This is a genomic window from Paracoccus hibiscisoli, assembly GCF_005048265.1.
Lineage (GTDB): Bacteria > Pseudomonadota > Alphaproteobacteria > Rhodobacterales > Rhodobacteraceae > Paracoccus > Paracoccus hibiscisoli.
Genome location: NZ_SUNH01000006.1, coordinates 55,417 through 109,051, shown reverse-complemented (window position 1 = coordinate 109,051; position 53,635 = coordinate 55,417). Strand labels below are relative to the sequence as shown.

Here is a 53,635-nt window from a genome sequence, read left to right as displayed (position 1 = left end):
CACAGGCCACCGCAGCGGCGTCCACGAGGCCATCAGGCACGCCCCCGCCGAAGATGGCGATCTGCGCGCCCTCCCAGATCAGCAGATAGCCGCCAGATGCGATCGCAGCCCCGCGCCACGCGCCCGCGATCCACCCGATCAGCGCTGTCAGGATCACGCCGATGAAGGCATGCGCCAGCAGCGCAGCACCCCAGCCATAGGCATCGGCGGGTGATCCTGGACTGGTCAGCATGTCGCGGATTAGATCAAGCATGCGTTTTTTGCAGCACCATCATGCTGGACTCCTTGGCTGTTCAATTTTGGGTTGAGTAACCGTCTCGTGAATCGCCGTGACTCTTTTGCGCAACGCGCAGACTATTCACGCATTGGTGAAACCAACGTCGATTCGGCGCGAGAGGTGGAAGATGATTAAGAGTACGATTTTGGCTGCGATGGCAGTGGCGGGTATTGGATCGGCTGCGCAAGCGGCGACGGGTTACTGCGATCGTTCCGACTATTACGACCCCCCGATCATGGGAACGAAGGTCAAATACACGTTCGATCTGTTCTTTAAAGAGGCCGAAACTGATGACGGATCGAGCATTACATCTTATGGGCCATATACGAAAGAAACTGGTATACCAATGCGCGCATCAATCACTTACTTGCCTGCAGATTATTGCGCCGATATTACGCTAACCTCACTTGGTAAGAAATGGAATATCGCAGATCAGTCTTGGGGAGGTGGTTTCTTCGCGACCGGCACCAGTCCTATGGGAGAGAGTTTCGTGCTTTCTTTCCTTAATAGAGGTGAGGAAAACCTTTTGACTTTAACGGCCAAAAATTTGCCCAATGTGGGCTGGGTCGATTTGGCCGTTGAGAACATTCAGATAGCCCCGGTGCCACTGCCAGCATCATCTGCGCTCTTGCCTCTCGGCTTTGGCGCTCTCGCGATGATGCGAAAGCGCCGCAAGAAGGTTAGCTGACCGTCAGCCGCAGCACGCCGCCGACCACCGCAACGCCTGCCGGCAGGGTCGCGCCGTCGTCAGCGACCGTGACGCCCGGCCCGGTCAGGTCATAGGTGCCGGGGGCAACGCCCGCCGTGTCAACTTCGACAATCGAGCCAGCCGCCAGAACGACGTTGGCCGTCACGGTGGGCGCGGGATGATCCCCGGACAGGCGGAACCGCTCCAGCGCGGACATACGGCTGGCAGCGGTGACGGCGGCCGCCACAGTGCTGTCCAGCGTGAACCGCCGGAACCGCAGCGTGGCGCCGCTGGCAATGGTCAGTGTCGCCGCGCCGGTTCCGATCCAGCCGACCGCGCCCTGCCGTCCGCAGCGCAGGTCCATGACCTTGCCGCTGGCGATGGTGTGGTTCATGCCCAACGCGACTTCAGGGCTTTGGCCGTCCACGATCAGATTGTGGCCGCTGGCTGCACCGCCGAAGACGATCCGCCCGCTCTCCGCCCTGTATGCCTGGACGTTCTGCTGCGTGTTCAGCCAAAGCTGCCCGGCAATGATCGTCTTGACCTCGCGGCAGTTCTTCAGAGCTGTGATGGTCATCTTGCCTGAGGACAGTTCCAGCTTTCCGCCTTCGCTGTCGTATTCGGTCAGGTTGGCCGTGACTTCGCCGAAGCGCACGGAAACCCCGCGTGCCTGCACCGCGTCAAGGTGGTCGACGCCCGGCACGTCCTGCGTGGACCAGTTGTCCCGGTCGGCGTAGAGGATGCCGGACGTGATCTCGGTCGCGGGCTGGAAAACCGCAGTCGTCGGGTTGATGCGCGCGGGAATGTTTAGGCCCCACGGGGCGCGGAAATAGGCCAGAACGGCTTGCAGTTCCGCCACGCGCTGCGCCGGGGTCAGCGTTCGCATGAACATGCAATATGCCTGGATCTTGTCGATCTCCTCAATGCCAGTCGTGTCCATCCGCGTTGAAATGAAATTCTGCACAGTGACTTGGTTCAGCATGGCAGGATCGCGACCCAGAGCCACAGCATTTTCTTGAGAGGTCCACTCGGTCGCATAGTTGTGGACGAATGAGCGAACCCACCACCCCAACTCAGTGTCAGGGTGACGCGGATCAAATGAGTTTCTTCCTGCAATCCTGGTCGCTATCTCGACCGGATCATTAGGGTTTCGCGCGTGCATGAAGATCGTGTTGTGCGCAACCCCGCCACGGCTTCCCACTTCAAGCCCCCAATTCCGCGCGGGTGGGCGGTTAGGTCCGCGTCGGCCACCGCATGATGTGGTGACGGTGTGCCGATAAACGGGTTTGTTTCCCTCGCCGGGAATGTTGTATGCCCCGACCCCGAAATTGTTCCCCGCGATATTGTTGTCCAGAAAGAACACGTCCTCGATCACACCGCCCCCGCGCTGCTGGATGCCCTGCGCCCCCGCACGAGACGTGAACAGTTCGCGGATGATAACGTTCAAGCTGCCGTATTGGCCATAAACGTTGTGAACAAGTTCGGTAGGATAAAGTGGGAAATCAATAGACGGGTCAAGGCGGCTAAAGCCGTCGCTCCACCCGGCTTGGTCGATAAAGCACTTGAGCATCAGCAGAGAAAGCGTGCCCGAGTGATAGACTCCGCAAGCTCCATCATGCGGGGGAGTTCCACTCGGGCTGTCGCCGCCCCAATACAGGCGCGGGGATAGCTCTTCTTTGAACCAAGTGGCATTTATTCCGGCGCACATATAAAGGGTCCGATGCCCGCCCTTGAAATTGAAATCCTTATTGACAATTTTCACATGGCTGAAAATCGAAGAAAACCCTGATGCAACCTTGTAACGCTTAAAATCAACATCTTGGTAGGCAAGCCAAGTGTAAATCTCTTCATTCTGGAAGTTGGCCTCGATACCTTTAAGAACAGGGGTGTCTAGGGCCAAGTCTCCATAAGAGGTAATAAGGATTGGATGCAGCGGACTTTCGCCTGATGCCGACCTGGAAACCCATCCTTGGTTATTTATGAAAACTTTTTCAACATTAGAGTAATCATAGCCTCTCTGTAGAATAAGCCAGTTAGAATTGAACAGCCCCCTTGTATCTGAAGCCCAGATATTCAGAACCGTTTCGATGTTAAGGGCCTTTTCGGGGGAGCGTCCATAAACGGTGCTTGTCCGAATGTAACTGTCCGAAACTGCGGAAAGAGATAGCCCGGTTTCGTCAGCAATCATCTGCTTTGTGTAGCCGTGCGCGCCCGCCGTGGCGTAGTATTTCCTCCCGTTGCGCCCGATCTCGAATTGCAGCCGACCGGTGGACGGGTCGATGGGCAGCATCCATCCGCGACCGTTTGAGAAACTGTGCAGCGTGTTTCGGGGCCTGACCTCGATAGAAATGCTACCGCCATCGGTGGTCGTCGCTGCGATCTGCGTCAGCCCGTTTCCGGGGGGGAGGTCGTTTAGGTCCACATACGTCGATCCACCTGGCGCGGGCGACACCTCGCCATGTGACACAGACGCCAGATCATAGTCCACGATAGACATGCGCCCGTCGCGCGCAGCGGCGATGGGAACAGAGGTTGCGACCTCCCCCCATTCGGTGACCGATACCTCTCCGGGAACCATACCCTCGCCTGCGGTTACTGCGAACGGCTCACCCGCCAGCAGGGGGCTGTGAAAATAAAGAGGCATGGTTCAGGCTCCGTAAACTGCGGCGATCTGGACAGCGGCACCAGGCGCGGGCGGGGTGACAGACAATGCAAGGGCCGCATTCGCAGCAGTCGCTTTGCCGAGTGCGGTGTAAACGCGGGAGGAATTGAACGCCGTGGCGTCCGTGATTTTCGTTCCGAAGCTGGTTCCGGTGAACAAGGCTGCGCCGGGGGCGGCGGCGACGGCATGGATCGTGTAATCATCGACAGCGACGGCGACGTTCTGGGTGATCGGCGTAACTGGGTTGGGGACAGTGACCGATCCGCCTGTCGCGATCTTCCGGTTGACACCTTTCGCAGCGATAAGCTGAACGAAATTTTGTACCTGGAGGCTAACGGCTTGCGTCCACTTGACAGTTGCAGCGCCGCCCACAGGAATCGGCCCTTCATACAGTCGGAGGCGCACACTTCCTACGCTATACGACTGGATCGCTTCCAGCGGATAATCCACCCCGCCAGCCTCGATGCGCACAGTGCTGGCTGTGATGTTACCGTCCATGGTGATGATCATGACGATTTTCTTGTTGGGATCAGCCGCGCCTAGTTCAATTGGAATGCTTCGATCAAACCCGCTCTGAGTATTAGTGAACGTCCCGAGGTCGGTCAGGCCGGTAGCAATGCCGCTTGGGGCTGCTGGAACCGCAAGCCCGTTCACTGGCTGCGCCGAACGCGATCCAGCAGCGTCCGTCACCGTCTCGCGGTATTGGATCGTCGTTCCGCCATCTGCGTCCGGGTCGATCTCATAAGCTGGATAGATGTCGAACGAAATGTTGGAATCCGAGATCGCCTCGCCGTTTCGCAGCCATTGCCCAGATCTAGTGACGCTACCAGAAAAGCTGACCCACAGGCCCGGAATGGCGACAACCCAGCCAGGGTTCTGAGTGGCATCCACAATCTGCGGCGGGACAAGGCACACCGGCCCCGTCACCAGATCGTCGGCGCTGACGGCATATGTTCCGGCATAAGCAGCGGGTTCGGTCAGCGTAAAGCTGATCGGGTCAGACCCTGGGGCGAAGCCCGTCACCACGACCAACTGGCCCGAAGGCACGTTGAAAGACGGCAGGCCGGTGATGGGATCGAAGATCGTAACAACGGCAGACGGGTCCGCCGTGTTGATAAATCGCGCTTCGCCAACGGCAAGGCCCGAAAGCTGCGGGCTTCTCGCTCCGGGCGTTCCGCCGACAATAGGCACAATCTCGCCGTCCAGCGGCGCACTGACCAGAAGGTAATTCGTCGGCATCAGGCCGCTCCCATTTCAATGGTGACTTGGTTGGCATCCGGGCCCGCCGTGGCGATCACGGGCGGGGGCACGGGGACGCTGGTAAGTGTGGCTTGGTTCGGCCCAGGCCCGGCGCTGACCTGCCATTCGGCCTGGGCCACAGCCTCGATGGTATATGTCGCCGTCCTGACCGCGTTCGGCACGGTGCCGTTCGTCGCCGTCCAGGTGACGAAGTAGACCCGCGTTTGGCTGGTCGGGATCGCAGCCCCGATCAGGGTGTTGCCGCTCAGGCTGCCGATGATGCTGGTGCCATTCACGGTCAGGGCCGTCATGGACAGGGATGGCAGCGGCGCGCCTCCGGTGATGGCCGGGGCCGGGAACACCAGATCGTCGCCAGATACGGTGATCTGAGCCGGGGCCAGCGATGGCGCGGTATTGGCGATGGTGGCCGATGCCTCCGCCGATGCGCTGCCGCCGGGTCCGCTGATTGTTTCGGACCACGGCAGCGGGCCGGTGGCAGTTCCGGTGAAGGGGAAGGGCGCGATGCTCGATCCGCTGCGAGTCTCGACCACAACGCCCGCCTGCTCCAGCGTGCCAGCGCGGGTGAAGGGACCGGTGCCCGACCAGATGGCGGGGGTGATAGTGAACACGGTTCCGACCGGGCCAGACGCGGGGCTGATACTGGCGGGGGTGGCGAGCTGCGGCGGGGCGGCGGCAACCGCGACAGACAGCGTGACAGGTTCGGACAGGCCCCCGGCGTTGCGGCCCCGGATGGTGATGGTGGTCGCTGCCAGCACAGCCCCTGCGGTGACGGTGATGATCGCGCCGCTGCGGGTCACGCCAGCAGGGAGGGCGCTTGTCTCGTAGCTCGTCGCGCCGCTGAATGCGGTTGCCAGATCTACCGTCACCGGATCTTCGCCAACGGTCAGGCTGATGGCGTCCAGCGCGCCGATGACCTGCGGGGGCTGCGGCGTGAGGCCGGATAGCAGCGACACGCCCAGATGGTCTAGGATGTCGATTGCCGTCGGGACGCCGTTCGCGTCCGTCACATAGGCGGCTACGATGCGGCGGAGGATGTAATCCTTCATTGCATCACCCGATGATCAGATAGACGGTGTTCGGGTCGGGCGAGGTCAACGCATCGAATTGCGCCGCCGTGACCTCCCTGATCTGGCGCTGTGCAAGCTGGCGTGATGCCCGCATCTGAAAGTCGAGATCCTCCAGCGTCCAGGGATCGGGGGAATAACGAACGATCACGTTGCTTAGGCCTGTGACGACCGAGGCATCATCGAAAATATAGGTGACGTTGTAGCTCGTCCCGCCGCGCGATCCCTTGTCATTGGGCCAGACAGTGATCTGGAAATCGCCGTTGTCCGGGTCCACGAGTGACGGAACGCTGTTGACGGTGACGAGTTCTCCGTTTTCAAAATCGGAACCGATCAGCCGGAAAATCACCGCCATGACCCTAGCGTCCGTATTGGCAGGCGTTTTGAACGACCCGGTGACGGTCGTTTGCGAAATAGCCATGACGGCCTCCTATGGGTGGGGATTAGGCGGGAACGGTGACGCCGAATATCGCGTCCATTTGCTCGTCGGTCACACCAAGCGCAGCAGCCGCGAGAACGATGACCGGGTTCACGCGGCTGATAACTGTGTCGCTGCGCCATTTAATGCGGGCGATCACCTGGGCCTCTGCGGGCATCGATTGCAGCGCAGGTTCAAGCGTCGGCGGGATCTCCCCTTGCGAAGCGATCAGGACGTTCTCCGCGTCGAACAAACCGGCTAGAAACATGCGTGTGAGTAAATCCGACTTGTCTAGGAAAGTCGCATCACGCGCGGCGTAAAGCGCCGCTTGCATGTCGGAGGGCGTGCGGGGGTCGATCCACTCCACGCCCTGCCAGCGCGCCCAAGGACCGGGCCGGGGCGGTAGGGGGTGGAACTGCTCATCCGCCCCCAGGTATTCCGCCATCGGCACGGGATATTCGTCATCTCCCATCCCGGTGACGGTGTGACCGTCGGGAACCGATCCGATCATGTCGTCAGCGGTCAGGGCATCGCCCAAGCCGACGACGATGCCCTGATCATCGAGTATCGCATAGCGGATCATCGCATGGACCCTTGGACAATGAGCGTTCGATCCTCAAGCTGGAGGTTCGCGTTGTTCGACCACCAATCGACCTGGATGCTGTGAGTGCCTGCGGGCAGGTCACGCCGCCAGCCCATCGCCAGCCAGTCCTGTTCAATGGTGAACCCGCCATTGGGGTCACCCGCAATCCGCGACCATTGCACCACGCCGTTGATGCGCAAGCGGATGCCGATGGCCTGTGATTGCCGGATCACATAGCCCTGCGATCCAAACCACTGGATCGCCGCCGATCCGGCGAAGGGCAACGTGTAGGAAATGGTGTTGGCGTTTCGCCACGTCAGGTTTCCAGGAAGGATGGAGGAAAGCTGCTGCGCGGCGGGAACCGTGACTTGGTTCGGACCGATGGACAGCGTGTCCACGATGGCATTGCCCATGAACACGTTGCCATTGCGCGCCACGAAAGGAACGCGCCGGGATGCGCCCGTGCCGTTGCCGGTGGCAATTGATACGCGATCAGCAGCGATCACCACCTGACTGTTGCCGCCCGCCGTCGCCTCAAGGAACAGGGCCGCGCTCTGTGCCGTCCCGCCTGCGCTGGCCTCTGCGCGCAGGCCGATCCGAGAGGTCACCCCGGCTGGCGTGGCCTCTGCGCTGACCCGCAACAGGCCTGTAGCCGTGCCGCGATCTGTGCGGGCCGAGACGGTGGTGATCTGGTTCGCAAGCGCGTTGTCAGCCGTCGCGCGTGCTGCAGCCTCGTTCGTCACTGCGGCGGCATTCTGGGCAATCCGCGTGTCGTCGGTGTTTACCCACGCCGAACCGTTCCACCGCTTGGGCAAGTTGCCGTTTGCGGTGTCATACCAGACATCCCCTGTCACCGGCCCCGAGGGCGCGGCGTTCTGCCGGAAAGTTCGATTTCGCGCGTTGGCAACAGCGGAAACCGTCGCAATCTGGCTGGCAAGCGCGCTGTCGCCGTCAGCGCGCGCAATGGCCTCGTTCGTGATCGAGGCTGTGTTCAGCGCAGGCAGCGTGATGTCATCAATCCGGATCGATGCAATAAAGATCGGCAGGTCGGGGGATACGGCGCTGTTCGAAAACACGCCTGCCCGGAAATAGACCTCATCGGAAAGTCGGGCTGGCAGCGTGAAATCAACCGAAATCGTCTGCCATGTTCCGGCAGTCGTCGGTGTGATCTCAATGCCAGTGGCAAGGTTTCTTGAGTTGCTGTAGTCACTCCGAAGCGTCGAAACCAAGGCGCGCAACTTGCCGGTCGTCCCGCCATCGATCTTGACCCGCACGGATATTCTGATGATTAGACCGTCCGTGTATTCAGAGACAGCATCCGATACGACATGGACGTTTCCGGAATGGCCTGCAGCTATGCCAATATGATCGCCAGCCAAGGGACCGTTAAAATATGTCACAGCAGGATTCATGGCAGAGCCGGTGCCCGGCTGACCGCCGAGTCCCTGCCGCCAGGCTGCAGCATTATTCGCCATCGTTGCAGGGAATATTGAACCGCCTGCGCTTAGTGCAGTCGCCTTTACCACATTGATCTGGCCTGCCAGGGCTGTGTCGGCGTCGGCCCGCGCGATCTGCTCACTAGTGATTGCCGCCGTATTCGCCGCAATCCGCGTATCGTCAGTGTCAATCCAGGCGGTGCCCGACCAGCGGCGGGGCCGATTATTGGCAGATGTGTCATACCAAATGTCACCGGTCACAACGCCAGACGGGGCTGTAGACTGACGGAAGGTCCGATTGCGGGCATTGGCCGTCGCGCTGACGGTGGTGATCTGTCCAGACAGGGAGCTAACTGCAGATGACCGAGTGGCGGCCTCATTAGTTATCGCCGCCTCATTCGAGCCAAGCCGCGACAGCGCCTCATTCCGGTGCAGCGTGAAGGCCGTTTCATTCTCGGCCACCACCACCTCAAGGTCAGTGATGCGGGCAATGACCGACTGGTCCACGCGTGTCACGCTGCCATCGGTGAAGCTGATGGGCGAGGTTGATGCGGTGGCCGGGACGCGCAAGGTGAAGCGAACCGAGCTAGTTCCAGCCGGGGCCGCATGTTGACCTGAGAAAATGCGCCAGGCATTGGGCGTCAGGGTCAGCGTCGTGCTGATGGTCGATCCTAGCTGAACCCCGTCTGAGTTGTAGAACTGCACCAGCGCAAGCGCTGTGCGGCCAGCTTCATTCGCCCCCGCATAGATGCGCCATTGCAGCACCTCGTTTTCAGCGAAGGTTGCCGCGAAGTCCTGCCGGATATCCCGAACCCCGCCAGACGTTCCGACAAGCTGGACAAAATTGGCTGTCGGGGCGTCTGCGATGATCGCGTTTGACGATCCGTCGTCCTGTGCAACAACAGTCGTAGTCGCCGCGTGGAACCCGCTCCAACCGGTCAGGCCATTGCTAAAACGCGGGTTCTCCAGATAGTTTTCACTGTTCAGAACAGCCGTCAGCGTCTGTATCTGCGCTGCCAGCGCCTGATCTCCAGTGACCCGCGAAACGCTCTCATTCAACAGGCCGGTGTCCGTATAGGCCCGCGCGATGTTCAGGTTATCCATCGCCAGCGTCTCAGCGGCGGTAATGTCAGTCGCCAGCTCGAGCCGCGCGTCTGCCAGATCGGCCTGCGCCTGCGTCACGCCATCGCGCAGTGGCTGCAACGGGCCGTCCTCGCCGTCCAGCCATTCCTCCAGGATGGTCAGGTCGGCCAGAACTTCCTCGCGAAGGGCAGGCACGTCCACGTCAAGCGGACCTAGGCCGAGATTTGGCGCGATGAAATTGGTCCATTCCGTCCACGCCCGCGCGCGGTTGCGCAGCACAGCCCTGCCCCGGATCTGCATGGCGGTGCCGTTGATCAGGCCAGCCGTGATGACCCGCTGGCCCTTCTCGACCTCCTGCGTCGTGCCCTCACCGGCCAGAGCGGTCGCGCCCTGGCTGCGCAGTTCCCACTCGATGCCCTCGGCAGGCAGGGGCGTCCACATGATCCGCACGCCGGGGCGGCGGTTGCGGCCCTCCGCGTCCTGCACGATCACCGGTTCCACGGCCCATCCCGGCAGCGGCTGCGGGGCCAGAGGGGTTGTGACGACCGGGATAGTCGGCAGCGGCGTCACGGCGGCCGGGGTGAAGTCGTTGGGATCGACCTCGCGCACGAACACCCGCTGGCCCATCGTCACCGGGTCGGTGGTCTTGGCCGTGACCTCGACCAGCTTGCCCACATATCCGTCATAGGGCAGCGACAGGGACAGCGTGTCCAGCACTTCGACCGGGGCGTAATCCAGCGGCAGGGATAGCTCATGCGTCCGCTGACGGCGGTTGTCGTCCAGCGCCATCTGGATCAGCTTCTGGCACTGCTGGCTGTCGGTGACCGCGTGATAGGCCAGGTGAACCACGTTCCGCGCACCGTCCCGCGCCACATAGGCCGGATCGATGCGCAGCGGGGTCGTCTTGCTCTCCCACCGCTCTGCCGTCTCGGAATACTGGCCGGTGACGCCGTTATAGACCTCGCGCGGCCCCTGGTGGGGCATGAACACCTGATTTTCGCTGATCACCACGTCGCGGTCGGTGACCGAAGCGACCGGCAGGCCCGGCCCGCCGATGCGAACCCGCCAAACCCCGCCGCTCTCCGCGACCTGCCCGGCGCAGCCCTGCAACAGATGCTCGATCACCTCATAGGGCATATCCCCGTCATAGTCCTGCGGACCAACGCTGACCTCCAGCCCGCCGCGCCAGTTCTGCGCGCCTGCCTCATTGATCGCGGGTGCCCAGCTTGACAGCGGCAGATCCGCATCGTCCAGCCCGCCGCCGTAGATGCTGCCATCGGGCATCTGAATGCCGCGCATCACGTTGTAGGCGATCAGGGCAAGGTTGTTAGACCAGACCATCTGACCGTTGCGCGGGTCATACAGCTTGATGCCCTCGACCTCGAACAGCAGATCCGGGATGCCGGGGAATACCTCCTGATCGCGCTTTAGTTCGATGATGACATAGGCCACGCCCAGCAGCCGCATATCGGCCTGCCACGGGCGGTCTGGGTGGCTGCCATACTCTGCCAGCAGATGCGGGTCTGCCGCCGTCTGCGTGCCGTCGTAGAAGCGCACGCGCAGCTTGCCCGCATACCGCCCGCCCGACGGGGTGAACCAGCCGCTGTCAGCCCCAGTGGTGCGCGGCACCAGCACGTCACCGCCAGCGCCTTGGGTGCCCTGCACAGCCATCCGGTCATTGCCGAACCAGACCGACACCAGCCCATTGATCGGCATGTCGGACAGGTCGCGGACGATGGTCAGCCATTCCTTGCCATTGCCGCGCGAATATTCCGGGCATGTCCGGTGCCCCGCAACCGCGCGACCGCCCAGGATGATCGTCTGCGGGGTGCCATCCCCGGACGTGGGGGCGTCAATGCTGATCGCGCCCGGCCCCTGCGCCTTCTGCTTGGGCTGCAGGGCGCGGCTGACCAGCGACGAACCCACGCCTACCAGAATGCTTGCCGCAGCCGTTGCAATGGCCCCGCCGCCGAACAGGCCAGCGACGACCGGCACAAGGAAACCGGCATGCGCAGGCCCCGCGCAAACCAGCGCGGCGATCAGGACGGCGAAAAATGGGATCATGTGCGGTTCTTCTCGCCTACTGCGTAAACGCTGCGCGCCTGCTCAAGCGGCACCAGCATCAGCCCGTCATGCTCGGACAGGGCAAAGATCATCTCGCCCTGCACAACCCCCAGCCCGATGCCGTCGTGGGCGTCCAGCGTGGCGATGTCGCCCGGCATGGCGTGCCAGATCGACGGCAGCTTGCCGAAGGTGCGATAGACGAAATCAACGTGCGACTTGCGGCCCGTGGCCTCGCGGATCGCCGCAAGCCCGGCCTCGCGGTCGGCATAGCCTCGCGCCGTGCCGATGTAGTCCACGCCCGTCACCGCCTCGGCAGCGCCCATCGCGAAGATCCAGCAGTCGGCGGTGCCATAGGCGAACGGCTTTGGCTGCCATTCGCCAATGTAGTCCACCAAGCGCGCGCGCCAGTCGGGGCGTCGATCCATCAGAAAATCCCCAGAAACTTCTTGCGCTTCTTCGGCTGTGCCTGGGTTTCGCCCCAGGTCACGCCAGCGTCGTGCACGTTGGAATAGCGCCGCCCCTGATCGCCACGGGCAGCCTGCGCCGCCGCGCTTTTCGTCAGCGGCGGGCAGACGGTCAGGCGCCAAGCGTCGGACACCAGAGACATGCGCACGTCGCAGCCATCACCGAACGTCGCTGTGGTGACCGGAGCTGTCTCGATCCGCCCGCGCCAGACCCGCTCCGGGGCCGCGATCAGGTTGCGGTTCATGTCGAACTCGGCCCGCCAGATCGTCACCGGCGCGTTGTAGGTATCATAGAGGCGCAGGGCGACCTCGACCGCCTCGGACACCCCGGCCAGCGTCAGATCCACGCGGCGAACCCGGATGCCCGCCTCATCCGCAAAGGCCGGGATGCGAAGAACCGACGTGCCGACGAAGGTCCGAACAACGCTGTCCACCGTGAAACTGCGCGTGTCCGATCCGGTCCACAGCCCCGCCGTCTCAATCGCGTTGGTGTTCCGGTTGCGGGCCTCGATCCAGATCAGATGCTCGGCATGGACCGAACGGCGCGTGTTGCGATGCGCGGTCAGCGCGGGGGATGTCGCTCTCATGGGTAAACCTGGGTGATGGTAAAGGACGCCTCGCCAGCCACGACCGCCTCAAACATCGCCGGGCGGATGCCGTCGATCACAGCCAAGAACCCCGGATCGAACAGCCCGACCGTCCCGCCGACCGGGATGGTCACGCGCGCATGCGGCATGACCTCGACCACCATCTGCCCGCCCGAGTTCGGCGCGTTCGCTTTGGTGATCGTGTGGAAATGCCGGTTGATCTCGAGGTAGTCGCCCACGTTCAGGGCGGCATCCTCCATCCCCGCCAGCGTGAACGTCCGGTTATCCGGCGCGACGGCCTGCAAGGTCACGCCGGGGCGCGACTGGCCGACATAGGACGGATCATCCGCCACGATGCGCACGCCTGGTTGCTGCGCCAGCATCAGCAGCGCCCGCCGTTCCCGGATATTCTGATGCGTGCCGGGGGCGAGGGTCACAGTGGCCGACCACAGGTCATCACCGAACGACCGCGCCCGGATGATCTGCCCGCCTGCCGTGCGGCTGGAAACCGCAAGCGTCGGCGCGAACAGGTCAGCAGAGCGAACCGCCAGACGGTCCCAGAACTCGGCTCGGCTCAGGATCATCGTTAGCCTCTCGGGTTGCGGATGGCGGCTGCAACGCGCTGTGTCATGCCTTGGTCATAGCGTTGGATCCCCTGCGCAGTGATGCCTTGTGCCCGCCGATCGACGAACGCCTGGAGGTTTCCGGTTTCATCGACGGAAACGGTGACATGGACGTTTCCTTCCGCGCCGACCTGCGCCCGCATGGCCATCTTCGAGAGTTCATGAGGGATGACCACGTCGCCGGTGGCCAGCTTGCGGATCTCGCCGCCGCGCTCGTTAACCTGCACGAGGCCCTCGCGCAGCACCCGGCCCCCGTCTGCCATGGCGGGGATAGCATTGAGGCCCGCGCCGCGCAGCGCGCCGGTCAGGGCATCGCCGCCGAACAGACTGTCGAAGACGCCGCCGATGATCCGGCTCAGCCCGCTGGCGGCGAGGCGCGAGGCCATATCTTGCAGCATGCGGGCAAATCCGGTCTTCACGTTGTCGAAGACGTCCGAGAGGTTGCGCGCATCTCGCGTCACCCCCTCGAAGTAGGGCGTGATGCGGTCGGCCATGGACTGGCCGAGCCCGGCACTGGCGGCATCGACCATGGGCTGACCGTTGGCGATGCCCATACCCAGACCTTGGGACATGTACTGGCCGTATTCGATCATCACCCGGGAGGGCGACTGGATGCCGAACCGCTTGCGGAACCGCGCCAGATAGCTGTCGGCATCGGTGTCGCCCTGATCGCCGATCGCGGACGTGCCGGACGACAGGCCGGCCGCCACGTCCCGGCCTGTCGGCGCAAAATCGATCCGACCATTCCCGGCGCGGTTGTTGCCATCAGACGGCTGGTTGGGCAGCGCGTCCATGGCCGATGCCGCGTTGTCGCGGACCCATGCCAACGCATCCACCACCGGCTTGATAATCGTCCATGCGGCATCGAAGGCCGCGCCGATTCCGCTGAGGATACGGTCAAAGCCCGCCTTGAGCCGGTCCCAACCTCGCAGGATCGCGTCCGTCATCCCGAGGGCGTCAGTGATCGGCTTGATGCCGTTCTCCCAAGCAAAGCGGAACACGCCGACGATGCCATCCCAAAGGCCCTGGTAGTAATCCTTGAGCCCCGAGAAGATGGCCTTCAGCCCGTCCAGTGCCCGGCTCAGATCCCCGGTGAAGATGCCTGCGACGAAGTCCCGGAAGCCCGCGAAGACGGCCTTCACGCTGTCCCACATGCGCGCGAACCACGGGCCAACCTGATCCCAGTTGCGATAGATCAGGACGGCTGCCCCGGCGATGGCGGCAACCGCCAGGCCAATCGGGTTGGCGGCCATCGCCAGGGTGATGCCCTTGATTGCCAGCACCATGCTGCCCATCGCCGCGACGAAGGGTGCGGCCCCCATGATCATCAGCCCCAGACCGGATAGCAGCGGGCCCAACACGATCACGGCGGCGGCGGCGATTGAGATGAACCGCTGCATGGCAGGCGACATGCCCCGGAAGCGGGTAGCGATCTCGACCATCTTGTCCGACATCGTCACCAGGACTGGTGCCAGGTTCGCCGCGATCATCGTCCACATGCCGCCCAGCTGCTTGGTCAGGCGGCTGATGTTGTCGTTGAACTGCTCGGCCGCGCGGCCCATCTCGGGGGTGATGACGATGCCCAGGTCATCGGCCTCGTCCAGCATGCCTTGGAGGGCGTCGCGGCCGCCATTCAGCATCGGGATCAGCTCGGCCCCCGAGCGCCCCATCAGATCCATCGCCAGCGCGGTCTTCTCGGCACCGTCGGGCATTTCCGACAGTTTCTGGGCCAGATCGGCCATGACGGCCGATGTGGGGCGCATCTGCCCGTTGGCACCCCGCACCGCGATGCCCAGATCGGTGAACTTCTTCGGGCTGTTGGTCATGGCACGCGACATGCGACCGACCGCCCCCTGCAGCGACCCCATCGACACGCCCGACATATCTGCGGCGTGGGCCAGGCGCGACAACTCGTCGGTCGGGATGCCGATCTTTTGCGCGGCCTTGCTCAGATCATCCGCAGCGTTCAGCTGACCCCGGATAGCCAGGCCGATCCCCGCACCCGCGGCCGAGAGGCCCGCGCCGACCATAGCCAGGCGCTTGCCGAACTGACGCATGCGGCTGGCATTGTCGTCGAGGCCCTTCTTGAACTGCGCGTCGTCAAGGCCCAGGGCCACCCTCAGGCGACCGACCAGTCCGGATACCGCCATGGAATGCCTCCGTCAGATTGCGTTTGCGGAGACCCGTCGCAGGGCGTCCTGTTGCTGCCGGGCCTCCCTGACGCGGGCGGCCCATTCCTCCATAGTGGTGCCGGGCAGCACGACCTTCATCTCGTCGAGGTAGAAATCGACGTCCCGCGGCGCGCGGGGCCTGCGGCCGATGGCAACGTCCAGATCGGGGATCGTCTTCGCCCGCTGAACGACCGCCGCCAGCCAGCCCGCCGTGAGGATGGTCTCCTCCTGTCGGGTCCGGCGGCGCGAGGCGGCGGACATCTCCGTCAGCAGAAGCCGGGGCGTGATCAGCCAGAAGCGGTCGGGGCAGAGATCCAGCATCAGCCAGGCGTCATAGAGCCCGGCGAGGTTCAGCGCCTCGCCGGGGTCTTTTTTGCGCCGCCCGCCTTGCCCTTGCCGCCGCCATCTTCGGCACCCGCCGGCATGGCGGCCTCTAGCAGCCGGTAGACCAGAGACATATCCTGCCGGCACAGATCGTCGGCGACGTAACGGTCCGCCTCGGGGTGATAGCGCTGGAGCGCGATCTCGACGATCCGGACGATGACCCCGAAATCGGGCAGGTCTTCCTTCTCGGGGTCGAGCTTGGTGATCGGCTCCAGCTGCTGGCCGTATTCCTGCTGGAGCTGGGCAAAGCCGATCATGCCGAGGCACAGCTGATAGGTCTTGTCGCCGAGGGTAGCGGTGATCTCTCCGGTGATCTGGGCCATCCGATCAACCCCCCGCCGGCGCATCGGGCAGCGCTGAGGACAGCCGGAACCGGGCGCTGGCGGTCATCTTGCCGTTTATCGGCGCACTGCGGCCATAGCCCTTGAGGAACCCGGTGAAGCTCTCGGGGGTGCCAGTCGCGCCGAGTGTCAGCTCGATGATGACCTCCTCGCCGGTGGCCTTGATCTGGGTCAGCTTGGTGTGCGTCTCCGACCCGGGGATGTAGTTCATCGGGACGGTCAGCTCGCCGCTGTCGATCAGGCCCGCGATGAACTGCTTGCGGCGACCCGGCGACTTCATATGCGTGGATTCATGCTCGTCGACCTCCTCGTCGGGGGCCTCCAGGTCGCCCACCAGGTCGATCTCGAAGAAATTCGGGGTGCCGCCGGACCCGAGCAGTCCAACGCGGACCGTCGAGCCATAGCCGATTCTGCCGCTCATGTGCATTCACTCCATGCTGTGTTTTGTCAGGAAAGGGTGGGTTCGGGCTGCCAGGTCTGCACCCGGAAGCTCATGACCAGCGTGCCCACATAGGCGCGGGACTGGCTGTGGCTGACGATGCTGGTGTCTTCCAGGGTCACCGCGACCTCAGGCGAGCGAAGCGCCGTCAGAACCTGCGCCTCTATTCGGTGACTGTCCTCGTCCAGTTGGTCCTCGATGCCCTCGCCACCCTTCCGGCGCAGGGCAACCTGTAGAAGTGTCAGGCGCGTGACGCTGGTCTGGCTGTCACGCTGGCTGGGCTCCTGCGGTGTCAGGACGCCGATGACGGGAAGCGCGGTATCGTCGATACTGCCGGGCCAGATCTTGAGGACGTCAACGCCCAGAAAATGCGGATCGGCAGACAGCGCCCCGCGGACGGCGGCGCGGAAGGTGCTGCGGTAATGCGCCATCACTCGCCATCCTCACCATGCAGCTCGCAGATGACCACCGCATCTGCGGCCGGAGAGCCGCTCTTGTGCATAACCTGGACAGTGAAGCGACCGACGGTTGGCAACTCGATACGGTCTCCCCGTGCAAGCTCGGGAACCAGGTTGGCCCGAACCCGCCATGTCGGCGCGTCGATCCGCAGGATCTGCCCATCGGCAGCCGTTACTTCAATCGGCATGGCGCGGAATATCGACACCACCTCGCGCTCCGGTCCGGCGGCGGGTTGATACCGAATCCGGTCCCCGAATACTCCCGCCAGGATCCCCGCCATGCCGTCGAAGAGGCGGGTCATCAGCGGATCATGCCGTCCAGCAGCACGCGGCCGATGGCCGAGGGGTTGGCCGCCGCCTCGACCGCCGCGCCAATCAGCGTATTGCCGCTGGCGACGGTGGTGCAGACCTTGTCGGTGTCGTTCCAGTAGACCTTGGCGCCGACCGTCCAGGCCTGCGCGGCCAGCTTGGGCAGATCGTAGACGCCGCGCCGGACCACCACGACCTGCTGGTTGGCAGCGGCCGCGCCCTGGGTGACGCCGAAGATGGCGCCGATCAGCACGCCATCGCCCGAGGCGACGGCAGCGGTCATGGTCAGGGTGAGATGCTCACCCGGTTGGACATAGTTCTTCATCTCGCACTCCTGTCGAGGGGGTTCAGAATGGCAGCGGGCGGCCCACGGGCCGCCCTGCCGCATGCCAGTTCAGGGGCGCGCCTTACGCGCCGGCGTTCTTGAAGGAGCCGCGATGCTCGACCACGGCCGCGCCGAAGATGTGGCGGGCGTTCATGACCACCGCATCGGGGTTCATGCCCTCGATCGTCTGCACGGTCGGCGCGGAATAGCCTTCCAGATAGGCATGCGCGATCGGCGGCAGGTCCGACGAGATCAGGTACCAGGCGGTGTCGGATCCGCCGGCGGCCGCGCCCAGGTTGGGCACCACGGCGGGGGTCAGGCTGGCCTTGAAGGGGTTGGTGGTCCCGTCGGTGGCGGGCGTGGTCAGGGTGGCGAACTGCAGCGCGACCAGCTCCAGCGCGGGCGGCACGATCAGGCGATCAGGCTCCATCTGCAGGAAGTCGTCCTTGTCGGCGGTGCCGAAGGCGCGCTGCTCCCACATGGCCTTGCGGGCGGAGGCGACGGCGGCGGCGGTGATCGCGGCGCTGGTCCCGGCCAGGTTGCCATGATCGACATGGAACAGTGCCTTGCCGTCGGACTTCAGCGCGGCATTGGTGCGGATCAGCGACCAGACCATGCTGTTCTCCATGGTGCGCGCGGCCATGGCGAACTCGGTCGGGATGCGCTGGAATGCGCCCATATCGTCGTTCACCACCGCCTCGAAAGTCAGCTTGATGGTACGGCCGCGACGCTCGACCTTCAGGCCCTCGGCCTCGTCGGCCAGGACGGCGGACTGATATTCGCCGTTTTCCAGCACCGGCTTCAGGCTGAAGTCGCCGCCGAAGCGCACCGAATGCAGCTCGCGAAAGTCGGTTGCGGTCAGGGGCGCGCCGGTGACCAGCGTCCAGGTGGCCGCGCGGCGCTGATAGGCCTGCTGCAGCGTGCGGTTCATCACCTCGGTGGTGATATGGGCAAAGTCGCTGACCCCGTAGGCGCCGCCCATCATGGTGGTGGCGCGCATGCCGCGACGGATGGCGTCGGTGTCGTTGAAGCCGCGGCCCGGTCCAGCCAGCTCCATCGCCAGATGGCGCAGGCGCATGCCGCGGAACTGGCTGGCGGGGCCTTCGGTCTCGCCCATAAGCGCGCCGATCATGCCGTTCACGCGGGTCTCGCCCTCGTCGCGCTGCATGCTGCTGCGGGCGGGGGCAGTCCTCGACACACCCTCATGGGCAGCCATCGTGGCCATCAGGCGGGTGCCCGCATCGGTGGCGGCCACGCCGCTGTCGATCAGCGCATCCACATCGGCCTGCATCAGACGGCCCGAGGTGATGAAGGGGGCGGCCATCTCGCGGATGGCGCGGTTGCGGGCGCGTTCCTGCGCCAGGACATCGGCGGGCGCGGCCTGCATCTGCGCGGGCGCCGGGTTCGGTGCCGGGACCACGGGGGTGGCGGGGGTTTCGATGACCGGGGTGGTGGCCGCGGTCGGGGTCGGGTCAATCGGGGGCATGGTGCTCTCCATGGAAGGGTGACCGCCGGCGGCGGCGGGAAGGGGCGCGGGCCGGGTGGCCCGTGCCGGGGGCGTGGGGGCGGCCAGCCGCTCGCGCAGCCGGGCGCAGCCCGCCATGTAGTGCTGACGGGCACCGGACAGTTCGGTCGGAACCGGGGCCGCGGTGGCGGGCGGCGTGCCGTCGATCGTGTCGGCGAAGCCTTCGGCGATGGCCGCCTCGGGTCCGAACCACGTCTCGGCCTTCATGAGGCGGCGGACCTCGTCGGGCGTCTTGCCCGAGGCGGACGCATAGACGGCGGCATAGGTGTTCGCGATCAGGGCAAGCTGGTCGGCCGCCCGGCGGGCGTCATCCTCGTTGCCCCAGATCACGCCCGAAGGATCGTGGATCATGATATGCGATCCGGCCGACATCACCCGCTCGGACCCGGCCATCAGGATCAGGGACGCGGCCGAGGCCGCAAGCCCTTCGACGATGATCCGGCAGCCGCCCGGGTGGGCGGCCAGCATGGCGCGGATCTGCTCGCCTGCGTTCACATGACCGCCCACGGAATTGATCCGCACGGTCACCAGGCCCTCACCCATCTGGGCCAGCGCCTGACGGACCAGCGACGGGGCGAAAAACACGTCCTCCTCCCACATCCAGCCAACATGGCTGTCGTCGACCACATTGCCGCTGAGGATCAGCTCGCCGTTGAAGATCAGGTCACTGCCCGTTCGCATCGTCATCATCCTTTCCGGTGTCGGGATCGTCCCCGGCCGCGGCCGGAACGGGTTTCTTGGGCTTGATCGGCGGCGCGTTCATCGCCCGGTCGGCCTCGGCATCCTGGATGCGCTCCTCACGGATGCGGTCGGGGTCGCGGCCCAGTTCGCGCTGGACGCCCTGGCGGCTGTTCAGCCCGGCCTCGACCTCCTCGATCATCGCCGGGATCTCCTTGACGGGATCGACAAGGATGCGGCGCGGCGGCGTCCAGTCCAGTGTGAAGGTCAGATCGCCCATGCCCGCCAGGCGCAGCCCCTCGCGGAACCAGCGCTCCATGCCGGTGCCGAACTGCATGACCATCAGGCCGCGCTGCCACATGCGGACCAGCCGGTCCATCTCGTTGCGGCCCATGCGGCCCGAGGAGAAGTTGACCCCGCGCAGATCAGCCGTCAGCGACTCGTAGGTGATGCCCAGGCCCGCCGCGACGGTGCGCAGGCTGCGGCCCATGAACTCGTCATAGCCGTCGACGGTGGGCGGCTGCACCACGGTCGGCTCTGCCCCCTCGGGCAGCTCGACCACTGCGCCGGGGGCCAAGTCCTCCAGCCCCGATCCGGCATTCGCGGGCCGGGTCGAGCCGGTCGCGTATTTGAGCACGATCGCCATCAGCGCCGAGATGCGTTGCTTGAGGATCTGCGCCTCCTGGTAGTCGGCCAACTCTCCCAGGGTCATCATCACAGGGGCCAGCCAGGGAACACCTCGGGTCTGGCCGGGCCGGTCGAAGCGGCGCAGGTGGATCACGTCCGACCAATGCACCCGGGTCGAGGCCAGCGGGTTGCGGTGCCGCACCGCGCCTGGATGCTCGTTATAGAGGTGATAGGCCTCCACCGCGCCGGTCGGCCCGTATTCCACGCCCTCGACCACCAGGTTCTGGCCATAGGTCTGGACGGTCATGTCCAGGTAATCCGCCTCCAACAGTTCGACCTGATAGGGCAGCGCCAGCCCCCGGCCATAGCGCGTGTTGCGCATCCTCCGGCGGATCAGCACCTCGCCATCGGTGACCACGGCGGCCATGCAGATCTGCTGCATCTCCAGCAGGTCGTATTCCTCGCCCGTGTCCAGCGACGTGGACAGCAGGTGCCGATGGACCATGTCCTTGATCTTGTCCTTGTGGGCGTCGTTGTCGCTGCGCACCGACGGCTGGATGCCCTCGCCGACCACGTTGGCCACGATGACGTCGCGGGCGCGGGCGGCATAGGCGCGGTTGCGCATCATGTCCCGCGACAGCTGGCGCAGCCGTTCGCGCGACATGTGCGCCGCCGCATCGGCCGAGGTGGCCGGGGCCTTCCAGCCATAGGTCCGCCGCCCGCGCGAGGCCGCGTCATAGTTCATGACCACCGCCGCCTGCGCGCGCGCCGTCACCCGGCGCAGCCCCGCCTGCGGCGCGACGAAGCCGATCATCCGGTCCAGAATATTCATCTAGAGCCCCCGCGTCGTGCGCGGATAGCTGACGCGGGCCGCGCCGCCGGCCAGACCGGCCAGCTCGGCCTCGATGATCGCCAGCGTGGCACGCATGTCGGCCAAGGACCGGAATGTCACCTTCTCGCCGTTGACCTCGGCCGAGGCCACGCCCTTGGCCATGGCCGCGCGCAGCTGATCGGCATCTGCCTGGGTATAGGCCATGTCATCTCCTCAGATAGCCGATGCGTTTGGGGGCGGGTCGCGCGGGCACTTCGCGCGCGCTGTCCGGGTCGTTGGGCCGTTCAAGGGGCACGGCATTGGCATTGTCGGGGCCAAGCACGCACCAGGCGGGCGGAGCCTCCCAGTTCACGCGGTTCAGGCCCAGGAACTCGGCAAGGGCCAGACCCTGCACCGAATGGTCGAGGCTCTCGTTGCGGGTCTGGCCCGGCTTCAGCGACCAGCCCTTGTCGCCCCGCTGTTCGGCCAGCAGTTCGGCCACATGCTCGGCCTCCATCCAGGAGGGGACGTGCTGGGCGTTCGTCGCCGTGTCGGTCCGCGCAAGCGCCGCCGAGACGCTATCCTTCAGCCGGTCCACGGCCATGTTCAGCAGCTTGATGCCGCGCGCCTTCTTGCCATTCGATGCCCGCTCAGGGGCCTCGTGCCAGACGCGGTCGCGCTGGTTCAGGCCGGGCCGCCCGATCGACAGATAGAACCGACCCCCCAGACCCTCACGGGCGCGGGCGCGCCAGAACTTTTCGGCATTGTCGGCCCAGCCCTTGGGGCCGTTGAAGTCGATGACCACGCCCACGGGCTTCAGCCCCCAGGCCGCGCCATCGACCGGGAACACCCGCGCCGCCAGTTCGGTCAGCACGTCGGCATCCTCGGCATACCGGCCCGGGTCGATGCCGCGATACTTGCCATCCTCGCCCTTGGCGCGGGGTGCGGCGTCGGGTGGCTGGTGGATCGCGTACCGCTCGATCGTGACCCGCTCGCCCTCCGCGCCCCAGGCCATGACCATCACCTCGAAGCGGTTGCCCTGCACGTCGACCATCACGGTGATGAACCGCGCCCAGTGCGGGGCCACTCCGCGGGGCAGCTTCATCGCGTGGCCGGTCAGGCTCTCGACCGTGACGGCGTTCTCGTCCTCGTCCTTCGGGCGCTGATAGGGGATGCCCAGTTCAGTGTAATGGACGCCCGCAAAGTCGGTCTCGTCGCCCGTGGCCTCCAGTACCCGGCGCGCGGCCTCGTAACTCTCGACCAGACCCCGCCAGGAGGCGAAGGCCGCCACGACCCCGTTCAGCGCATAGCTGGCGGTCGAGACGTTGCGGATCTGCGGGTCGTCGATCCGGCACAGCTGCCGCCTGCCGTCCTCGCCGACGATCCGGCTCTCATGCAGCCAGCCGCCATGCCCGGCGGCGGCGCGGCGGTTCATCTCGACCTTCTGGCGATGCTCGATCACCGATCCGCAATGCGGGCAGACCATGACCGCGCTGTCGGCGGCCTCGCCGGGGTCCAGGTCGCGATTGTAATCCAGCCGCTCATAGGTCGGCTCGAACAGCTCGGCGCAGTCCAGGCATTCCCAGTACCAGCGCCCGCGCGTGCCCTCGTTGTAGAGGTTGACGATCCCCGCCGTGGTCGGCGGCAGCAGATGCGGGTCCAGCCCGGTCGCGGGTCGATGCTTGGCCTCGTCCACCGGGAAGGCGGGCGTGCTTTCGGCCATGACGCAGCCCCGCGACAGGAAGGTCCGGATCCGCGCCAGCGCCATGCTGAAGGGCGAGGCTTCGGGCGCATCCTTCGGCCCCAACCGCTGCGGCATGTGGTCGTAGTCTGTCAGCAGCACCAGCCGCTGCGACCGCGACGACAGCTGGTTGGCCACCGGATAGCCGATGCCGAGGCGCATGCCCTTGAACCGCTTGCGGCTGAAGGTGCTGTCCTCGCGCGCGCGGCCAAGCCGCTCCAAGAGCAGCGGGCTGTTCATGATGGCCGGGTCCAGCTTCTCCTCGACCCAGGCATCCGCATCGGTCTTGGTCATGTGGATCAGCTGCACCGGGCCGGGCGCGCAGGTGATCGCATGGGCCGAGACCGACAGCAGCATCTGCGACTTGCCGCTCTGCGACGGGCCCACGAAGACCACGGCGCGGAACCGGCGCGACTGCGACATGTCCTGCGGCTCGATCGTATAAGGCGCGACGCCTCGGTCATAGGCCGACCACTTGCCCGCCACCGGCACCCGCAGCGCCCGTTCGGCGGCATCGGTGACCGTCACCCGGCTCGGCGGGTCCAGCAGCGGCAGGGCATCGGCGACCAGCTCCTCCGGGGTCATGAACGGCGGCAGCGGCGGGATGCGCGTCAGGGCCGAGAGGCCCCGGTCCATCATCTCGACCATCAGACGTCCAGCTCCGACTGGCGCCCCGGCAGGCTGACCACGGCCCCGGGGCGGCCGAGGCGCGCCTCAATCAGGCGGCGGACCTCGGCGCGCATCTCGTCGCAGCGCGCCTCCAGCTGCGCCACCTGGGCGGCGGACAGGCCAAAGGTCATCTCGGCAAAGTCGGGCAGCGTGTCCATCTCGGCGCCGAAGGTGACGAACATGTCCTCGATCAGCGCCCTCATGCGGTCGGCGCGCAGCAGATCCCCCCGCTGTTCGGCCACCCGGTTGCGGTGATACTCGGCCTCGGACCACTTGCGCAGATCGTCGGCGGTCAGCTCGCCCTCTTCCTCGGCTTGGTCCTCGTCCAAGTTGCGGAAGGCCAGGGCCGCCTGCGCGGCCAGCTGGTCGCCGCGCGACTTGGCGGCCCGGTGGCGTTCGTCACGGTCCTGTTTCCATGCCCAGCAATGCGCCAGGCGGAACTCATAGGCCACGCCATTGGCGCCGGTGGTGATCGCGGGCATGCCCAGGCCGATCCACTTGGCGATCGTGTTCTCCGATACGCCGAAGGCACGCGCCAGCTGCGACCGGTTGAGGGGCGTGCCGTCGTCGGTGACCCCATCCGGCAGAGGATGGCGGGCGACATCCAGCACGCTCCCATCCTCGAGCGTGATGGTGGTCATGGCTTTCCCTGTGAGAACAACAACAACAACCCGAACCACAACCCCGGACCGGGATCGCTGTCAGGAATGCAACGCGGTGCGAATTACCCGCGTGCGGTTTGCACCGGGGAAGGACCCGCGCGGGGTTAGGCCCGCTCGGCCACCCGGCGGAACATCCGCTCGAAGGTCCGGGCCAGATGCTCGGGCAGGCGGGCGGCATAGACCTCGGCCGCGCCGTCCTGGAACCCGAGCCGTTCCGAATAGACTGGCGCGACCGAGGTGAAGTGCATCACCTTGCTGATCGAGCCGTCGGGGGCGCGCTTCCAGATGCCAGGCGAGAGGTTAGAGCCCGGCTTGGGGATGAAGAACCCGGCGCGCTTGCGCGGTCGACCCCCGGTCGGCACAGCGGCCTGAGTAGGCGCTGCCGAGGTGACGGCATCCACGGCTTGCTTGCGTTCCGCGTTCGCCCAATTACCATAGGCATCCAGCCGCGCGCCCGCCGCCGGCACTGCCGCCTGCATCTGGCCATCAGCCGAGAGGCGTGACGCTATCAGCTTTTCCAGACCGGTCTGGCCGCGCTGGCCACCCAATTCCTGCGCCTTCAGGTAATGCCGCCGCCCGACCGAGGGGCGTTCCATCACCTCGGCCTCCAGCGTGGCGGGCTTGGCACGCCAGACCATGAAGGCGTTCTTCGTGAACCGCGTGGGCCGGTCAAAGACCTGATCCATCCGGTCCTGCACATGCTTCAGGACATCGGCCGCCGTGTCGTTCAGCGCCCAGGTAGCGGCTTGCCGAGCGTCCTTGTCTGCCAACTGGCGCAGGTTGCGCTGCAGGTCGGCGTCGTCGATCGAGATTTTCAGCATCGACATAGACCTTTTGCATCCCGGTAGGCCAAGCACCTCGGACCTGTACCAGGCGGCGCGCGTTCACTCTCTGCCGCACTCATGCGGGCAACGCGAGGAGTGGACGATGACCGATGCAACACTGACGCTAGAAGACGGGCCGCAGCTGACCGGCGAAATCGTCGATAAAGGCGGCGACTACATCCGGATGCGCAGCACCACCGAGATGTCGCAGAATCAGCTTGGCCAGTACGGCGAGGGGCAAATAGAGATCGACGGCAAGACCGAAAGGGTTCTTCTGGAAAGCGCTATGCCTACGGCAGAGGATGAAGAAGTCTTTGAACTCACCATGCGCCGTATGACGCCTTCTGCCTGACAACAATGCGATAGGGCGGGTGCGATCCGCGTTGCGCCCGTTCGCGCGCTCCAGATTTTTTTAACCCGAAACATGCAACCAATACCGCGTCAGGGCGTCAATGCCCCTCATGAGCTACGGTTGCGCGGAGACGGAGTTAGAGGATGCCTAAGAGATCACTCCAGGAAGAGCTTGCAGAGGCAAACAAGCGCGGATGCTACTGGTTGGGCCGGATGGCAAAGCTTGAGAAGCATGGTGTCAGGGCTGGACCGGATCGCGACGAGGCCGAACGAAAGACACAGTTTTGGCTTCACCGCTACGGCACACTCGCAGACCAAATCAGCGCCTAGAACGACGAACGCCCGCGAGGAAGGTTCCTGCGGGCGCACGTCTGGATAATAGTGAAATCTATGCTGCCGTCCGTCCTAAGGGTCAAGGAAGTTTTTTTCAGCGCTTGCCGCGCGCGCTGTTCATCCGGTCCAGGCACTTACCAAGGGCATCTTGCACCAACGACGTATTCCGCCCGGTGTCAGACCAACCGTGGCTCTCAAGCACCTGCACAAAACTTTTGCCTTCCAAGCAGACCGCATCGACCAGATCGCGATCCCTGATGATCGAGGCAGTCACCACGCCACGCGCTGACGGTCGCACCCGTCGCACGACCATCGCGGCCCCGGTGCCGATGCGATCCTGCAGCGTTCTGATTTCCCGGCCCACGCTGATGTAGGCGTCGATGAACTCGCCCCCGGTGCCGCCACCCCCGCCGCGCGTCTCCAGGCTAGCGCACTTCATGCCGCCCGCCGCGTGATGCTCGACCAGATCACGGTAGCGGCGCGCGATGTCGACCTGCGCGCGCGTGAAGGGCAGGGCAGGGGGCCGCTTAGCCTTCGTTGCCCGCGCGATCTCGCGCTGTTCCAGTACGTCGAAGACATCGATGGCCTTGGCGGCGCGGAACCCCCGCCAGCCGGTAGCCTCGACCTTGTAACCACTGTTCGTCTTGGGGTCGGGCATGACCACGTTCGGCGTGACCGCCTTGGACGGCCCGCGCGCAGGTGCCACGGGGATCGCGGGGCCGCAGCCCTCGGCAGGCGTGGCGCGGGCGAGGATCGCCGCCAGCCGGTCCCGTTCCTGCTGCAGCCGACCGGCACCCATCTTTCCGTCATAGATCGTCATGCTGCTGTCCCTTCTTCCGTCACGGCGGTCTGGATCGCCTCGATCTCGGCCAGATCCTGATGCCAGGCGGCCAGCCATTCTTTCTCGGCCAGCGTGGCGCGCCCGGCCTCGATATTCTCGCGGATCACGCGGCGGCGGTGCCGGTTGTTGTCGGCGTCCTGGCGCAGCCGCGTGATGATGTATTTGCCCGGCGGCGGGCCTAGCTTCTTGGCGACCTGGAACAGCTCGACGGCCCAGCCCTCGGACATGGCCTGCCGACCCATCGCGGACCGGATCAGGCTCTGGGCGTAGGCACTGTCGCGCGGCGGCGGGCATTGCAGGGTCATGGCCCAGGACCGGATCAGCCCTTCCTCGGGCCAGACGCCCTTGACCGCATGGCGCGCGATCAGATCGACCATGGCCCGCAGGTTGTCGTCCGACATGTAGGACAGCCAGTCCCGCAGCCGCGCCAGCGCCTTGTCATGGGCCTCGGCGCTGGTGCCGCGCTTGCGCCCAAGCCCGGCCAGGGGCTGCATCAGCAGCATGTCGACCCTGGCCCTCATTTCCGCATTCACACCCGACATGGCGGACTTCCCCTTTCACCAGCAATCCCGACTTATCCACAGGCGCAGCCCTTTGCGGGGTGCCCTAAGGTGTCATGTCTTTGTCTGTGTCCGTGTATTGTCCTGTAGGGCAGCTAACAGTTGCGGTGCTGTTAAAGCGCTGCAATCCTAACTGTTGCTAACTGTTATGCGTAACAGCGACTAACAGTGGATTGCAGCGCTTTAACAGCGACCTGCAGGACGATCACACGGCCATCAGACCTCCCGTCCGCCCATGGACACCACCCGAGGGGCGCCCATGATTTCCTCGACCGCCACCCGCACGTTGTCGGCGGTGATGTAGAGGTCGTTGTCCCGCAGCCATTCCGCGATCAGCTCGACGGCCTGGCCGTTATCGGCCATCTTGGCATGCTTGATCTCGCGCAGCTTGGCCCGGATGCGGGACTTCTGCATCCCGATCTGCGCGACCTCCCGGCTGCGTTCGCGCCCGCGCTTGCGCCGGAACTGCCCCTCGGCAATCTCGGACAGCAGGGTATGCCCAAGCCGCGCGACAGCCCCCACCGGGGCATCATCGATATGAGTGGGCCGCCAGCCATAGAGCGCCAGTCCGGCCCGCGCCTCGATCCACCCGCCCAGATCCGCGCCGAACCCGGCCAGGCGGGCCAGCTCGACATCATCATCGGGCAGCGTGCCGGCGGGGTTCTGCTTCATGGCGGCACACCACAGCAGCACGGCGGTGCCGATATCCTGCCGTCGGTCGGCCTGGATGGCCTTGGCCACGAACCGCGACGACAGCAACTGTTCCCCATAGAGCGGCATCCAGTCGAAATTGGGCAGCCGGTCGCCGTGACGCAGCGGATAGGCCCAGAACTCGATTGCGCCCGTCATGCCGCCCTGCCTTGCCGACCGGCATCGGCCTGCATCATCTTCAACAGCAGGTACTGCGAATACTGATCCGACAGCCCGCGCTTCACCTCACGAAAGAAATGCGAGTAGTTCACGCCGATCTCGCGCGCGGCGGCGGCGATCGAGGGGAACTCGCGCCCGTGGATGACGCAGCGCCGGGAATTGACCGGCTGCGGCCTGCGGCGCGGCGCGTGGCCGCCCAGACCTGCGCCATCGGCCGCACCGCGCCGGGCCAGCTGTCCAGCGATCGAGGACGGGGTGACATTCAGCGCATACGCCGCAGCGGAAATCGACGGATACACCACGCCACGCACACGGACGGGGACGCAGCTGGGGTGGTCCGTGCGGTGCCGGACCTTGCCGTCGCGGTGCCGCTGCCGCCATTCGCGCTGGCGCTGAACCTCGGCCTCGCGGCACAGATCGCAGCGGCACTTGCACCGGACGTAGCCCGAGGGCGTGCCATGCGGGACCGGGCCCGTCATGCCTGATCCTCCTCAGGTGCGCCCTCGCGCTGGTGGCGCGGCACCCGGCGGAAGAATTTTTCCGATATGGATTTCAGACGATGGTAGCGGTTGAGGGCGCGCATCGCGCGCGCCTCATAGAACCGCCCCAGGACGTGGTTCAAAAGCCGATTCATGATTGCCCCTCGATCCGGCTGAAGACGATTTCGGCGCCGGCCAGGGCCAGAACCTTCATGATGTAGCGCAGCTTGGGGTCATGCTCTTCGCGCAGCCAGTTGATGACCTGCCGGTGGCTGACATCCAGCACCGCGGATGCCTTCTCGGCCAGCTCACGCTCGGACGCGGCGGGAAAGGCCCGCCACAGCAGATCACGGAACCAGCGCCGACTGGCGCGGGGGTCTGTCGAATATGCAGGATTTTTCACGGGCAGCGCTCCATATTGGTCCTGTGAAGAGCGACCAGACGAGCAATGAAGAGAGGACGCGGCATGTTTGCTCATGCTGCGTCCTCGGAGGTTTGGGGGGGCGGGTTCTCGGCCATATAGGCGTAAATCTGATCGACAATCCGCATGGTCGGACTGGCGTCGCCGTCCTTCCACTTCTGCCACTGGCCCCACTGGGCATTGACGGTCTTGCGCAGCAGGCTCTGCGGACTGATGCCACAGCCAAGAGCATAGGTTTCGACGGCGGCGATGAAGCGTTCCATGGCAGCCAATATGGGGTATTTATACCCCTTAATGCAAGGTGAAATTTACGCCATGCCAGCGCGGCTCGCTTGGGGTAATTTTTACCCCATGGAAATAACCTTCAAAATCGCGCTTGAGCACGCCTTGACCGTCACTGGCCGGTCATTGCGCAACGTCGCGATTGAAGCGGGCGTTTCTTACGAGCAGCTCAAGAACCTCAAGCAGGGAAAGGCTCAGCGAACAAATGTTGACGATGCCATGAAAGTGGCAGCCGCTTTTGGGGTCACGCTAGATGATCTCTACGCAGGGAAGCTGGGCGGCGTGTCATCTGCGATCCCCGTTCTGGGCCGCGTCGGCGCCGGGGCGCAGGTCCCGCTGGTCGATACCGACGAAGCCACAGGCGGGATGTTCCAGGTCGGCGCGCCCTCGCAGCTGCTGCGCCGTGCGCCTGCCTCCCAGTTTGCGGCGGTCGAGGTCGAGGGCGATTCGATGGCCCCGCAGTATCAGCCCGGCGACATCCTGTTCTACAGCCGCGCCACCCATGAGGGCATCTTGGACGAGGATATCGGCCGCCCGTGCGTCGTCGAATGCCAAGATGGCAATGCGTGGCTAAAGCAAGTGAAGCGGGGCGACGAGCCGGGCCTGTTCCACCTGATCTCGCTGAACCCGACCGGCGACAACATGCATAACCGGCAGATTAGATGGGCATCGCGGGTAATCCTGACGCTCCCCGGAGACATGGTAGAAAAGGCTTGAGCGATAAATTCGGTCTTAAAAACGCAGGGAGATACCGTTGTTCAATCTAATGTCAAATATTTGCAGTCATTTTCTTATAGGTGAACCTGATGGGGACGATGTATACCTTGAAGGTCAAACTGTGGGCCACGGAGAATACATCTTTAATGCGCGCATTTATATGAAAGACGGTTCTTTTGGTACCGTTATTGACAATTTTCCACGGCAAGAACCTAGCGTAACCGGATGGTCTAGAAGGCAAATACTAGATGGTGAAGGGCGCACCACAGGATATGCCCTTCACGACGCTCAGGATGAACTAGTTTTCTCTTATTCTGTTACCGGCCCACTTTGTGAAGTAATTGTGAGCCTTTACGATAAGCATGGAAATCTAGTAGTCACGGGCGGGCAGGGAGGGATTGTCGCTCGTGGCATTCGAACCCGTATGGGGTGACAACAGGGCGACCACTTGATCTTTCGTCAAATTGGCGATGGTCATTACCGTGTTGTTTGTAAATACCAATGGAATGTCCGGCGAGATCTCGCAATGGCTTTGCTTAAACAAGATAACAACAGCATTATCAATGTGTGACATTTTTTATCCTCTGGCTGGCTCTGTTAGCAAGATAAGACAAAGAGATGGGTGTTGCTAAAATAGCCCGCTCAGCGGCCGCCTGATTAATGAATCATTAAGATTTGCCCGCCCAACGGCGGGCTTTTTCATGCCCGCCGCGCTGCGCCGGCACCGGCCAGCATCGCGTGCCCCGAATCGGTTGTGGTGAAGATAGGGTATTTTAACCCTAAAAGTATTGACTGGGTAAAAATACCCTAATATTGTTGCCCCATCCGGCACGCCGCCGGGCTGGAGTGACGCCATGCACCTCATCCCCATCATCACGCTGCGTCTGGCCCAGGCCGCGCTGGTCGTGACCTTCTATCTGACCGCGCCGACACTGGTCGCGGCAGCCATTGCCTACGGCGGAACCGCGCTCGGCCAGGCAACGAACTGGTAGGCGCCACGCGCCGCCAGACCGGGTGCGCCCCTCCCTGCTTCGTCGCACCCTGACTGGCCCGCAGCCGCCCGATCCTCCTCCCTCGGTACGCGGCTGCGGGCATTTTCCCATCATCGAAAGGACCGGACGCATGTCCAAGCCCCCGGAACTGCGCAGCCTCGACCAGCTGCTGTCCCTTGCTGATAACGGCGACTATCTGCCCGACCTGCTGTCGCGCATTGAGGCGAACAACGTCGAGATGCGCCAGTTCGCGCAGGACTTTGCGTCCAGCGCAAAGGGCAAGATCACCATCACCATCGACATGAAGACCGACCGCTTCGGTCAGGTCGAACTGGTGATCGAGGACAAGATCGTCGGACCCAAGCCGCCCAAGCACAAGGCCGTCGGCTGGCTGACCGGCGACGGCGCCCTGACCACCCACAACCCCGCCCAGTCCCGAATGGAGGTCCGCGATGTCGGCGGCCACCGCGAACTGCGCACCGCCGAGTGAGGAAACCATGACCACCGTCTATCCCCCCGCCAAGAACATCGCCGAGACGATCATCGACCACATGTCGAGCGTCGGTGGTATTGAGGTAATCAGCTTTCCCAACGCCGATACGCCGAACCCCTTCATCATCGCCGCGCCGGACGGCATGCGCCTGCATGACCTGACCCGCCAACACCGTGAGGTGGTCGAGGCGCTGAAACCGCTGCAGCGCACCGGCCAAGCCGTGCTGGAGGATCTGGACAGCCTGATCGCCTGGACCAACCGCTTCAAAAGCGACGACACGGTCCTGTTCGGCCAGATCCACCCGACGCCCAAGCTGACAGCGGTGATCGACTATCACGCCGAGGGCCCGTCCAAGATCGACCCGGTCGAGGGAGACCCCAAGGCCAGCTATGGCCGCCACACCGGCCTCTACACCTTCCCGGTGTCAGAGGAATGGAAACGCTGGAACGCGATCAGCGGGCAGCCGCTGACCAAGGACCAGTTCGGCGAGTTCATCGAAGAGAACGCCAAGGACTTTCTGGACCCGACGCCCGCCCTGCTGAACGGCAAGACCGACGGCGCCGAGGCCTGGGAACTGCGCATGATCGAGATCGGCGCGAAGGTTCAGGGGCGGTTCGGTCAATATGCCGCCCTGGCGCAGCTGTCGCGCAATTTTCAGGTCTATGACGCGGGCCACCTTCAGGTCAGTACCAACCGCGACACCGGCGAGACGCATGTCCAGTTCCTGGACGAACATCGCGGCCCCGACGGCGCGCCGCTGCGCCTGCCCAACCTGTTCATGATCGCCATCCCTGTCTTCGAGGAAGGCGCGCTGTACCGGCTGGCGGTCCGGTTCCGCTATCGGAAGGCCGGGTCGGAAGTAAAGTTCTTCGCCACCCTCTACAACCCGGACGTCGCGCAGCGCGACGCCGCGCGCGAGGCGCTGAACATGGCGCAGGAGCAGACCGCCGTCCCCCTGATGATCGGCAAGCCCGAGATCGGCGCACGCTGACCATCCGCCCCGGCTGGCGCGGTGACCGCGCAAGCTAATCCCCCCATTCCCGCGCGGCATCGCGCCCCGACAAGGACCGTGGTCATGATCGACCTGAAAAACGAACTCTTTGGCCGCGGCCTGACGGAGGCTGAGGCTGACCGTGTAAGGCGAAGTCCCGATCTGGGCTGGCCTGCCGGCATCGTCGAGGAGGCGCGCAACGTCCGTCACGCGGCCATGCGAGAGAGGCTGCATCCCGACGAACTGAGTGATCAGTGGCGCAACCCGCGCGCCCTCGATCGGAAACCCCTCTCGGTCATCCAGCGAATCCGCCTCGGCATCGCGGCCCTGAATCGGCTGTATCACTGGCACCGTCCCGCGGATCAGGCCGATCGGAACGAGGCGATCCGTAAGATCGAGGCCCTCATGGCCCGACTGCGCGGTGACGCATGACCATGATCTGCAACTGGCTGCGATATCTGCTGCGCCGTGAACAGTGGGTCCGTCATCCCGAGGATGGGACCTGGCACAACGGCGGCGCCCTGATCGAAGAACGCAATGACGGCTCATTCTGGCTGTGGCGCGATTGCCGGGGCGCGACCCGGCACGCGTCGCTTCGCGAGGCCATCGATGCAGAGGCGACGGACAAGTGAGCGTGGTCGCTTGGATCGACGGCTATGGCTTCCGCGAGGTGATCTATCAGCACCACCGCGCCGACGAGGCTGACCGTCAGCACCCGGCACCGGGTCCAGACGAGCCCTATCTCGCCAAGTTTGACTTTGACGCGGTGCCGCTCACGCATCCGATGACCGCCGAGATGTTCGTGCTCGATATGCCCCCGCTCGATCCGGTCGGGACGCTGCTGGCAACCCCCGACGGCATCGGCCCCAGCCGAGAAGCACTCACCCTGATAGGCGGATGGCTGCCCTGCTGCCCTGTCGGAGGGGGACCCAGCACGCAGCCGTCAGACGACACAATCATCCCTCCTGTTGCTCCCGTTCCACTTGCCGCGACCCTACCGCTGCTGATCGCGGCGCTGGTCTCACTGGCAATTGTTCGAAGGAAACGTCGATGACTGCAAATACCGCACCACCCACTGCGAGACGCGGGCTGATCCAAAGCTCATGTTCCTGCCCTGCGCATGCCCAGGACGCCGCGCTGCGCCGGGCGCGGGTGGCCGGGATGCTTCAAGGCCTGATGCTGGCGCTGATCGCCCACCTGGTGGGACTGATCCTGCTGGCGCTGATCGACGCCCACTGGCCTGTGGCCTGCGACGGGACCGCGACCGTCGGCGGCTGCGCGGCCCGGCTGATGGGGGTGGCATGATGGACACGCTGATCCTCTGCAACGCCACCGCTGTCTCGGCCTCGATCATCGCAGACGAGGATCACGACGGCCCGACCTTCGACCGGCTGGTCACGCTGGCCGTGGGCTGCGTCCAGGAGGACGGCGCCCAGGAGATGGTCGCCGGAATCATCCTGACGCCGGCCGAGGCACGCGAGCTGGCGTCAGAGCTTTTGACCGCCGCCACCGAGGCCGAGGGGGTGGGCGCGCTGCCCGTCCAGACCCTGACCGATCAGCCTGTCGGGCGGTGCTGACATGGACCGCAGCCCGACCACCTATCGCGGGGCCTCGCTGATGCTGACCGACATGCCCGGTGGCGTCTGGACCTGGACCCACGACGCGACCGACGGCCACGGCACCGCCCGCAGCCTGTCCCGCGCCCACACCGACATCGATGCTCATCTCGCGCGCCACGCCGCGCACAGCCAGAAGGTGACCCCATGCCCCGCCTGACCCAGGACGAGAAAGACGAGATCACTGCTGCGATGGTCGGCGACATCGACCGCTATTGTGGGATGGACCCGGTCGACATGCCGCTGGCCCGCGAGCTGTCGGTCGAGTGCTGCCGCATCATCGAGGCGCGCGAGCGAGGCGTGGTGACGTTGCCGGTCCAGCTGCCGCCCATCTATGCGCTGGCCTCGCTGGTGGCGGCCCACAGCGCCGCGCCGGAAGGCGGTGCATCATGAGCCTCACCCCCAAATCCCTCGCCGCCCTCCGCTCGGCCACCATCAACGGCCGCTGCGCCGCGACTGCCCCGGCCGCAACCGCCGGAGCGCTGGCGAGGCTCGGCTATGCGCGGCTGACGAAGGCTCACACCGGGCAGCGCGGCCAGTGCTGGTTCACGATCACCAAGGCCGGGCGCGAGGCGCTGGCGAAGGAAGGCAAGGCATGATGCAGCAGTTATCGCTTTTCGCGCCAGCAACTCCTGCCCAACAGCCATACCGGCTTGGCTGGATGAAGGCGCCATGTGGCTTGATTTTTTGGGAGTGGAATGAAGGCGCGCCGAACTTGCAGCCTTTCCGCTACTGGACGTGCTGGCAGGGCATGCGGCGAGCAACCCCGTCAAGGTTTAACCTGTGGTCAAGCGCAAAAAGGACAGCGGCATGACCCCGCACCCCCACCTGCCCATGATCATCGACAGCTTCGCCGGCGGCGGCGGGGCGTCCACCGGGATCGAGCTGGCCCTGGGCCGCAGCCCGGACGTGGCGATCAACCACAGCGCCAAGGCGCTGGCCCTGCATGCCGCGAACCACCCCGAGACGCTGCACCTCGACAGCAACATCTGGGACGTCGATCCGTTGGCGGTCACCAAGGGCCGCCATGTCGGCCAGCTGTGGGCCAGCCCGGACTGCAAGCATTTCAGCAAGGCCAAGGGCGGCGCGCCGCGCGACCGCAACATCCGCGACCTGGCTTGGGTTGTGGTCCGGTGGGCCGAGTTCGCCAAGCCCGACGTGATCTGCATGGAGAATGTCGAGGAGTTTGTGACCTGGGGCCCGGTCGACAATGACGGCCAGCCGATCAAGGAGTTCGCGGGTCAGACTTTCGACCTCTGGATTGGGCGGCTTAAGAAGGCCGGATACAAGGTCCAGTGGCGCGAGCTGCGCGCCTGCGACTATGGCGCGCCGACGATCCGCAAGCGCTGGTTCCTGGTCGCGCGCCGCGACGGCCGCCCGATCGTCTGGCCCAAGCCCACCCATGGCAACCCGGCCTCGGTCGAGGTCCGCAAGGGCAAGCTGCTGCCTTGGGTCGGCGCGGATACCTGCATCGACTGGTCGCTGCCCTGCCCGTCGATCTTCGACAGCGCGCCCGAGGTGATGGCCAAGCACGGGCTGCGCGCGATCCGCCCGCTGGCGGGCAACACGCTGGCCCGCGTGGCGCGCGGCATGAAGCGCTATGTGCTGGAGGCCGAGCGCCCGTTCCTGGTCAACCTGACCCATGGCGGCCGGGTCGAGGACGTGGTCGAGCCCTTCCGCACCATCACCGGGGCGCATCGCGGCGAAAAGGCGGTGGTCGTGCCGTCGCTGGTCAGCCTCAAGGGCACCGCGCGCCGCGACAGCGCGGTCACCGCCCCGCACCCGACCGTGCTGGCCGGGGGCGGCCACAGCGCTCTGATCGCCCCCAGCCTGACCCGCTTCAACGGCGGGGCGACCGGGCAGGATCTGCGCGACCCGATGGCCACGGTCACCGCGAACAGCTGGATCAAGAAGCCCGGTGGCGCGGCGCCCCTGGGCGTGGTCGCCCCCTATCTGGCCAGCATCGCCCATGGCGACAGCGGCGGGCGGCGGGAATACCCGCTGACCGATCCGATGGGCACAATCACCATCGGCGGCATCCAGCATGCGGTGATCGCCCCCTATCTGGCCGCATTCTATGGCCACGGCGATGCACGCGGGAAGCGGGCTGCGGATCTGGCGGAGCCTCTGCGGACAGTCACGGTCGAGAACCGCCACGCTGTGATCGCCCCGGTGCTGACCTATGCCCAGCAGGGCGGCGGCAACCGGGCGGCGACGGAGCCGCATCACACGATCTGCGCCAGCAAGAAGGACCAGAACAGCCTGATCGCCTCGACCATGGTGCAGACCGGCTATGGCGAACGCCAGGGCCAGCAGCCTCGCGCGCTGGACGTGGCCGCGCCCCTCGGCACGGTGGTCGCGGGCGGGGCCAAGCATGCGCCCGTGGCCGCGTTCCTGGCGCAGCAGAACGGCGGGCCGCGCATGGAGGCCCATGCCGGGCACGACGCGCGCGATCCGCTGTCCACCGTCGCGGTCTCGGGCAGCCATCAGACCCCGGTCGCGGCCTGGTTCGCGAAGTACTACGGCACCGGCGACGGCGCCCGGACGGACGAGCCCTGCCACACCGTCACGGTCAAGGACCGCATGGGCCACATGCAGGCCGAACTGGCCGCGCCGCCCTTCGCGCCAGAGCATCACGCCCGCGCCCGCGCCGTCACCGACTTCCTGCGCGAGCACGATGCTTGGGACGGCGGCGAGTTCGTCACCCTGACGATCGGCGGCGCGTCCTATGTCGTGATCGACATCGGCATGCGGATGCTGACCCCGCGCGAACTGTTCCGCGCCCAAGGCTTTCCGGCGGATTACGTCATCGAGGGGGTCTGGGACGGCCTCGACACCGACAGCCCGACCTGGCGGCCCTTCGCCAAGGACGTGCAGGTCAGCTGCTGCGGCAACAGCGTCTGCCCGCCGCTGGCCGAGGCGCTGTGCGCCGCGAACTGCGCGCACCTGCGGATCGGCCTATTGGGCGAGGCGACGGGATGACCGAGGTATTTAGCCGCCAAAAGCGGGCAGGATGGGCGAACTGGGGCCATGAGGCCGAGAAACTCGAGGAGGCTAGCTAATGCCGCGCCACGCAATTACTTTTGCGCCGCGCCTGCTTCCCACGCCCGAGGCAGCGGCGTATCTCGGCGTCAGCGAGACAATGCTGCGCGGGCTTTCGATCCCCCGCAAGCTACTGGGCGGCAAGCGCCTGTACGATCGACTGATGCTTGACGAGTTCGCGTCCAGCCTGCCCAGTGAGGGCGACGAGAAAGGGAACTCATGCGACGCGGTATTCGGGGACTGAAAGGCATCAAGGTCGTCACCAAGGCTGACGGGCGCCAATACAAGTACCGGCGCGTGGGGGCACAGCTCGTGCCGCTGCCTGACCTCCCTGAGAACCACCCCGAGTTCCTTGCGGCATATGTCGCGGCCGGCGCGGTGCAGCCCAAGCCCCGGCATCAGGAAGGCACCATATCCGCCCTCTGCGTGGCATACCTCGCCTCTCATGAGTATCGGCGGATGGCAGACAGCACGCGCGGCGTGTGGCGCCGGACGCTCGATCGCATCAGCGCTGATCGAGGAACTGGCCTGGTCAAGGATCTTCGGCCCGATCACCTGCGCAAAGACATCCGCGCACTGACACCTGGTGCAGCGCAGAACCGGATCAAAGGTTGGCGGTCGATCCTGAAATTCGCGGTCGAGGAGGGGATGATCCCCTCTGACCCGTCTGCCGGCGTCAAGGCGCAGCGTGGCGAGGTCAAACCGCACCGCCAGTGGACAGCGAACGAGTTAAAGACATTCCGCGACCACTGGGCAGTGGATTCGCCGGAGCGGATAGCTTTCGAGGTCATCTATTGGACAGGCGCACGCTGCGTCGATGCTGTTGGTCTCGGCTGGCAGAAGGTGGACGATGACGGGTGGCTTTCATTCGTCCAGGCAAAGACAGGCGGCCCCGCAACATGCCCGATCACGGTACTGCCCGAGTGGGCTGCACCGCTAAGTGCCGAGCACGCTTTGTTTCTGGCATCGGCCCCGCGAGACCGGATGATCTGGATCACGACGCAAGGCGGCAAACCGCGAAGCGTAAAGGGTCTGTCGCAGTGGATGAGTGCCGCCGCTTCGACGGCTGGACTGCCCGACGACTGCACCGCGCATGGCCTGCGGAAGGCGCGCGCGGCGGCACTGGCCGAGGCCGGGGCGACCGCCTCTCAGATCGGCGCTTGGACCGGGCATGCGAGCTTGTCGGAGATCTCTCACTACACCCGGCAAGGGGATCAGAAGGGCGTCCTCGGGGCGAAGCGGGAACGCCAAAGTGGAAACAAGATTGCCCAGTTTCCAAAGTAGCCGATAAAGCGCAGTAAAATCAGTGCCGATTTGGGGATATGGTGCACCCGAAGGGATTCGAACCCCTGGCCTCTGCCTTCGGAGGGCAGCGCTCTATCCAGCTGAGCTACGGGTGCACGCGACGCCTGATTACCCTCAGGGGTCAGGCGGCGCAATGGTGAAAATGGGTCAGGCCGCGTCCAGCGCGGTGATGATCGGCACGAAATCGGCGGCCTTCAGGCTGGCCCCGCCCACCAGCGCGCCGTTCACATGGGCGATGGCAAAGATCTCGGCCGCGTTGGTCGGCTTGACGCTGCCGCCATACAGCAGGGCGACGTCGGCGCCGTCCTCCAGCCGCGCGGTCAGGCGGTCGCGCAGCAGGGCGTGGACCTCGGCGATCTGATCGGTGGTTGGGGTGCGGCCGGTGCCGATGGCCCAGACCGGCTCGTAGGCGATCACGGTATTCGCGGCGGTGGCGCCGTCGGGCACCGAACCCGCCAGCTGTGTGGCGATCACGTCCAGCGTCGCACCTGCGTCGCGCTGCGCCTCGGTCTCGCCCAGGCAGATGACGGCGACCAGGCCGGCCTGATGCGCGGCCTGCGCCTTGGCGCGGACCAGGGCGTCGGTTTCGCCGTGATCGGCGCGGCGTTCGGAATGGCCCAGGATCACATGGGTCGCACCCGCGTCGCGCAGCTGGGCCGCGGCAATGTCGCCGGTATGGGCGCCCTGGGCTGCGGCGTGGCAATCCTGCCCACCGATCAGCAGATCACCCGCGCCCACACGCGCGATCATCGGATGGATCAGCAGGGCGGGGGGGCAGATCAGCACGTCGCAGGACGCGTCTTCGGCGGCGGCGGCCATGCCGTCCAGCTGATCCAGCGCGGCCAGGGTGCCGTTCATCTTCCAGTTGCCAGCGGCCAGTTTGCGCGGTGCCATGGGGTCCTCCGTTTGGTCCCGACAGGCTTAGCCAGCGACCCGCCGCCGCGCAACCGTCAGTTCGCGGGGCGGGCGCCCTCGATGGGGGCAAAGTTCACCGATTCCCCGCAGCCGCAGCTGTCGGTGACGTTCGGGTTGCGGAACCGGAAGCCCTGCTCCAGCAGGCCGGTCTCATAGTCGATCTCGGTCCCGAACAGGAACATCTGCGCCATGGGCGCGATGATGACGCGGGCGCCGTCCAGTTCGACCACGGCCTCGTTCGGGGCGGGGGTCTCGGCCATCTCCATCGTGTATTCCATGCCCGCACAGCCGCCCTTCTTCAGGCCGATGCGCAGACCGTAAGCGTTCTTGCCCGCCATCAGCTGCGCGATCCGCGCGGCGGCGGCGGGGGTGATGGTGACGGGGGGCGTGCCGGGCATGGCGAACATGGGACGATCCTTTCGGGGGCTGTCTTCAAGATGGTCACCGGGGGCGTGGTGTTTCAACCCCGTCCCCGCGCTTCTTTGCCGGCGGCGGGCTTACATGAAGCCCAGTTCCAGCCGCGCCTCGTCGGACATCATGTCCATGCCCCATTGCGGCTGGAAGGTCATCTCGACATCGACCTGCTTGACGCCGGGCACGGCCTCGACCGCGTCGGCGACCCAACCGGGCATCTCTCCGGCGACGGGACAGCCGGGGGCGGTCAGCGTCATGATCACCCGCACCTCGGAGGCGTCGTTGATCTCGACCGTGTAGATCAGGCCCAGATCGTGGATGTTCACCGGGATCTCGGGGTCATAGACGGTCTTGCACGCCTCGACGATGGGCTCGTACAGGGGATGGTCGGTCGAAGACGGCGCGATCAGCGGCGCGCCTTCCATCAGGGGTTCGGTCATCGGATCATCCTTCAATTCCGACCGATTATATAGGGCAGCACCTGCCCGCGGTCCAGTGGCACGCGCATTGCACGCCGCGCGGGGCGCGGTTAGAACCGCACGGTTCCACAGTCAGGGGGCACCATGACCACGCGTTTCAGCTATACCCTTTCCGCGACGGACGGCGCGGCGCGCACGGGCGTCATCGACACGCCCCGCGGGCAGATCCGCACCCCGGCCTTCATGCCGGTGGGCACGGCGGCGACCGTCAAGGCGATGCTGCCCGAAAGCGTGGCGGCCACGGGCGCGGACATCCTGCTGGGCAACACCTATCACCTGATGCTGCGCCCCGGCGCCGAACGCGTCGCGCGGATGGGTGGGCTGCACCGGTTCATGAACTGGGACAGGCCCATCCTGACTGACAGCGGCGGGTTCCAGGTGATGTCGCTGGCGGGCCTGCGCAAGCTGACCGAGGACGGCGTGACCTTTTCCAGCCACGTGGACGGGTCCAAGCATTTCCTGTCGCCCGAGACCAGCATGCAGATCCAGAAGCTGCTGGGCAGCGACATCGTGATGTGTTTCGACGAATGCCCCGCGCTGCCCGCGACGGATGAGGCGGTGGCGGCCTCCATGCGCCTGTCGATGCGATGGGCGCAGCGGTCGCGCGACGCGTTCGGGGACCGACCGGGGCACGCGCTGTTCGGCATCATGCAGGGCGGCGTGACGCGCGAGCTGCGCGAGGAGAGCGCGCAGGCCTTGCAATCCATAGGCTTTGACGGATACGCGGTCGGCGGCCTGGCCGTGGGCGAGGGGCAGGAGGCGATGTTCGGCGTGCTGGACTATGCCCCCGGTTTCCTGCCGGTCGACAAGCCGCGCTATCTGATGGGCGTGGGCAAGCCCGACGACATCGTGGGCGCGGTCCAGCGGGGCATCGACATGATGGATTGCGTGCTGCCCTCGCGGTCCGGGCGGACGGGTCAGGCCTGGACCCCGCGCGGCCAGGTCAACATCAAGAACGCCCGCCATCAGGACGACCCGCGCCCGCTGGACGAGGATTGCACCTGCCCGTGCTGTCGGGGCTATTCCCGCGCCTATCTGCACCACGTGTTCCGCGCGCGTGAGATGATCAGCGGCATGCTGCTGACCTGGCACAACCTGCATTACTATCAACAGTTGATGGCGGGGCTGCGCGACGCGATCGCGGCGGGGCGGCTGGACGCGTTCGTGGCCGATTTCCACGCGCGCCGGGCCGAAGGCGACATTGAACCCGTCTGACGCGTTTTTCCGCAGCGTCCGCCCTTGGCGCGGGCGGGTGGAGGGGTTATCCTAGGGACGTTCTCAGGGCGGGGTGCAATTCCCCACCGGCGGTCACAGCCCGCGAGCGCCCCTTTTTCGAAAGGGGGTCAGCAGATCCGGTGAAATTCCGGGGCCGACGGTATAGTCCGGATGGAAGAGAACCGCCTTGTGCGCCACCCCGGCGCGCGTGGTGGTATGCCTTGGGGGCCTGACGCATTCTAACGTAAGGTTCCTGAAAGATGACCAAATCTCCTCGTATCGCCTTTGTCCGGGCGCGCTGGCACGCCGATGTGGTGGACCGCGCGCATGACGGTTTCCTGGCCGAGGCCGCCAGCCTGATGCCCGGCGCCCAGATCGAGGCCTGGGACGTGCCCGGCGCCTTCGAGATGCCGTTTCTGGCCAAGAAGCTGGCCCTGACAGGCAAGTATGACGCCGTGGTGGCCGCCGCCTTGGTGGTCGATGGCGGCATCTATCGCCATGATTTCGTGGCCCAGGCCGTCGTCTCCGGGTTGATGCAGGCGGGGCTGGAGACGGGCGTGCCGGTGTTCTCGGTTTCGCTGACGCCGCACAATTATCAGGAGACCGAGCTGATGACCGGGTTCTATCGCGAGCATTTCGTGAAGAAGGGCGCCGAGGCCGCCCATGCGGTCGCGCAGATGCTGGCGGTCGAGGGGCGCCTGGCATGTCTGGATCAGGCCGACGCGGCCTGATCCATCCGCAGGCGGTGCCGCGACAGCAACATCGCCTGCGTTTCCCGCAGCTCGCGGTCGCGGCGCGCCACGTCCCAGTGCAGGACCGCCGCGCAGAGGTCGGCGATGCGCGCCAGATCACGGGCCGACAGGCGGCCGGTGACGGCCAGCGCGGTGCGGCGCATCACCAGATCGGCCAGGGTGCCGACCTGTTCGTTCCGGATGATCCAGTCCAGTTCCTGTTCACTGTGGTCGCTGTCCGACAGCATGGCGGGCGCGGCCCCTTCGGCGGCCAGGATCTGGGCGGCTGTCGTACCGTAGCGCGCCAGAAGATGGCGCGCGCGGGCGGGCGCGGCAAGGGTGCGCCGGGCCGCATCTTCGCTCCACGCGCCCGCATCGGCCGGGTAATCGCGGCCACCGCCGATGGGCAGGCGTTCCGTGCTGATGCGCCGTGACGCGGCGAGGCGCTGGAGGATGTCGTCGGCGACCTCCTCGGCAAAGCCGCGGAAGGTGGTCCATTTGCCCCCCACCAGCGCGATGATCGGCCAGCGGCGGTTGGCGTCGGGGGCGATCTCCGGTGCGGAATGGTCACGGCTGATCAGGCCGGGATTGGCCGCATCCGAGGCGGGCAGGGGGCGGATGCCGGAATAGGCATAGACGATCTGGCTGTCGTCGAATTCCAGCCCCGGCAGCAGGCCGCGCAGCGCGTCGAGGAAATACGCGATCTCTGTCTCGTCGCAGGCCACGGTGTCGGGGTCGTCGGCGCGGGTGTCGGTGGAGCCGACCAGCGCGCGGTCCAGATAGGGGAAGACCAGGCAGATGCGGCCGTCATCGGCCTCGAAATAGATCATCCGGCCCTTCAGTGCGGCCAGCAGGTCGGGGTGGTCCAGCAGAATATGCGAGCCCTTGGTGCCGCCGATCATCCGCGTGGGCGCGCCCAGGGTCGCGTTCACGCGGTCGATCCAAGGACCAGCGGCGTTCACCACGATGCGCGGGCGCAGGGACAGCGCGCCCTGCGGGCCCGACAGATGGATCACCTCGCCGTCCGTGCCGGTCAGCGCGGTGTGGTTCAGCGCGCGGGCGGCGGGATTGGCGCGCAGGCCGTCGGCGACCAGCTCCCAGACCAGCCGTTCGGGCAGGGTCACGGCGGCGTCGTAATACTGGCCCGCGGCCTTGATGCGGGGGGTCAGTGGCGGGATCTCGCGCAGGGCGCGGGCGCGCGACCACAGCTGGTGGCGCGGCATCACCCGGTGGCGGCGGCCATAGAAGTCGTACATCGCCAGCCCGGCCTTCATCAGCACCGCGCCGCGGCTGCGCGGCGCGGTGGTCGATCCCATCAGCGTGCGCAGCGCAGGCCCGATGCCGCGCAGCCAGGAGAAGATCGGGATGACCGTGGGCAGCGGCCGGACCAGATGGGGCGCGTTCTTCAGCAGCAGGTTGCGTTCCAGCGTGGATTGGGCGACCAGGCGCAGCTCTCCGGTCTCCAGGTACTTGATGCCGCCATGGATCAGGCGCGAGGGCGCGGCCGAGGTGCCGCCGCCGTAATCGGCCTTGTCCACGATCACGGCGTTGACGCCCTGTTCGCACAGGTCGCGGAACAGCCCCGCGCCGTTGATGCCCGCGCCAAGGATCAGCACGTCGATATCCTGGGTCATGTGTCGCCCTGCAAAGCCTCGATCCGGGGCCAGAGCGGCGCCAGCGCCGCGCCCAGATCGGTGAAGACCGCGTGTCGCGCGGCCATGTCGGCCATGCGCGCGGGGTCGGGATGGTGGGTGTGGGTGATCGCCGCCGCGTCGCGCGGGTCGTGGCGGGGCGAGGCGAACAGGCCCACCCCCGACCCCGCGCAGAGCGCGGCGCCCCAGGCTGCGGCCTCTTCGGTCGCGCTGACGGTCACCGGCATGCGCAACACATCCGCGAACAGCTGTGCAAAGACCGGCGCGCGCGAGATGCCGCCGGTCAAACGTGCGGCTGTGGGGCAGAACCCGTCGCGCAGGGCGTCGACATGGTGGCGGTGGTTGAAGGCGATGCCCTCGATCACGGCGCGCAGCATGTCGCCGCGATCGTGCCAGCCGCGCAGGCCAAAGAACGCCGCGCTGGCCCGTGGCCCGTGGGGCGAGCCGAACAGATAGGGGTGGAACAGCGCGCTGGAGGGGCGGGCCAGCGCGGCCTCGATCTCGGGGATGACGCGCAGATGGGCGGGCTGGTCGCCCTCCTCCAGGCACAGGCTGTCCAGGAACCAGTCGTAATTCGCGGCGGACGCCGGAGAGATCGACATGGCGTTCCATTCCCCCCGCGCGATGCCGTTGCGGCAGAACCAGCGCGGATCGGACAGGGGGCGGTCGGTGACGGTCTGGTTGATCGAATAGGTGCCCGCGACGATCGCCACCGTGCCCGGAACATAGCCCCCCGACCCCAGGGCCGAGGCGGTCACGTCATGCAGCCCCGCCACGACCGGCGTGCCAGGCATCAGACCGGTCAGCGCCGCGGCCTGGGCCGTGACATGGCCCACGACCTGATCGGGCAGGGCGATGTCGGGCAGGGGCAGGCCCGCCAGCCCGAAGAGGCCGGGGATGTCGTCGGCGTAGCCTTGGGTCGCCACGTCGGTGAACGAGGTGCTGGCCTCGGTCAGGTCGGTGCCGATGCGGCCGGTCAGGCACAGGGTCAGCCAGTCCTTGCAGGCCAGCACATGGCCGATGGCGGCAAAGCGCGCGGGGTCGTGGTCACGCAGCCAGGCCAGGATCGCGGCGGGGGCCGAGGCATGGGGCATCTGCCCGGTCCGCGCCAGCGCCCGTGCGGCGGTGCCGTTCGCGACCCACGCATCGGCGACCCCGCCCGCACGGCTGTCCAGCGACAGGATGCCCGGCCCCAGGGGCGCGCCCGCGCGGTCCAGCAGATACAGCCCGTCGCCATGCGCGGTGGCGGCCACGGCGACGATGTCACCCGCGGGGCGACCGCAGGCGGCGATGGCCTCGGCCACGGCGGCGGCGGTCTGGCGCCACAGATCGGCCATGTCGCGTTCGACATGGCGGGCGCGCGGCATCATTTGCGCCACGCGGCGGCGCGCGGTGGCCAGCACGCGACCGGTATCGTCAAAGATCACCGCCTTGGTGACCGTCAGCCCGTTATCCAGCCCCAGGATCAGCATGGCTCAGCCCTCCACGGCGGCGATCTGGACCGCGACCCCGCGCCGGCGCAGGGCGGTGATCTGGTCGGCGGGCGTTCGGTCGTCTGTCACGACCAGGTCGAAATCCTCGACCCCGCCCATGGAATGCAGGGCGTGTCGGGTGAATTTGGTGTGATCGGCCAGCAGGATGCGGCGACCTGCGGCGTCCAGCATGGCGCGTTTCGTCGCGGCCATGTCGGGCGATTGGTGAAAGACCCGGCCATCCGTGATCGCGGCCATCGACACGATCGCCAGATCGGCCCGCAGGCGGCTGATCTGGGCGGTGGTCTGAGGCCCCATGAAGGCGTTGCACCAGGCGTGGTACTGTCCGCCCAGACCCAGCAGCGTCAGATCGCGCATGTCCTTGACGGCGCCCATCAGCGTCAGCGCATTGGTGATGACCGTCAGCGGCACCAGTGCCGCCAGATGCGGCACCATGCGCAGCACGGTCGTGCTGTCGTCCAGAAACACCGCCTGTCCGGCGTCGATCTGGCGGGCGGCCAGTGCGGCGATGGCCGATTTCTGGGGCGCCTGGCGGGTGTCGCGATACAGGTCGCTGGCCTCGACCAGGCTGGTCGGCGCCGCCGAGACGACGCCGCGCGCCTTGCGCAGCACGCCGCGCGCGGCCAGGTCGTCCAGATCGCGATGCGCGGTCATCAGGCTGATGCCGAACCGCGCGGTCAGGTCCTCGATGCGCAGCTGGCCCTCGGACAGGACCGCCTGCGCGATCAGCGTGCGCCGCGCCTGTCTGCGCGCCTGGCGGCTGTCCGAGGGGATGATGTCCATGGCGGGCCTTGGGGCAAAAGGGGGCGCGCGGGTCACCGCACGCCCCGCGGGGGTCACTGGTCCAGAACGAAGGGCGCGCTGTAGCTTTCGACGTTCTCGGGGGTGATCAGCAGGCAGTCGAACAGCTGCTTTTCGCTGTCGGCGCCGGTCTCTCCGGTCTTGATGAAATTGTCGGCCTGGCGGACGGCTTCCTCGGCAAAGATCGCGACGGGCTGCAGGACGGTATAGGCCATCTCTCCGGCGCGCACGGCCTCGACCGCATCGGGGCTGCCGTCAAAGCCGCCTACGGTGACCTGATCCAGCCGGCCCGCCTCCTTCAGCGCGGCGATGGCGCCCAGGGCCATCTCGTCATTGCCGGAAATCACGCCGGTCACGTCGGGGTTCGCCTGCAGCAGCGATTGCATGCGCTGATAGCCCTGGGTGCGGTCCCAGTTGGCGACCTCCTGGCCGACCTTCTCGAACTCGGGATACTGGGACAGCACCGTCTCGAACCCGTTGGACCGGGTCTGGGCGTTGTTGTCCGACGGCGCGCCGAACAGCTCGACGAACTGGCCGCCTTCCTCGCCCATCGCCTCGACCCAGGCCTGCGCGCCCAGGGCCGCGCCCTGCGCGTTGTTCGACACCAGCTGCGCCTTGGCCAGGCCCTCCTGGTTGATCTCGGCATTGACCAGGAACACCGGGATGCCCGCATCGACGGCCTTCTGGACGGCACCGACAGACCCGTCGGCATTGGCCGGGTCCAGGATGATCGCGACCGACTGGTTGGTGATCGCAGTGTCGATCAGCGTGCTTTCGGTGTTGGTGTCACCGCGATGGGCGGCCACATTGGCGGTATAGCCCAGCTCTTCGGCGGTGGCCTTGGCGACCTCGCCCTCGGTGAACCAGTAGGGGTTGGCCGGATCGTTCACGATCACGGTGATCAGGCCCTCGGCCCAAGCCGATCCGGCCATCAGCGGCACGGTGGCAACGGCAGCCATCAGCATCCGGCGCGTCATCTTCATCATTCTCTCTCTCCCTATTTTTGCGGTGGTCCTGCCCGGTGGGGCAGTCTTTCCGGCGGGCGTTCCCGCGCCCGCCGGGGAAGGTCAGGGGCAGGGCCTCACGTCTTGCGCGCGCCGCTGCCGTATTGAAGCGAGTTCATCAGCACGGCCAGCACGATTACCGCGCCGGTGAACACCGTCTGCCAGTAGGAACTGACCCCGATGATCACCAGGCCCGCCGACAGAAAGCCGATGACAAAGGCGCCCAGCATGGTGCCGCGCACCGTGCCCCGCCCGCCGGTCAGGGCCGCCCCGCCGATCACGACCGCGGCGATGGCGGTCAGCTCATACGCATTGCCCGCCGTGGGCCCCGCCGATGTCAGTTGCGACGCCAGCACCAGGCCCGCCACGGCCGCCAGGGCGCCCGACACGGCATAGACGGTGATCTTGACCCGCTTGACGGGCACGCCGGACAGCTCTGCCGCGCGTTCGTTTCCGCCCGACGCATACAGCCAGCGCCCGAAGGCCGATCGCGACAGCATCAGCCCCGCGGCAATCGCCACCACGGCCAGCACGATCACGCTGATCGGCACACCGCCGATGCGGTAGAAGCCCAGCCAGTTGAAGCCGGTATTGCCCAGGGCCTCGGACCCGCGCAGGTTGTTGTAGGTCAGCCCGTTGGTCATCAACAGCGCGATGCCCCGCGCCACATACATCACCCCAAGGGTCGCCACGAAAGGTGGCACCTTGAAGATCGCGACCAGCACGCCGTTGACCGCGCCCACCGCCGCGCCGACGCAGACCGTCAGCACGACGACTGCCCAGACCGGCGGGTACAGGATCACCCCCATCGCGTCGATCTCGACCCCCTGCATCATCGCGCCCGCGACGACGCCCGACAGCGCCAGGATGGACCCCACGGACAGGTCGATCCCGCCGTTCAGGATGACCAGCAGCATGCCGATGGACAGGATGCCGAAGATCGCCACCTGGCTGGACATGATCAGCAGGTTCGACAGCGTGAAATAGTTCGGCGACAGGACCGAGAACACCGCGATGATCGCGATCAGCGCGAAGAAGGCGCGCCCCTCCAGCAGCAGGCGGCCGATGTTCAGGGACCGGGGCTTGGCGGGGTTGGTGGTGGTTGCGGACATGGGTTCCCTTCCCTCAGGCGGCCTGGGACTCGCCCGAGGCGGCCATGATCCGGTCCTTGGACACGGTGCTGTCGAATTCGGCCGTGATGCGGCCCTTGTGCATGACGATGATCCGGTGGGCGATGGACAGGCATTCGCTGACCTCGGAGGTGGAATAGACCACCGCCAGCCCGTTTTTCGCGCCTTCGGCCAGCAGGCGGAACACCTCGGCCTTGGCGCCGATGTCGATGCCGCGCGACGGCTCGTCCAGCAGGATGGCGCGGGGGTTGGTGGCCAGCATCTTGCCGATCACCACCTTCTGCTGGTTGCCGCCCGACAGCGACCCGATGGGGGCTCCCCCGCCCGATGTCTTGACGGTCACGCGGCGGATGCTGTCATCGACCAGATCGCGTTCGGCGCGGGTGCTGGTGAACAGCCCCCGCGTGAACCGCGCGATCGAGGCCAGCGACAGGTTCTGGCCCACGCTCATGGTCTGGACCAGGCCGTCGCGCTGGCGGTCCTCGGGGACCAGGGCCAGGCCACGGGCGATGCGTTGGCCGATGGAGAGGTGGCTGATCTCATGGCCCTCCAGGACGATCTGGCCGCCGGTGGCGCGCAGACGTCCCGCGACCGTCTCCAACAGCTCGGTCCGACCGGCGCCCATCAGGCCATAGATGCACACGATTTCGCCGGCGCGCACGTCCAGGTTCAGCCCGCGGACAAGGTCCTGGCCCGTGGCGTCCGGCACCGACAGGTCGCGGATCGACAGGGCGACATCGCCCTTTGCGCTGTCCGGGGGGCTGCCCAGGTCGTAATTCTCGCCGACCATGTTGCGCACGATCCATTCCAGGTCGATCTCCGCGCGCGGCGCATAGGCGGTCATCACCCCGTCGCGCAGCACGACCGCGTGGTCGGTGATGGTCAGCGCCTCCTCCAGGTGGTGCGAGATATAGACGATGCTGACGCCCCGCGCGGTCAGGTCGCGGATGACCTTGAACAGCACCTCGACCTCGGAGGCCGACAGGGCGCTGGTGGGTTCGTCCATGATCAGGATGCGGCTGTCCACGGACAGGGCGCGGGCGATCTCGACGATCTGCTGCTGACCAAGGCGCAGGTCCTCGACCGGGGTGGCGGGGTCGATCTGCTCCTCCAGCTCCTCCATCAGGGCGCGGGTCTGACGCTCCTCCTCGGCGTAGTCGACGCCCAGGGGGCCCATGATTTCGCGGCCCATGAAGATGTTGTCGCGCACCGACAGGTTCGGGGCCAGCGACAGCTCCTGATGGATGATGGAAATCCCCCGGTCGCGCGCGTCATTGGCATTGCCGAAGGCCACCGGCTGGCCGTCCAGCACGATCTGGCCCGATGTGGGCTGGATCACGCCCGACAGGATCTTCATCAGCGTGGATTTGCCCGCGCCGTTCTCTCCGAACAGGGTGGTGACCTGGCCGCGATGGATGTCGAAATTCACGCCCTTCAGCGCATGGACCTGGCCATAGGATTTCGCGACGTTGCGGGCGGCAAGAACGACCTGGGCGCTCATTGGACCTCCATCGCGACGGGGGTGATCAGCCAGTTCGACGGGTTGATCAGCCGGAACGCGCCGGTCACCGTGACCTGCCTGCCGGTCAGGGCGGCGGTGTCGATGGGGGCCAGAACCTCGGCCGCCATGGCGCGGTTGATGCCCGATCCGGCGTCCTGGTATTCGATCTGGTTGCGGAAGGCGCCGAAGGCGATGTCGCCGGGCGCGTCGCGCAGGTCGGTGCCGTTGATCGCGGGGCCGGTCTGCACGCGGATGCGCAGATCCTCGGGCAGGCCCGCGACGGTCAGCGGATAGACCCCGGCGCGCGGCTCGCCTGCGGTGCCGGTCACGGTGACCATCATGATCGCGCCGGTCGATGCGGGCGTGCCGTATTCCGCGATGGCCGCGTCCTGATCGGCGGCGATGGCGGCGGCCAGGTCTGTCGCGGGCACCGCCCGGGCGATCACCGCGTCACGGATGCGGGGGAATTCCTGCGTGCCATAGGCGTCGGGCGAAAAGGCCTGCTGCCGCGCATCGGCCTCGGAGCCGACCTGCACCACGGTTGTGTCCAGCGCGATCGCGGTCAGGACGCCCAGGCCGATCGCCACGGACAGAATCAGGCCGCGGCGGCTTGCGGCGGGGGCCCGGGGGGCGGGGGTGCTGTCGGTCATCGGGCGGCCTCTGGCTGAAGGGCGGGCGCCACCGGCGCCGGCCATGTGATCTCTGCGTGATGATCCCCGGGGATGCCGGCGCCGACAAGACGACGGGCACCTGTCCGTTTCGACAGGGCGGACACCGGCGCGGGCGCCGCCAGGCGGGCCGGACGCAAGGGTCGGACGGATGGTCCATGATGGGCGATTGCGGTCATGCGTCCCGGCCTCCCCTCCGGTCGATTCGCGTCGCTGATGCCTGTGATTGCGGCGAATCCGCGCATCCATCACAGGTCGTTGCAATCAGCTTAGATGAAATAAATTGCTGTGTCCGTAAAAAAATACGTTCCCTGTGCGATGATCGTGATATAAACCGACAGACCAAGGGACGGAGGCACCATGACCACCATGCAGCGCGACGTGCTGATCGGGATCGACGCGGGGACCTCGGTCATCAAGGCCGTGGGGTTCGATCTGTCGGGTCGGCAGCTGGGCGCGGCATCCGTGCCTAACCGCTATGCCACGGGCGCGCGGGGGGCTGCGACGCAGGACATGGCGCGGACCTGGGATGATTGCGCGGCGGCGCTGCGGGCGCTGGCAGACCACATCCCCGACCTTGCGGCGCGGACCGCGGCGCTGTCGGTGACGGGGCAGGGCGACGGCACCTGGCTGGTGGGCGATGACGGGCCGGTGGGCGATGCCTGGCTGTGGCTGGACGCGCGCGCCGCGCCCACGGTCACGCGGCTGGGCCAGGACCGCGCCCGGTTCGAGGCGACGGGCACCGGCCTGAACACCTGTCAGCAGGGCGCGCAGATGGCGCATATGGACGCCCATCACCCCGACCTGCTGGACCGCGCCCGGGTCGCGCTGCATTGCAAGGATTGGCTGTATCTGAACCTGACCGGGATCCGCGCGACCGACCCGTCCGAAGCCAGCTTTACCTTCGGTAATTTCCGCACCCGCGCCTATGACGACACAGTGATCCATGCGCTGGGCCTGAACCATCGGCGCGGCCTGCTGCCGCCGATCATCGACGGCACGCAGGTGACCCATCCGCTGACCGCTGATGCCGCCGCCGCGACGGGGCTGCTGGCGGGAACGCCAGTATCCCTTGGCTATGTCGACATGGTGATGACCGCGCTGGGCGCGGGTGTTCTGGGCGGGGCGGGCGACGTCGCCTGTTCCACGGTGGGCTCGACCGGGGTGCATCTGCGCGCCGTGAGTGCCGACCGGGTGCATCTGAACGATCAGGGCACGGGTTATGTCATCTGCCTGCCGGTGCCGGGTGTGGTCACGCAGGTCCAGACCAACATGGCGGCGACGCTGAACCTGGACTGGGTGCTGGGCCTGGCTGCCGGTATCCTGTCGGACATGGGCCAGCCGGTGACGCTTCGCGATCTGGTCGCGCGGCTGGACGGCTGGCTGGGTCAGGCGGCGCCGGGGCAGATCCTGTACCACCCCTATATCTCGGATGCGGGGGAGCGGGGGCCATTTGTCGATGCGGGTGCGCGGGCGGGGTTCACTGGGCTGTCAGCGGGGCACCGCTATCCCGATCTGGTCCGCGCCGTGGCCGAGGGGCTGGGCCTGGCCATGCGCGATTGTTACGCCGCGATGGGGCCGCTGCCGTCCGAATTGCGCCTGACCGGGGGCGCGGCGCGGTCGCCCGCGCTGCGCGCCATCCTGTCGGCGGCGCTGAACGCGCCCGTCCGCGTGTCGGACCGTGACGAGGCCGGGGCCGCGGGCGCCGCCATGATGGCCGCCGTGGCCATCGGCGCCTATCCCGACATGAATGCCTGCATCGCCGAATGGGTCACGCCGCTGCTGCGCGACCCCGAAGCCCCCGACCCGTATCTGGCCGCCACCTATGCGCGGCTGTTCCCCACCTTTGCTGCGGCGCGCAACGCGCTGCCCCCCATCTGGAACGCGCTGGCCTCCGCCCGCGCCCCCCTGCCAGGAGAGACCCATGACACCTGACCTGATCGACCTGTTCGTGATCGGCGGCGGCATCAACGGCGCGGGCGTCGCGCGCGATGCCGCGGGGCGGGGCCTGTCGGTCGTCCTGTGCGAAAAGGACGACCTGGCGCAGGGCACCTCGTCGCGTTCGGGGAAACTGGTGCATGGCGGGCTGCGCTATCTGGAATATTACGAATTCCGCCTGGTCCGCGAGGCGCTGATCGAACGCGAGGTGCTGCTGCGGGCCGCCCCCCACATCATCTGGCCGATGCGCTTTGTGCTGCCGCACAGCCCCGACGACCGGCCCGCCTGGCTGGTCCGGCTGGGGCTGTTCCTTTACGACAACCTGGGGGGGCGGAAAAAGCTGCCGGGCACGCGCACGCTGGATCTGCGCCGCGATCCTGTCGGTGCGCCCCTGCTGGACCAGTATCACAAGGGGTTCGAATACAGCGACTGCTGGGTCGATGACGCGCGGCTGGTGGTGCTGAACGCGGTCGATGCGGCGGAACGCGGCGCGACCGTCCTGACCCGCACCGCCTGCGTGTCGGCACGCCGTGAGGGGGATGTCTGGGCCGTCACCACCCGCGACACCGTCACGGGAGAGGAGCGGCTGTTCCACGCCCGCTGTCTGGTCAATTGCGCGGGGCCCTGGGTCAGCGACATCATCACCCGCGTGGCCGGGTCGAATTCGGCCCGCAACGTGCGGCTGGTCAAGGGCAGCCACATCATCGTGCCGAAATGGTGGGACGGGCCGAACGCCTATCTGGTGCAGAACCACGACAAGCGGGTGATCTTCATCAACCCCTACGAAGGTGACATGGCGCTGATCGGCACGACCGACATCGCCTATGACGGCCGGGCCGAGGACGTGAGCGCCGACGACTCGGAGATCGACTATCTGCTGGCCGCCGTGAACCGCTATTTCAAGGAAAAGCTGCGCCGCCAGGACGTGATCCACAGCTTTTCCGGGGTGCGTCCGCTGTTCGATGACGGGCAGGGCAACCCGTCGGCGGTGACGCGCGACTATGTGTTCGATCTGGACCGGAATGGCGGCGCGCCGATGCTGAACATCTTTGGCGGCAAGATCACCACCTTCCGAGAGCTGGCCGAACGCGGCATGCACCGCCTGGCCGAGATCTTTCCACAGATGGGCCCCGACTGGACCGAGACCGCCCCCCTGCCGGGCGGCGAGATCGCCAATGCCGATTACGAAAGCTTTGCCAACCTGCTGCGCGAGCTGCACCCCTGGATG

62 protein-coding genes, 1 tRNA gene and 1 riboswitch (2 of these 64 running past the window's edge) are annotated in these 53,635 nt (G+C 66.1%); of the genes, 21 read left to right on the top strand and 42 right to left on the bottom strand.

Translation table 11 applies throughout. The features are described from left to right. A protein-coding gene (locus tag FA740_RS04590; protein WP_136855600.1) for a hypothetical protein crosses the window boundary here: on the bottom strand, positions 1–253 show its 5' portion. It extends 107 nt beyond the left edge of the window; only the first 253 of its 360 coding nucleotides appear in the window; its start codon is at positions 251–253; its stop codon lies beyond the left edge, outside the window. Between the two features lie 151 nt (positions 254–404). On the opposite strand from FA740_RS04590, the gene FA740_RS04585 reads away from it, so the two are divergent. Next, a complete protein-coding gene (locus tag FA740_RS04585; RefSeq protein ID WP_136855599.1) occupies positions 405–965 on the top strand; it encodes a VPLPA-CTERM sorting domain-containing protein in 561 nt (186 codons plus the stop codon). Here FA740_RS04585 and FA740_RS04580 read toward each other — a convergent pair. The 22 genes from FA740_RS04580 to FA740_RS04475 all read right to left on the bottom strand — a co-directional run bounded on the left by FA740_RS04580 (position 958) and on the right by FA740_RS04475 (position 25,170). Further along, positions 958–3,609, bottom strand: coding sequence for a hypothetical protein (locus tag FA740_RS04580; RefSeq protein ID WP_136855598.1), 2,652 nt, complete (start codon positions 3,607–3,609; stop codon positions 958–960). The two genes, FA740_RS04585 and FA740_RS04580, sit on opposite strands and share 8 nt — an antisense overlap. 3 nt (positions 3,610–3,612) lie before the next feature. Next, the gene (locus FA740_RS04575; RefSeq protein ID WP_136855597.1) at positions 3,613–4,866 is read right to left on the bottom strand and encodes a hypothetical protein; all 1,254 of its coding nucleotides are present in this window, start codon (positions 4,864–4,866) and stop codon (positions 3,613–3,615) included. Beyond that, the gene (locus tag FA740_RS04570; RefSeq protein WP_136855596.1) at positions 4,866–5,933 is read right to left on the bottom strand and encodes a hypothetical protein; all 1,068 of its coding nucleotides are present in this window, start codon (positions 5,931–5,933) and stop codon (positions 4,866–4,868) included. Before FA740_RS04570 ends, FA740_RS04575 begins: the two co-directional genes overlap by 1 nt. A gap of 4 nt (positions 5,934–5,937) precedes the next feature. Continuing rightward, positions 5,938–6,372: a phage upper tail fiber protein gene (locus FA740_RS04565; protein ID WP_136855595.1), complete on the bottom strand. Its 435-nt coding sequence runs from the start codon at positions 6,370–6,372 to the stop codon at positions 5,938–5,940. A gap of 22 nt (positions 6,373–6,394) precedes the next feature. Continuing rightward, positions 6,395–6,952, bottom strand: a complete 558-nt coding sequence (locus tag FA740_RS04560; RefSeq protein ID WP_136855594.1) for a hypothetical protein — start codon at positions 6,950–6,952, stop codon at positions 6,395–6,397. Beyond that, entirely contained in the window at positions 6,949–11,535 is a 4,587-nt protein-coding gene (locus FA740_RS04555; RefSeq protein WP_136855593.1) for a phage tail protein, read from the bottom strand. Before FA740_RS04555 ends, FA740_RS04560 begins: the two co-directional genes overlap by 4 nt. Next, entirely contained in the window at positions 11,532–11,960 is a 429-nt protein-coding gene (locus FA740_RS04550; protein WP_136855592.1) for a DUF6950 family protein, read from the bottom strand. Before FA740_RS04550 ends, FA740_RS04555 begins: the two co-directional genes overlap by 4 nt. Then, positions 11,960–12,586: a hypothetical protein gene (locus tag FA740_RS04545; protein ID WP_136855591.1), complete on the bottom strand. Its 627-nt coding sequence runs from the start codon at positions 12,584–12,586 to the stop codon at positions 11,960–11,962. The genes FA740_RS04550 and FA740_RS04545 overlap by 1 nt, the downstream gene beginning before the upstream one ends. Next, positions 12,583–13,170 (bottom strand): hypothetical protein, encoded by a 588-nt coding sequence (locus FA740_RS04540; protein ID WP_136855590.1) that lies wholly within the window; start codon positions 13,168–13,170, stop codon positions 12,583–12,585. Before FA740_RS04540 ends, FA740_RS04545 begins: the two co-directional genes overlap by 4 nt. 2 nt (positions 13,171–13,172) lie before the next feature. Further along, positions 13,173–15,359, bottom strand: coding sequence for a phage tail tape measure protein (locus FA740_RS04535; RefSeq protein ID WP_136855589.1), 2,187 nt, complete (start codon positions 15,357–15,359; stop codon positions 13,173–13,175). A 12-nt stretch (positions 15,360–15,371) separates the two neighbouring features. Then, positions 15,372–15,701 (bottom strand): hypothetical protein, encoded by a 330-nt coding sequence (locus FA740_RS04530; protein WP_136855588.1) that lies wholly within the window; start codon positions 15,699–15,701, stop codon positions 15,372–15,374. A gap of 29 nt (positions 15,702–15,730) precedes the next feature. Next, positions 15,731–16,087, bottom strand: a complete 357-nt coding sequence (locus tag FA740_RS04525; RefSeq protein ID WP_136855587.1) for a hypothetical protein — start codon at positions 16,085–16,087, stop codon at positions 15,731–15,733. Between the two features lie 4 nt (positions 16,088–16,091). Continuing rightward, positions 16,092–16,526 (bottom strand): phage tail tube protein, encoded by a 435-nt coding sequence (locus FA740_RS04520; protein ID WP_136855586.1) that lies wholly within the window; start codon positions 16,524–16,526, stop codon positions 16,092–16,094. A gap of 26 nt (positions 16,527–16,552) precedes the next feature. After that, positions 16,553–16,975: a hypothetical protein gene (locus FA740_RS04515; RefSeq protein ID WP_136855585.1), complete on the bottom strand. Its 423-nt coding sequence runs from the start codon at positions 16,973–16,975 to the stop codon at positions 16,553–16,555. After that, a complete protein-coding gene (locus FA740_RS04510; RefSeq protein WP_136855584.1) occupies positions 16,975–17,304 on the bottom strand; it encodes a head-tail joining protein in 330 nt (109 codons plus the stop codon). The genes FA740_RS04515 and FA740_RS04510 overlap by 1 nt, the downstream gene beginning before the upstream one ends. After that, a complete protein-coding gene (locus FA740_RS04505) occupies positions 17,304–17,636 on the bottom strand; it encodes a DUF2190 family protein (protein WP_136855583.1) in 333 nt (110 codons plus the stop codon). The genes FA740_RS04510 and FA740_RS04505 overlap by 1 nt, the downstream gene beginning before the upstream one ends. Before the next feature lie 82 nt (positions 17,637–17,718). Further along, positions 17,719–19,842 (bottom strand): head maturation protease, ClpP-related, encoded by a 2,124-nt coding sequence (locus FA740_RS04500; protein ID WP_169306214.1) that lies wholly within the window; start codon positions 19,840–19,842, stop codon positions 17,719–17,721. Then, positions 19,826–21,298, bottom strand: coding sequence for a phage portal protein (locus FA740_RS04495; RefSeq protein ID WP_136855581.1), 1,473 nt, complete (start codon positions 21,296–21,298; stop codon positions 19,826–19,828). The genes FA740_RS04500 and FA740_RS04495 overlap by 17 nt, the downstream gene beginning before the upstream one ends. Further along, the gene (locus tag FA740_RS04490) at positions 21,299–21,502 is read right to left on the bottom strand and encodes a phage head-tail joining protein (RefSeq protein ID WP_136855580.1); all 204 of its coding nucleotides are present in this window, start codon (positions 21,500–21,502) and stop codon (positions 21,299–21,301) included. A 1-nt stretch (position 21,503) separates the two neighbouring features. Next, complete coding sequence (locus FA740_RS04485) at positions 21,504–23,666, bottom strand: terminase gpA endonuclease subunit (RefSeq protein ID WP_136855579.1); 2,163 nt, start codon at positions 23,664–23,666, stop codon at positions 21,504–21,506. Next, positions 23,666–24,328: a terminase small subunit gene (locus tag FA740_RS04480; RefSeq protein WP_136855578.1), complete on the bottom strand. Its 663-nt coding sequence runs from the start codon at positions 24,326–24,328 to the stop codon at positions 23,666–23,668. Before FA740_RS04480 ends, FA740_RS04485 begins: the two co-directional genes overlap by 1 nt. A gap of 125 nt (positions 24,329–24,453) precedes the next feature. Then, entirely contained in the window at positions 24,454–25,170 is a 717-nt protein-coding gene (locus FA740_RS04475) for a hypothetical protein (RefSeq protein WP_136855577.1), read from the bottom strand. Positions 25,171–25,276: 106 nt separating this feature from the next. Here FA740_RS04475 and FA740_RS04470 point away from each other — a divergent pair, with 106 nt between their 5' ends. Beyond that, entirely contained in the window at positions 25,277–25,525 is a 249-nt protein-coding gene (locus FA740_RS04470) for a hypothetical protein (protein WP_136855576.1), read from the top strand. Between the two features lie 426 nt (positions 25,526–25,951). Here FA740_RS04470 and FA740_RS04465 read toward each other — a convergent pair whose 3' ends face one another. The 7 genes from FA740_RS04465 to FA740_RS04440 all read right to left on the bottom strand — a co-directional run bounded on the left by FA740_RS04465 (position 25,952) and on the right by FA740_RS04440 (position 29,291). Further along, positions 25,952–26,677: a hypothetical protein gene (locus FA740_RS04465; protein WP_136855575.1), complete on the bottom strand. Its 726-nt coding sequence runs from the start codon at positions 26,675–26,677 to the stop codon at positions 25,952–25,954. Beyond that, complete coding sequence (locus tag FA740_RS04460) at positions 26,674–27,219, bottom strand: hypothetical protein (protein WP_136855574.1); 546 nt, start codon at positions 27,217–27,219, stop codon at positions 26,674–26,676. Before FA740_RS04460 ends, FA740_RS04465 begins: the two co-directional genes overlap by 4 nt. Before the next feature lie 255 nt (positions 27,220–27,474). Next, positions 27,475–28,107: a DUF1376 domain-containing protein gene (locus FA740_RS04455; RefSeq protein ID WP_136855573.1), complete on the bottom strand. Its 633-nt coding sequence runs from the start codon at positions 28,105–28,107 to the stop codon at positions 27,475–27,477. Next, entirely contained in the window at positions 28,104–28,607 is a 504-nt protein-coding gene (locus tag FA740_RS04450; protein WP_136855572.1) for a hypothetical protein, read from the bottom strand. Before FA740_RS04450 ends, FA740_RS04455 begins: the two co-directional genes overlap by 4 nt. Then, positions 28,604–28,762 (bottom strand): hypothetical protein, encoded by a 159-nt coding sequence (locus FA740_RS19600; protein WP_169306213.1) that lies wholly within the window; start codon positions 28,760–28,762, stop codon positions 28,604–28,606. Before FA740_RS19600 ends, FA740_RS04450 begins: the two co-directional genes overlap by 4 nt. After that, a complete protein-coding gene (locus FA740_RS04445; protein WP_136855571.1) occupies positions 28,759–29,010 on the bottom strand; it encodes a hypothetical protein in 252 nt (83 codons plus the stop codon). Before FA740_RS04445 ends, FA740_RS19600 begins: the two co-directional genes overlap by 4 nt. 71 nt (positions 29,011–29,081) lie before the next feature. Then, positions 29,082–29,291, bottom strand: a complete 210-nt coding sequence (locus FA740_RS04440; RefSeq protein ID WP_136855570.1) for a hypothetical protein — start codon at positions 29,289–29,291, stop codon at positions 29,082–29,084. Here FA740_RS04440 and FA740_RS04435 point away from each other — a divergent pair. Further along, entirely contained in the window at positions 29,290–30,027 is a 738-nt protein-coding gene (locus FA740_RS04435; protein WP_246053467.1) for a S24 family peptidase, read from the top strand. The genes FA740_RS04440 and FA740_RS04435 overlap by 2 nt on opposite strands. A gap of 370 nt (positions 30,028–30,397) precedes the next feature. Here the strand turns inward: FA740_RS04435 and FA740_RS04430 are convergent, their stop codons facing one another. Next, positions 30,398–30,601, bottom strand: coding sequence for a hypothetical protein (locus tag FA740_RS04430; RefSeq protein WP_136855569.1), 204 nt, complete (start codon positions 30,599–30,601; stop codon positions 30,398–30,400). A 280-nt stretch (positions 30,602–30,881) separates the two neighbouring features. On the opposite strand from FA740_RS04430, the gene FA740_RS19595 reads away from it, so the two are divergent. From FA740_RS19595 to FA740_RS04370, 14 genes are all read left to right on the top strand, one after another. Further along, on the top strand, positions 30,882–31,019 hold the full coding sequence (locus FA740_RS19595) for a hypothetical protein (RefSeq protein WP_157001413.1): 138 nt from the start codon (positions 30,882–30,884) through the stop codon (positions 31,017–31,019). Between the two features lie 130 nt (positions 31,020–31,149). Continuing rightward, positions 31,150–31,509 carry a hypothetical protein gene (locus FA740_RS04425; protein WP_136855568.1) on the top strand — a complete coding sequence of 120 codons (360 nt, stop codon included), beginning with the start codon at positions 31,150–31,152 and terminating at the stop codon, positions 31,507–31,509. Between the two features lie 7 nt (positions 31,510–31,516). Further along, positions 31,517–32,503 (top strand): DUF2303 family protein, encoded by a 987-nt coding sequence (locus FA740_RS04420; RefSeq protein ID WP_169306212.1) that lies wholly within the window; start codon positions 31,517–31,519, stop codon positions 32,501–32,503. Positions 32,504–32,587: 84 nt separating this feature from the next. Beyond that, positions 32,588–32,935, top strand: coding sequence for a hypothetical protein (locus FA740_RS04415; RefSeq protein ID WP_136855566.1), 348 nt, complete (start codon positions 32,588–32,590; stop codon positions 32,933–32,935). Beyond that, complete coding sequence (locus FA740_RS04410; protein ID WP_136855565.1) at positions 32,932–33,135, top strand: hypothetical protein; 204 nt, start codon at positions 32,932–32,934, stop codon at positions 33,133–33,135. Before FA740_RS04415 ends, FA740_RS04410 begins: the two co-directional genes overlap by 4 nt. A gap of 2 nt (positions 33,136–33,137) precedes the next feature. Continuing rightward, the gene (locus tag FA740_RS04405; protein WP_136855564.1) at positions 33,138–33,557 is read left to right on the top strand and encodes a hypothetical protein; all 420 of its coding nucleotides are present in this window, start codon (positions 33,138–33,140) and stop codon (positions 33,555–33,557) included. 107 nt (positions 33,558–33,664) lie between these two features. Then, positions 33,665–33,808: a hypothetical protein gene (locus tag FA740_RS19590; protein ID WP_169306211.1), complete on the top strand. Its 144-nt coding sequence runs from the start codon at positions 33,665–33,667 to the stop codon at positions 33,806–33,808. After that, positions 33,805–34,080 (top strand): hypothetical protein, encoded by a 276-nt coding sequence (locus FA740_RS04400; RefSeq protein WP_136855563.1) that lies wholly within the window; start codon positions 33,805–33,807, stop codon positions 34,078–34,080. The genes FA740_RS19590 and FA740_RS04400 overlap by 4 nt, the downstream gene beginning before the upstream one ends. 1 nt (position 34,081) lies before the next feature. Further along, positions 34,082–34,279 (top strand): hypothetical protein, encoded by a 198-nt coding sequence (locus FA740_RS04395; protein ID WP_136855562.1) that lies wholly within the window; start codon positions 34,082–34,084, stop codon positions 34,277–34,279. Further along, complete coding sequence (locus FA740_RS04390) at positions 34,267–34,512, top strand: hypothetical protein (protein ID WP_136855561.1); 246 nt, start codon at positions 34,267–34,269, stop codon at positions 34,510–34,512. The genes FA740_RS04395 and FA740_RS04390 overlap by 13 nt, the downstream gene beginning before the upstream one ends. Further along, complete coding sequence (locus FA740_RS04385; RefSeq protein ID WP_136855560.1) at positions 34,509–34,718, top strand: hypothetical protein; 210 nt, start codon at positions 34,509–34,511, stop codon at positions 34,716–34,718. Before FA740_RS04390 ends, FA740_RS04385 begins: the two co-directional genes overlap by 4 nt. A 211-nt stretch (positions 34,719–34,929) precedes the next feature. Then, positions 34,930–37,101 carry a DNA cytosine methyltransferase gene (locus tag FA740_RS04380; RefSeq protein WP_136855559.1) on the top strand — a complete coding sequence of 724 codons (2,172 nt, stop codon included), beginning with the start codon at positions 34,930–34,932 and terminating at the stop codon, positions 37,099–37,101. A gap of 79 nt (positions 37,102–37,180) precedes the next feature. Further along, complete coding sequence (locus FA740_RS04375; RefSeq protein ID WP_136855558.1) at positions 37,181–37,405, top strand: MerR family transcriptional regulator; 225 nt, start codon at positions 37,181–37,183, stop codon at positions 37,403–37,405. Next, positions 37,381–38,445, top strand: a complete 1,065-nt coding sequence (locus tag FA740_RS04370; RefSeq protein ID WP_136855557.1) for a site-specific integrase — start codon at positions 37,381–37,383, stop codon at positions 38,443–38,445. The genes FA740_RS04375 and FA740_RS04370 overlap by 25 nt, the downstream gene beginning before the upstream one ends. Before the next feature lie 39 nt (positions 38,446–38,484). On the opposite strand, the gene FA740_RS04365 is transcribed toward FA740_RS04370, so the two are convergent. The 4 genes from FA740_RS04365 to FA740_RS04350 form a co-directional block, all read right to left on the bottom strand. Then, positions 38,485–38,561 (bottom strand) — tRNA-Arg (locus FA740_RS04365). A gap of 52 nt (positions 38,562–38,613) precedes the next feature. Continuing rightward, positions 38,614–39,360: a triose-phosphate isomerase gene (gene tpiA, locus FA740_RS04360; protein WP_136855556.1), complete on the bottom strand. Its 747-nt coding sequence runs from the start codon at positions 39,358–39,360 to the stop codon at positions 38,614–38,616. A 56-nt stretch (positions 39,361–39,416) separates the two neighbouring features. Beyond that, on the bottom strand, positions 39,417–39,788 hold the full coding sequence (locus tag FA740_RS04355) for a HesB/IscA family protein (RefSeq protein WP_136855555.1): 372 nt from the start codon (positions 39,786–39,788) through the stop codon (positions 39,417–39,419). Positions 39,789–39,878: 90 nt separating this feature from the next. Continuing rightward, entirely contained in the window at positions 39,879–40,235 is a 357-nt protein-coding gene (locus FA740_RS04350; protein WP_042250045.1) for an SUF system Fe-S cluster assembly protein, read from the bottom strand. A gap of 123 nt (positions 40,236–40,358) precedes the next feature. Here FA740_RS04350 and tgt point away from each other — a divergent pair, with 123 nt between their 5' ends. Beyond that, on the top strand, positions 40,359–41,489 hold the full coding sequence (tgt, locus tag FA740_RS04345) for a tRNA guanosine(34) transglycosylase Tgt (RefSeq protein ID WP_136855554.1): 1,131 nt from the start codon (positions 40,359–40,361) through the stop codon (positions 41,487–41,489). Between the two features lie 55 nt (positions 41,490–41,544). Then, positions 41,545–41,676: riboswitch (FMN riboswitch) on the top strand. A gap of 73 nt (positions 41,677–41,749) precedes the next feature. Next, a complete protein-coding gene (locus tag FA740_RS04340; protein WP_136855553.1) occupies positions 41,750–42,220 on the top strand; it encodes a 6,7-dimethyl-8-ribityllumazine synthase in 471 nt (156 codons plus the stop codon). Here FA740_RS04340 and FA740_RS04335 read toward each other — a convergent pair. From FA740_RS04335 to FA740_RS04305, 7 genes are all read right to left on the bottom strand, one after another. Continuing rightward, a complete protein-coding gene (locus tag FA740_RS04335; protein ID WP_136855552.1) occupies positions 42,202–43,854 on the bottom strand; it encodes a glycerol-3-phosphate dehydrogenase/oxidase in 1,653 nt (550 codons plus the stop codon). The two genes, FA740_RS04340 and FA740_RS04335, sit on opposite strands and share 19 nt — an antisense overlap. Next, positions 43,851–45,344 (bottom strand): FGGY-family carbohydrate kinase, encoded by a 1,494-nt coding sequence (locus FA740_RS04330; RefSeq protein ID WP_136855551.1) that lies wholly within the window; start codon positions 45,342–45,344, stop codon positions 43,851–43,853. Before FA740_RS04330 ends, FA740_RS04335 begins: the two co-directional genes overlap by 4 nt. A 3-nt stretch (positions 45,345–45,347) precedes the next feature. Next, entirely contained in the window at positions 45,348–46,148 is an 801-nt protein-coding gene (locus FA740_RS04325) for a DeoR/GlpR family DNA-binding transcription regulator (protein WP_136855550.1), read from the bottom strand. 53 nt (positions 46,149–46,201) lie between these two features. Beyond that, entirely contained in the window at positions 46,202–47,152 is a 951-nt protein-coding gene (locus FA740_RS04320; protein WP_246053466.1) for a D-ribose ABC transporter substrate-binding protein, read from the bottom strand. Between the two features lie 95 nt (positions 47,153–47,247). Continuing rightward, positions 47,248–48,282 carry an ABC transporter permease gene (locus FA740_RS04315; protein ID WP_136855549.1) on the bottom strand — a complete coding sequence of 345 codons (1,035 nt, stop codon included), beginning with the start codon at positions 48,280–48,282 and terminating at the stop codon, positions 47,248–47,250. Positions 48,283–48,295: 13 nt separating this feature from the next. Beyond that, positions 48,296–49,801, bottom strand: a complete 1,506-nt coding sequence (locus FA740_RS04310; protein ID WP_136855548.1) for a sugar ABC transporter ATP-binding protein — start codon at positions 49,799–49,801, stop codon at positions 48,296–48,298. Next, entirely contained in the window at positions 49,798–50,451 is a 654-nt protein-coding gene (locus FA740_RS04305; RefSeq protein ID WP_136855547.1) for a DUF2291 domain-containing protein, read from the bottom strand. Before FA740_RS04305 ends, FA740_RS04310 begins: the two co-directional genes overlap by 4 nt. 378 nt (positions 50,452–50,829) lie before the next feature. Here FA740_RS04305 and FA740_RS04300 point away from each other — a divergent pair, with 378 nt between their 5' ends. Further along, entirely contained in the window at positions 50,830–52,404 is a 1,575-nt protein-coding gene (locus FA740_RS04300; RefSeq protein WP_136855546.1) for an FGGY-family carbohydrate kinase, read from the top strand. Continuing rightward, positions 52,394–53,635: the 5' portion of a glycerol-3-phosphate dehydrogenase gene (locus FA740_RS04295; RefSeq protein ID WP_136855545.1), read on the top strand. Its footprint extends 270 nt past the window's final position; the window shows 1,242 of its 1,512 coding nt (coding positions 1–1,242); its start codon is at positions 52,394–52,396; its stop codon lies off the right edge, out of view. Before FA740_RS04300 ends, FA740_RS04295 begins: the two co-directional genes overlap by 11 nt.

Excerpts from the sequence above, each read along its gene's own strand:
- FA740_RS04585 (WP_136855599.1), top strand. The coding sequence starts at position 405 with ATGATTAAGAGTACGATTTTGGCTGCGATGGCAGTGGCGGGTATTGGA.
- FA740_RS04580 (WP_136855598.1), bottom strand. The coding sequence starts at position 3,609 with ATGCCTCTTTATTTTCACAGCCCCCTGCTGGCGGGTGAGCCGTTCGCA.
- FA740_RS04575 (WP_136855597.1), bottom strand. The coding sequence starts at position 4,866 with ATGCCGACGAATTACCTTCTGGTCAGTGCGCCGCTGGACGGCGAGATT.
- FA740_RS04570 (WP_136855596.1), bottom strand. The coding sequence starts at position 5,933 with ATGAAGGATTACATCCTCCGCCGCATCGTAGCCGCCTATGTGACGGAC.
- FA740_RS04565 (WP_136855595.1), bottom strand. The coding sequence starts at position 6,372 with ATGGCTATTTCGCAAACGACCGTCACCGGGTCGTTCAAAACGCCTGCC.
- FA740_RS04560 (WP_136855594.1), bottom strand. The coding sequence starts at position 6,952 with ATGATCCGCTATGCGATACTCGATGATCAGGGCATCGTCGTCGGCTTG.
- FA740_RS04555 (WP_136855593.1), bottom strand. The coding sequence starts at position 11,535 with ATGATCCCATTTTTCGCCGTCCTGATCGCCGCGCTGGTTTGCGCGGGG.
- FA740_RS04550 (WP_136855592.1), bottom strand. The coding sequence starts at position 11,960 with ATGGATCGACGCCCCGACTGGCGCGCGCGCTTGGTGGACTACATTGGC.
- FA740_RS04545 (WP_136855591.1), bottom strand. The coding sequence starts at position 12,586 with ATGAGAGCGACATCCCCCGCGCTGACCGCGCATCGCAACACGCGCCGT.
- FA740_RS04540 (WP_136855590.1), bottom strand. The coding sequence starts at position 13,170 with ATGATCCTGAGCCGAGCCGAGTTCTGGGACCGTCTGGCGGTTCGCTCT.
- FA740_RS04535 (WP_136855589.1), bottom strand. The coding sequence starts at position 15,359 with ATGGCGGTATCCGGACTGGTCGGTCGCCTGAGGGTGGCCCTGGGCCTT.
- FA740_RS04530 (WP_136855588.1), bottom strand. The coding sequence starts at position 15,701 with ATGCTGGATCTCTGCCCCGACCGCTTCTGGCTGATCACGCCCCGGCTT.
- FA740_RS04525 (WP_136855587.1), bottom strand. The coding sequence starts at position 16,087 with ATGGCCCAGATCACCGGAGAGATCACCGCTACCCTCGGCGACAAGACC.
- FA740_RS04520 (WP_136855586.1), bottom strand. The coding sequence starts at position 16,526 with ATGAGCGGCAGAATCGGCTATGGCTCGACGGTCCGCGTTGGACTGCTC.
- FA740_RS04515 (WP_136855585.1), bottom strand. The coding sequence starts at position 16,975 with ATGGCGCATTACCGCAGCACCTTCCGCGCCGCCGTCCGCGGGGCGCTG.
- FA740_RS04510 (WP_136855584.1), bottom strand. The coding sequence starts at position 17,304 with ATGACCCGCCTCTTCGACGGCATGGCGGGGATCCTGGCGGGAGTATTC.
- FA740_RS04505 (WP_136855583.1), bottom strand. The coding sequence starts at position 17,636 with ATGAAGAACTATGTCCAACCGGGTGAGCATCTCACCCTGACCATGACC.
- FA740_RS04500 (WP_169306214.1), bottom strand. The coding sequence starts at position 19,842 with ATGCGAACGGGCAGTGACCTGATCTTCAACGGCGAGCTGATCCTCAGC.
- FA740_RS04495 (WP_136855581.1), bottom strand. The coding sequence starts at position 21,298 with ATGAATATTCTGGACCGGATGATCGGCTTCGTCGCGCCGCAGGCGGGG.
- FA740_RS04490 (WP_136855580.1), bottom strand. The coding sequence starts at position 21,502 with ATGGCCTATACCCAGGCAGATGCCGATCAGCTGCGCGCGGCCATGGCC.
- FA740_RS04485 (WP_136855579.1), bottom strand. The coding sequence starts at position 23,666 with ATGGTCGAGATGATGGACCGGGGCCTCTCGGCCCTGACGCGCATCCCG.
- FA740_RS04480 (WP_136855578.1), bottom strand. The coding sequence starts at position 24,328 with ATGACCACCATCACGCTCGAGGATGGGAGCGTGCTGGATGTCGCCCGC.
- FA740_RS04475 (WP_136855577.1), bottom strand. The coding sequence starts at position 25,170 with ATGCTGAAAATCTCGATCGACGACGCCGACCTGCAGCGCAACCTGCGC.
- FA740_RS04470 (WP_136855576.1), top strand. The coding sequence starts at position 25,277 with ATGACCGATGCAACACTGACGCTAGAAGACGGGCCGCAGCTGACCGGC.
- FA740_RS04465 (WP_136855575.1), bottom strand. The coding sequence starts at position 26,677 with ATGACGATCTATGACGGAAAGATGGGTGCCGGTCGGCTGCAGCAGGAA.
- FA740_RS04460 (WP_136855574.1), bottom strand. The coding sequence starts at position 27,219 with ATGAGGGCCAGGGTCGACATGCTGCTGATGCAGCCCCTGGCCGGGCTT.
- FA740_RS04455 (WP_136855573.1), bottom strand. The coding sequence starts at position 28,107 with ATGACGGGCGCAATCGAGTTCTGGGCCTATCCGCTGCGTCACGGCGAC.
- FA740_RS04450 (WP_136855572.1), bottom strand. The coding sequence starts at position 28,607 with ATGACGGGCCCGGTCCCGCATGGCACGCCCTCGGGCTACGTCCGGTGC.
- FA740_RS19600 (WP_169306213.1), bottom strand. The coding sequence starts at position 28,762 with ATGAATCGGCTTTTGAACCACGTCCTGGGGCGGTTCTATGAGGCGCGC.
- FA740_RS04435 (WP_246053467.1), top strand. The coding sequence starts at position 29,290 with ATGGCAGCCAATATGGGGTATTTATACCCCTTAATGCAAGGTGAAATT.
- FA740_RS04440 (WP_136855570.1), bottom strand. The coding sequence starts at position 29,291 with ATGGAACGCTTCATCGCCGCCGTCGAAACCTATGCTCTTGGCTGTGGC.
- FA740_RS04430 (WP_136855569.1), bottom strand. The coding sequence starts at position 30,601 with ATGTCACACATTGATAATGCTGTTGTTATCTTGTTTAAGCAAAGCCAT.
- FA740_RS19595 (WP_157001413.1), top strand. The coding sequence starts at position 30,882 with ATGCACCTCATCCCCATCATCACGCTGCGTCTGGCCCAGGCCGCGCTG.
- FA740_RS04425 (WP_136855568.1), top strand. The coding sequence starts at position 31,150 with ATGTCCAAGCCCCCGGAACTGCGCAGCCTCGACCAGCTGCTGTCCCTT.
- FA740_RS04420 (WP_169306212.1), top strand. The coding sequence starts at position 31,517 with ATGACCACCGTCTATCCCCCCGCCAAGAACATCGCCGAGACGATCATC.
- FA740_RS04415 (WP_136855566.1), top strand. The coding sequence starts at position 32,588 with ATGATCGACCTGAAAAACGAACTCTTTGGCCGCGGCCTGACGGAGGCT.
- FA740_RS04410 (WP_136855565.1), top strand. The coding sequence starts at position 32,932 with ATGACCATGATCTGCAACTGGCTGCGATATCTGCTGCGCCGTGAACAG.
- FA740_RS19590 (WP_169306211.1), top strand. The coding sequence starts at position 33,665 with ATGCTTCAAGGCCTGATGCTGGCGCTGATCGCCCACCTGGTGGGACTG.
- FA740_RS04400 (WP_136855563.1), top strand. The coding sequence starts at position 33,805 with ATGATGGACACGCTGATCCTCTGCAACGCCACCGCTGTCTCGGCCTCG.
- FA740_RS04395 (WP_136855562.1), top strand. The coding sequence starts at position 34,082 with ATGGACCGCAGCCCGACCACCTATCGCGGGGCCTCGCTGATGCTGACC.
- FA740_RS04390 (WP_136855561.1), top strand. The coding sequence starts at position 34,267 with ATGCCCCGCCTGACCCAGGACGAGAAAGACGAGATCACTGCTGCGATG.
- FA740_RS04385 (WP_136855560.1), top strand. The coding sequence starts at position 34,509 with ATGAGCCTCACCCCCAAATCCCTCGCCGCCCTCCGCTCGGCCACCATC.
- FA740_RS04380 (WP_136855559.1), top strand. The coding sequence starts at position 34,930 with ATGACCCCGCACCCCCACCTGCCCATGATCATCGACAGCTTCGCCGGC.
- FA740_RS04375 (WP_136855558.1), top strand. The coding sequence starts at position 37,181 with ATGCCGCGCCACGCAATTACTTTTGCGCCGCGCCTGCTTCCCACGCCC.
- FA740_RS04370 (WP_136855557.1), top strand. The coding sequence starts at position 37,381 with ATGCGACGCGGTATTCGGGGACTGAAAGGCATCAAGGTCGTCACCAAG.
- tpiA (WP_136855556.1), bottom strand. The coding sequence starts at position 39,360 with ATGGCACCGCGCAAACTGGCCGCTGGCAACTGGAAGATGAACGGCACC.
- FA740_RS04355 (WP_136855555.1), bottom strand. The coding sequence starts at position 39,788 with ATGTTCGCCATGCCCGGCACGCCCCCCGTCACCATCACCCCCGCCGCC.
- FA740_RS04350 (WP_042250045.1), bottom strand. The coding sequence starts at position 40,235 with ATGACCGAACCCCTGATGGAAGGCGCGCCGCTGATCGCGCCGTCTTCG.
- tgt (WP_136855554.1), top strand. The coding sequence starts at position 40,359 with ATGACCACGCGTTTCAGCTATACCCTTTCCGCGACGGACGGCGCGGCG.
- FA740_RS04340 (WP_136855553.1), top strand. The coding sequence starts at position 41,750 with ATGACCAAATCTCCTCGTATCGCCTTTGTCCGGGCGCGCTGGCACGCC.
- FA740_RS04335 (WP_136855552.1), bottom strand. The coding sequence starts at position 43,854 with ATGACCCAGGATATCGACGTGCTGATCCTTGGCGCGGGCATCAACGGC.
- FA740_RS04330 (WP_136855551.1), bottom strand. The coding sequence starts at position 45,344 with ATGCTGATCCTGGGGCTGGATAACGGGCTGACGGTCACCAAGGCGGTG.
- FA740_RS04325 (WP_136855550.1), bottom strand. The coding sequence starts at position 46,148 with ATGGACATCATCCCCTCGGACAGCCGCCAGGCGCGCAGACAGGCGCGG.
- FA740_RS04320 (WP_246053466.1), bottom strand. The coding sequence starts at position 47,152 with ATGATGAAGATGACGCGCCGGATGCTGATGGCTGCCGTTGCCACCGTG.
- FA740_RS04315 (WP_136855549.1), bottom strand. The coding sequence starts at position 48,282 with ATGTCCGCAACCACCACCAACCCCGCCAAGCCCCGGTCCCTGAACATC.
- FA740_RS04310 (WP_136855548.1), bottom strand. The coding sequence starts at position 49,801 with ATGAGCGCCCAGGTCGTTCTTGCCGCCCGCAACGTCGCGAAATCCTAT.
- FA740_RS04305 (WP_136855547.1), bottom strand. The coding sequence starts at position 50,451 with ATGACCGACAGCACCCCCGCCCCCCGGGCCCCCGCCGCAAGCCGCCGC.
- FA740_RS04300 (WP_136855546.1), top strand. The coding sequence starts at position 50,830 with ATGACCACCATGCAGCGCGACGTGCTGATCGGGATCGACGCGGGGACC.